Origin of the sequence: Sheuella amnicola, from assembly GCF_010499255.1 — a bacterium.
Taxonomy (GTDB): domain Bacteria; phylum Pseudomonadota; class Gammaproteobacteria; order Burkholderiales; family Burkholderiaceae_B; genus Zwartia; species Zwartia amnicola.
Map to the genome: position 1 here is coordinate 57672 of NZ_JAAGRN010000003.1, position 57671 is coordinate 115342.

The following is a 57671-nucleotide window of genomic DNA, read 5'->3' on the forward strand; positions in this document are numbered from 1 at the left end:
TGGCCGTGCGTTTAGCTTCCAAACTCCACGCACCACCACCAAATGCTGCCAAAACCAGCAAGCCTCCGGCAATCGCAATGTTTTTATTGAAAAGCAGCGAGACAATCATTTGACTTTCGGCCGGCACGCTCCAGTATGGATGGAAAGCGACTGCCGCCACGACGGTAAACACGGCCAACACCAATGCTGCAAGACGCGTGCCCAAACCAAGCACCAATGCGGCACCGCCAATGACCTCCACAACAATGGCGATCACCACTCCCAGTGCTGGCGCCGGCAAACCTGCACTTGCAACGTATTGGGTCATGTAATCGAACCCGGAAATCTTGGCCAAACCGGCTGGCAGGAACAAATAAGCCATCAGCAATCGCCCTAGAAGAGCGAGGGGATTTTGAAGTGCATTAAACATTTGAATACTCCTTGATAATATTAAGAAAAATTTAAAAAATATGCGCCGTACAGATTTAAATAAAGGGATTGCTTACGGTGCCAAATCAAACACCAATACTTCCGCATGCGAACCGGAGGTCAAATCAATGCCGGACTCCTGATCGAACAGCGCCGCATCACCTGCGTGAAGCTCAAGACCATTCACCCACAATGAGCCTCGAACTAAAAACACGTATGCTTTGCGTGCGGGATTCAATTCAAGATGCGCTCTTTCGTCACCATCGAACAAGCCGGCATAAAGCCTGGCATCCGCATGAATGCTGACTGCACCACCCTCACCTGCGGGACTGGCAATCAGTTTGAGCTTTCCGCGCTTGCTTTCCTGCGGAATCGTTTGTTGCTCATACCCTGGCTCAATACCTTTGACGTTAGGTTCGATCCAGATCTGTAAAAAATGTGTCATTTGGCCTGGCGCATGGTTGAATTCGCTGTGCTGCACACCTCGCCCGGCACTCATGCGCTGAACATCACCCGGTGGAATCCCTTTGACATTTCCCATGCTGTCCCTGTGCGCAAGATTTCCCTCGAGCACATAACTGATGATTTCCATATCCCGGTGACCATGCGTCCCGAAGCCGGTTCCGGACTCGATCCGGTCTTCATTGATCACGCGCAGATTGCCCCATCCCATGTGGGCGGGATCGTAATAATTCGCAAATGAAAAACTATGAAAAGACTTGAGCCAGCCGTGATCGGCGAAGCCACGTTCACGGGATCGACGAATATTGATCATGTTGCCCTCCGGTTTCAAAGACTTGATTGAGTACAAGTGAAACTTTAACGATGGCAACGCACATCAAAATCGAATTAATTTGTCGTAACAATTCAAAATATTTGAATTAATATTGGATTAAATATACAAATTATCGGAATATTCTGTCATGCCACTCCAAGTCGGCCTAAGCCGCAATAAACCCTACGACGCCTTGACACCGGAGGCATTAAACATGCTTCAAAGCATTGTCGAACTAGGGAGTTTTGCCGCCGCCGCCCGTAAATTGGGTCTGGTCCCCAGCGCGCTGACCTACCGAGTCAGACAATTGGAAGATGCGTTGGATGTGCTGTTATTCGACCGTAGCACCCGTCAAGCCAAACCCACCGCGGCTGGGCGCGAGCTTTTGCGCGAAGGTGCCAGATTACTGAACGAAATGGACGCGATCGCCAGCCGAGTCAAGCGGGTTGCAACCGGCTGGGAGGCCGAATTAACGATCGCAGTCGACACAATCATTGCACCATCGATCATCATGGAGCTTTGCGCTGCCTTTCTCGCAATCAACCCGCCAACACGACTGCGCCTTAGAGATGAGGCACTATCCGGATCCATCCAGGCACTGGAAAATGGTCAGGCCGATCTGGCGATCGGGATCCCGCACGAAGCACTCATTCTTGGCCAAGGAATTCAACACCAACCACTTGGTTCGATCGGGTTTATTTTTGTCGTTGCACCACATCATCCTCTGGCCTCAGCTCAGAACCCCATCACGGCTGAATTGATTTCGCAACATCGTGTCGTATCCGTCGCAGACTCCGTTCAGAGAGGCAGCGGCTTAACCATTGGTGTCGCACCAGGACAAGATGTGTTGACAGTGCCGAGCATGGCAGCCAAACTGGATGCACAGATGCGGGGGCTGGGTTGCGGTTTTGTACCTGAACCGATGGCCAGACCCTACCTTGAAGTGGGACGCCTCATTGAAAAGCAAGTCCACCAAATACAGCGCGTGACACATTCGAGATATGCCTGGCGCCAATCCGCATCCGGACCGGGCCGTGCTCTGCAGTGGTGGCTTTCGCAGCTATCGCAACCCGCCACGCGGCAGGCGCTGATCGAAAATCACCGAACACTTTAAAAAGGGGGTTCACGTGTCAAAAACCACTCAGGCTTATGTGCCCGGTCATGGACGGGCGACCACGCCATTCGGACCATGCTTGCTAGGCTGGGATAAGCAAGGAATTTTTTTTCTGCACTTCTACGACGGAAATCTGCGCGAAACTCAAACACAGCTTGACATGGCATCCGAGTGCGATCCGGACTGCCGTCGACGCAGCGATCAGCAGGCCCAAAATTTTGCGGATCGAATTTTCGATCCACATCCCTGTGAAGCGCTCCCCAAACCCACACTGCGAGGCAGCCCGTTTCAACTGAAAGTCTGGAATGCCTTGCTAAAAATTCCTCGCGGCAAAGTGGTGTCTTACGGTGATTTGGCTGAAAAGCTAGGGCAACCGGGGGCTGCGCGCGCTGTGGGCTCGGCAATTGCGGCCAATCATGTCGGATTTCTGGTGCCTTGCCATCGGGTTGTTCGTGCCTCGGGAGATACAGGCCAATACCGCTGGGGAGCCGCCCGTAAAATTGAAATGATCCGGTGGGAATCGGATGCGCTTGCGAAGTAGTCTGCCTCGCACTAGGATGTAGCACTTCTAATCACAACGGGTAGCCAGCATGAGTCAATTATTTACGCCGATCAATATCGGCCCATTGAAACTTCAAAATCGCATTGTGATCCCTCCAATGTGCCAGTACTCGGCGATCGATGGCAAGACAACCGACTGGCACACGATCCATATGGGGCAAATGGCTATCTCGGGTGCGGGCTTGTTCATTATCGAAGCCACAGCGGTTGAAGCCATCGGCCGCATCACCCACGGCTGTGTCGGCTTGTATTCAGACGAAACCGAAGCCGCCCTGAAAAAAACGCTTGATGCGGTTCGGCAATTTTCCAACATTCCATTCATGATTCAGTTGGCGCATGCCGGCCGAAAAGCATCCAGCCATCGTCCGTGGGAAGGTGGTCAACTGATTGCACAGCAAGATGGCGACTGGGAGACCATCGCCCCCTCCGCATTGCCTCAATTACCCGGCGAAACGCCCCCAAGGGCAATGACTCAGGCGGACTTCATCCGAGTGCGCGAGGCTTTCGTCCAGGCAGCAAAGCGTGCCATTCGAATCGGCTTCGATGGCATTGAACTGCATGGCGCGCATGGTTATCTGTTGCACCAATTCCTGTCGCCGATTGCAAACCAGCGCAAGGATGAATATGGAGGTTCCCTTGAAAACCGCATGCGCTTTCCTCTGGAAGTTTTTAAAGCCGTGCGCGCAGTCACGCCTGAAAACATTACGCTCGGAATCCGCGTATCCGCAACCGACTGGGTCGATGGCGGATTGACCGTCGAAGAAGTCAGCGAGTTCGGCAAACGACTCAAAGCACTCGGTTGTGATTTCATCGACGTGTCCAGTGGAGGCGTGTCACCTGCCCAGAAAATCCAGCTCGGACCAAAATACCAGGTGGCACTGGCCACCAAGATCAAGCAGGAATGCGGCATGCCGACCATGGCGGTCGGATTGATCACCACGGCTGAGCAAGCCGAAGGCATCATCGTCAATCATGAAGCCGACATCGTCGAAGTGGGTCGCATGATGATGTACGACCCGAGATGGGCGTGGCACGCCGCCGCCCAGCTTGGCGCACAAGTAAACGGTCCTAAGCAATACTGGCGGTCACAGCCTCGCGAGCTCAAGGACTTGTTCTTCGATGCAAAAATCGGATCACGCTGAAACGTCAATCCTATGGCCGTTAGTTAATCGCGAAAATTATTGAACTGCAACGGCAACTCGACCTTGGATTTCTTCAACAAGGCGATTGCCTCTTGCAGATCATCACGCTTCTTTCCGGTTACGCGCAGCTTGTCCCCGGTAATTTGCGTCTCTACCTTGAGCTTGGCCTCTTTTATGGATGCGATCAGTTTTTTTGAAATGGCTTGCTCGATTCCCTGTTTGACCGTGACTTTCTGACGGGCTCCACCGAGGTTTTCAAGCGGATCGGCAATATCCAGACAACGGGTATCGATCCCGCGCGCGCTTAGTCGCGCACGCAAAATATCCTGCATCTGCTTGAGCTGAAACACGCTGGACGCAGAAAGATTGACCACATAACCTTCGAGCTCGAACTTCGCATCCGTTCCTTTAAAGTCGAACCGGGTTGAAAGCTCGCGTCCGGCCTGATCGACTGCATTGGACAATTCGTGTTTATCGACTTCTGAAACGACATCAAATGAGGGCATGGCGACATCCTGGTATGGGAAATAACGACAATCGAACGGAATGACTATTTTTGCCGAATCAGGAGATTTTAACTAAGTGCGTGAAAACCCTCCCCCTTCGAAGGAATATCAATTTTTTGCACAGGTTTAGAATGACGCATCTCTGAAGGAATCCTCATGGCAGACTGCGCGGGTGTCATTTCCCAATTATTCATCTATCCGGTGAAGTCTTGCGCCGGAATCGAAATCAATGCATCACAACTGACTCCGACCGGACTGGCTATGGATCGCGAATGGATGATTGTCGATCAGGATGGACAATTCCTGACTCAAAGGCAATGTCCACACATGGTTTGGATTACTCCGTCGTTATCCGATCGCGCTTTGACGTTGTCCGCGCCAAATTCTCCATCTGTCAGCGTTGCGCTTGATTATCGCGGTCAAGCGATGCAAGTCACTGTCTGGCGCGACACACTTTGCGCGGATGACATGGGAGACGAAGTCGCCAATTGGTTAGACTCTTTTCTGGCTATCCCCGGCAAGCGCTTTCGGCTTGTTCGATTCTCAACGCGTGCCCGTAGACTGAGTGCGCCTGAGTGGACGCAGGGCGTGGAAGCGCCAAACAAGTTCAGCGATGGGTTTGCTCTTCTGGTCGTCACCCAACGTGCCCTGGACGAACTCAATGAACGACTTGTCCTCGCCGGTCATCCATCCGTCGGCATGTCCAGATTTCGTCCAAACCTCGTAATCGAAAGTATGGATGCCCACGCGGAAGACCACATTGCTCAGATAGCCATCCAAACAGCTGGTGGAACCGTGACACTTGATCTGGTCAAACCCTGCCCGCGTTGCGCCATTCCCGATATCGATCCCTATAGCGCGTCATCATCGCCAGAAGTCAATCAAACGCTGTCGGATTATCGCCGACTGGATTTACTGGACGGAGCGATCTGCTTTGGCATGAACGCGGTTGTGCGCCACGGCAATGAATTAACCTTACACGTCGGACTCCCTGTCGAGGCCAACTACAAAATCTGACAAGAATACTTATCCCATTTAACGCAACGATTTAAATCAGGAGACTCGAATGATCATGATGTTGCCCTTTCTGACCGCGCTGATCGCCACATGGCTTGGCATGCGAGGCCAACGCAACGCATCCATCAGCGTCTGGGCTGTCACATTCGTGATTTATCTGGCGTGGATGAAATACCACATGACCGACAAATTAAATATCTCCCTTTGAGAGAATCATGATGACAACTTCGACCTCTTCTGAACACTTCGATCAGCAGTCTTCGCTCTCTTATTGGTTGAATCTGCTTGCCTTGCTAGGAATATGCGGGTCATTGATCATTGCGTTTGCCTACCAGATTGTTTTAAACGAAATACCGTGCCCGTTATGCCAACTGCAGCGGGTTGCGTTGATTCTCGCAGGCATCGGCATGATGCTCAATATCCGTTTTGGTGCATCCGCAGTTCATTACGCCATCATCATTATTTCCGCACTTGGTGGCATGACTGCATCAGGCAGGCAAATTTTGCTGCACATCGCACCAGGTGATACCGGGTACGGTTCGGATCTTTTTGGATTGCATTTTTACACGTGGGGCTTTATTTCGTTTGCCGTCATTTTAATTTTTTCCGCCGTCATGCTTTGCATCGATCGCAATCATATGCAGCTTAGACAACCTTCAGCGCCCCAAACCATTACAACACTGGCCATTCTGTTTTTTTTAGCGCTGATCGCTGCCAACACTGTAAGTTCAGTCATGGTATGCCAGTTCGGCGCCTGTCCCGATGACCCGACCGGTTATCTCTGGAAGTTCTAATTGATCAAGCCGAAAACACGTCTCTATCGAAAATTTAGAGTCGCGCTTTGCTGCCTGCTCGCAATTGGCGTTGCGCTGTCCGACTCGCCTCTCGCATGGGCGAATCCCAAGGCGGACAAAACTAACAAGCAGCCAGCCGGTGCGATGTCGCTTCACCATCCTGTTCCCGGCGGCATTGCTGTACTCAAGATTGATAGTATCGAATCCGTATCGGGATCTCCAGGGGTTCCGGCCGCATCCTTTCAAGGCAATCCCGTTCTAGTCATTCCGGGTGAAGGAAAGCAGTGGCTCGCGATTGTGGGCCTTGCCCTCACTATAGTGCCTGGAAAACACACCATCGAAATCAAAAGCGCGAAAGGAAACCGGAGCATCGAATTTGACGTCAAGGATAAAAAATATCGCGAACAACGTCTGACAGTCAAAAACTCTCAACATGTCAATCCGAACGAAGAAAATCTTGCGCGAATCAAACGAGAATTGATCGTTCAAAACGAAGCTTATAAAACATTCACTCCGAACCAGCCTAGCAATATTCTTTTTGACAAGCCAGTCAACGGACCTCTTTCAAGCCCTTTCGGAACAAAACGCTTTTTTAATGGCGAGCCGCGCGCACCCCATTCCGGATTGGATTTTGCCGTTCCAACCGGTACACCAGTCAAGGCGCCCGCCGCGGGTAAAGTGATTCTGACCGGAGATTATTTTTTCAATGGTTTAACGGTTTTTGTCGATCATGGGCAAGGGTTGATCAGCATGTTCTGCCATCTGTCCGAAATCGATGTCGCTGTGGGCGACCAGTTGCGACGAGGTACGGTACTCGGAAAAGTCGGAGCCACAGGTCGCGTAACCGGTGCGCATCTTCATTGGAACGTCAGTTTGAATGATGCCAGAATCGACCCGGCCATCATGATTGGACAGTTCAAGCCCTGAAGCATCAAGACCTGACCGTGCCTACCGTATGCATTGATTTGATCTTATAAAAAACGATCGAGAATGCGTTTGCTGTGCTTGTCCAGTGTCAGGATGTCTCGAAGCAGAAATCGCAAGCCGTGACTGTCTGTGATGATGAGCGTGCCGGCCAACAGCCTTCGAATATCCTCTTCGGCTTTCAACACGAATTGTGTTGCGCCACGATCGGTATCAACCGACCATGTGCTGGGCGTTGAAAAAGTCGATACCGCGGTGATACGCAATATTTCTGGCATCATTTCACGCGTGGCAATTTCTTCCTGCACCAGTATCCGGACGTCTTCGGGAAGATCCGCCGGATTATCCACCCACGCTAATTCCTTGCCATCCGAACTCATGATGGCCAAGCATGATTCCGGGGCAAAAACAGGGAAGGCACGCACCGGCACCACTCCTTCATGCACTTGACCGTCGTCCAGTGTCAGCACAAGCCGCCCGGCCTGATTGCGGATGATACGAATATCAGGCATGGGCACCCTCTTGATTAACGACAAGAGGCACATCCGCATCAAGTTGACGTGTCTGAGCCTGATACAGCTCATGATAAGCGCCACCCCGCGCTAGCAAGTCATCGTGGTTACCCACCTCGACAATCTGCCCCCGATCCAGTACAACCAAACGATCGGCTTTGCGAAGCGTACTGAGTCGATGCGCGATCGCGATAGTCGTACGACCCTTGATCAAATTATCGAGCGCTTCCTGAATTTCCATCTCGGTAGTCGTATCGACGGATGATGTGGCTTCATCCAGGATCAAAATTCGCGGATCAATCAGCAATGCCCGTGCAATCGAAATCCGCTGGCGCTCACCCCCGGACAAGGCCTGGCCTCGTTCACCTACAAGAGAATCGTATCCTTGAGGTAACCGTAAAATGAACTCATGGGCACGGGCTGCACGCGCGGCAGCGACAATTTCTTCGCGTGTTGCTTCCGGTTTGCCGTAGGCGATGTTTTCGGCAATCGTGCCGAAAAACAGGAACGGCTCCTGCAGCACCAGACCGATATGACGCCTGAACGAGGTCAGTGAGTAGGAGCGGATATCCACACCATCCACCCGGATTCCCCCCTCAGTCACGTCGTAAAAACGACAAATCAGGTTAACAAGTGAGCTCTTGCCGGATCCACTGTGTCCAACCAGTCCAATCATTTCACCTGCACCGATATTCAGGTTGACATTACGCAACACGGTCCGGCTGCCGTATCTGAAGCCAACGTTGCGAATTTCGATATTGCCTTCGACTTTTTCGAGCGGAACGGGACGAGTCGCATCCGGCACGCTGGAAACATGGTCGAGAATATCGAAAATACGCTTGGCACCCGCAGCCGCCTGCTGCGTATGCGAAACGATACGGCTCATGGAATCAAGCCGTGAATAGAATCTGCCGATGTAGGCCAGGAAAGCGGCCAGCACACCCACAGTGATGCTGCTGGACGCTACTTGCGAAATACCGAAAATCCAGACCACAAGCAATCCGATCTCGGTCAGAAAAGTGACGGATGGAGCGAATAAAGCCCATATCTTGTTCACCCGGTCATTGACGCTCAAGTAACGGTCGTTTGCCGCACGGAAACGGGCAACCTCCCGATGCTCCTGCGCAAAAGCCTTGACCACGCGGATACCGGGAATCGTATCGGCAAGCACATTGGTGACTTCGCTCCAAGAGCGGTCTACTTTTTCGAAGCCGTAACGCAAACGACCGCGCACAAGATGAATCAGCCAGATAATCAGGGGCAGCGGCAACAAGGTGCTCAGCGCCAGCCATGGATCGATCGAAATCAAGATGCCGGCAGTCATGAGGATCATCAGCACATCGTTGGCGAAATCCAGAAGATGCAACGACAAAAACAAATTGATGCGATCCGTTTCGCTTCCGATGCGTGCCATCAGGTCGCCGGTCCGTTTGCCTCCGAAGTACTGCAGCGACAGTGTCTGCAAATGCGTGAACGTCACAGTACGTAAATCGGCACCGATTCGTTCGCTCACCCAGGCAAGCAGATAGGTTCTGGCCCAACTGAGCAACCAGGCAAGCAACGCCGATACGACCAGTCCCGTCAGATATAACGAGACCAAATCGTAATTGATCGGTTTGCCGTTCTGGAAAGGGATGAGGATGTCATCCATCATCGGCATGGTCAGATACGGTGGCACAAGGGTGGCAGCCGTCGACAGCAATGTCAGGATGAAACCGATGATTAAAGGCAGCTTGTAGGGTTTGGCAAAACGTGCAAGTCTAAACAACGCCCAGGTCGTCGATGGTGAAGCGGCATCATCGTTACATACCGCGCACTCGTCCTGATCCGGTGCGAAGGGCGTGCCGCAGGTCGGACAAGTCGCCGCCACCGGATCGGCCACCCTATCAGGATTGGCAATCGTTGCCTGCAATTCGCTAAAGATGTCCGACATCCGCCCCACTGCGGGAGCCATGCTCAGTGTATGGCGCCAGACGCCCAGTCTGATCTGGCCGTCGAACAACTCGATGGTGCCAACCCCGGCATGATCACGATGCTGAAAACTTTGCGACACCGTTAATGGCCATGCCAACCAGTCTTTGGTGGCAGGCTCTTTCGCCAATAACCGCCTTGAGGTCAAAATCAAGGCGCCCTTGGCAAAAAACAATTGCGCATCCAAATCGGGCTCAAGCCAAGACAAAACCTTCTCGTCAGGCTCAAGCAGCGGTCCAATAGCCTCCGCCCAGCCAATTGGCAGGGTTATTTCAGCGGCAGAATTTGTTGATGAAAGAGATGTCATCTCTAGGGTACGCACGACCTATCTAATGGTTGCAACTATTGAAAGCAGGAAGCTTTCTGTCGTACAACCACTGCTTTAACCTGCAAGTATAACGATCCGCAGGAATCGCGTACTCGATCGTTGGTCCTTGCGCCTGTCCGAGGGTCTTTTTGATAAGATAATGACAGAAACACAACATTGCTGCGACGCAGCATAATTAATGCGACGATCTGACCGGCAATGAACTCTAGCAAGATCCTTTTTCAGCGACTGATTACCCTGCGTGGTCCGAATATGTGGACATATCGTCCCGTCATCGAGGCCTGGGTGGATCTCGGACCGGAAAGCCGTCAGAATGCCGGCGAGGCAAAGGCTAGTTACGACAGACTATGCCAATGGCTCCCTCTTTTGCTCAAACCGGTTCAACCCAATCCTGGCGCATCGGACTGCCTGAACAAATTCAAAAAAGGGGTTCTGACCGCCGAATTGCTTGAGCAAGTCACAATGACTTTGCAACAAATGGCCGGAATGCCGGGTGGCTTTAGCGACACCCACAGAACGTCCATGCCACGTGTAGCCAAGGTCATCGTTCGTGCCTGGCACGAAAAAGTCACCCTTTTCGCGTTGCATGCAGCGCGAGATCTGATTTTGGCCGCGATTGAAAACATCGACTACCCCATTGAAAAACAGGTCGATACTTTGCACAAGATGATGCAAGAGTATTGCCTTGGACCCAGCACAGCCTGCATCGTCGATGCAGCCGACGACCGGGATATCCCTGCGATACGCTTAAGTGCCGGCAATTTGCTTCAACTCGGATACGGCGTAAACCAGCGCCGTATCTGGACTGCGGAAACAGACAACACCAGTGCAATTGCCGAAACCATTTCACGCGACAAGGACTTGACCAAATCGCTGCTTGAAGCCTGCGGCGTCCCCGTCCCCCAAGGCAGGCATGTCGAACAAGTGGAAGATGCCTGGCAAGCGGCTCAGGACATCGGCTTGCCTGTTGTCGTCAAACCAAGTGATGGAAACCATCAGCGAGGCGTATTCATCAACTTATCGACTCAGCACGAGGTCGAAGCGGCATATCGGGTTGCCGTTCTCGAAGGCTCGAGCGTGCTGGTCGAGCAATACATTCAAGGTGTAGAGCATAGGCTATTGATTGTTGGCGGCAAGATGGTGGCGGCTGCCAAAGGCCAGAATGCACAGGTCATCGGAGATGGAGTTCGCAACATTGCCGAATTGATCGAAACGCAAATCAACGCCGACCCATTGCGCGGTCACGAGGACGACCTTCCCCTGAACTTTGTACGCATGAGTGAAGCGGTCAGGCTCGAAATCGCAAGACAAGGCCTGACAGAACAATCCATTCCCGAATCCGGTCGTGCGGTCGTTGTTCAGCGCATCGGTAACGTCGCGATCGACTGCACCGATGAAGTTCACCCTGAAGTCGCGGCAGTGGCTCAAACCGCCGCAAAAATCGTTGGACTTGATATCGCAGGTATCGATCTTGTCGCGCACGACATCTCCCGCCCGCTCAATCGACAAGGTGGAGCGATTGTGGAGGTCAATGCCGGCCCGGGCTTGCTCATGCACCTTAAACCTGTATCGGGCAAAGTCCGTCATGTGGGACGAGACATTGTCGACTACACCTTTGCGGCAGGCGATATGGCCAGAGTGCCTGTTGTAGGGATTACGGGCGCCCGGGGCAAAACAATGACGGCACGCATCCTGTTCAGGCTGCTCAGCTTGCATGGTTTGCGCACAGGCATTGCCTGCAGCGACGGACTGTTCGTCGATAGACGTCAATTACAAGCAGGAGACTGCGCAAGTTTCGATCATGGTCGAAATGTCTTATTAAATCGCGAGGTACAAGCCGCCATTATCGAAAATGGCTGTCAGCAAATCCTGACCGAAGGGCTGGCATACGAAAGATGCGAAGTGGGCATCATTACCAATATCAACTGGGATGAAGACCTCGCGCATCACGACGTGCTTGATGATGAAGAGCGCATCAAAGTCTACCGAACACAAATGGACGTCGTACTCCCACAAGGTATGGCGGTTTTGAATGCGGACGACGCGCGCGTGATCGATTTGGCGCGTTTTTGCGATGGCAGGATCACTTTGTTCGGCATGCAAGCCTCGCTTGCAACGATATCCAAGCATATTGCCCAAGGCGGGCGGGCGGTTCTGGTCGATCACGGACAGCTTGTTATGACCGAAGGCGGCACACGATTCAACCTATGTCCGATCAAGGCCATTCCAGTCACTGAGCAGGGGAAAAATGCGGCGCAGATTCACAATGCGCTAGCGGCCGCGGCCGCCGCCTGGGCACTGGGACTATCGCCAGACTTGATTGAAGCCGGACTGATTAGTTTTGACCCCGAACAATCCATTTCAAGTCATTTCATCACTCACCATGCAGTGATTTCCTAAATTACTATTACCTCCTAATCCGACTACTGATTTTTTCCGACACACAGGAATTCAAATGGATGTATCCCGTATTCGTGCCTTGCGCGGCCCCAATCTCTGGAGCCGTCACACCGCCATCGAGGCCGTCGTCACCTGCAAAGGCGTCGAAGCGGATTTGGATCGGATTCCAGACTTCACGACCCGATTGCGCGCAAGATTCCCGGATGTAAAACCACTGCGTCCGATCGGTCACAAGGATCCCATCACGCTTGCCCACGCGCTTGAAGCAGTGGCCTTAGGCTTGCAAGCCACCGCAGGCTGTCCGGTTTCGTTCGGACAAACAATTGCAACGCCCGACCCCGAAATTTTTCAAGTCGTTGTTGAATACACCGAAGAGCCCGTAGGTCGACTGGCCTTCGATTTGGCTGAATCGCTGATCCATGCCACGCTCAACAATGAAGAATTCGACATCAAACAAGCGCTTGCCAAATTACGTGAACTCGACGAAGACGTCAGGCTAGGTCCGAGCACCGGCTCGATCGTCAATGCAGCCGTCGCGCGCGATGTGCCCTACCGCAGACTCACTGAGGGCAGTCTGGTCCAGTTTGGCTGGGGCAGCAAGCAGCGCCGAATCCAGGCGGCCGAAACCGGCAACACGAGCGCAATCGCCGAAGCCATTGCCCAGGATAAAGATCTGACCAAGATGCTGCTTGAGGCGGCAGGCGTCCCGGTCCCTAGGGGTTATGTCGTAAACGATGCCCAAGAGGCTTGGGAAGTCGCGAACAAAATCGGTCTGCCGGTTGTCATCAAACCACGTGATGGCAACCAGGGCAAAGGAGTTGCCGTCAATATCGAAACACAGGAACAACTGCTTGCCGCTTTTGCCGTTGCATCAAACATCAGCAGCGATGTCATCGTCGAAAGCTATATCCCGGGCCATGACTTCCGCATGCTTGTGATCGGCAATCAACTAGTTGCCGCAGCTCGGCGCGATCCACCCCAGGTCATCGGAGATGGTCAGCACAGCATTCGCCAAATCGTTGAACAAGTTAATCAGGACCCCCTCAGAGGCGATGGCCATGCCACGCCTCTGACCAAAATCCGTTTTGACGATATCGCCATCGCCACACTTGCCACTCAGGGCATGACAGCCGACTCGATCCCCGAAAAAGGCAGGCGCGTTTTATTGCGTAACAACGCTAATCTGAGCACGGGTGGAAGCGCAACAGACGTAACAGATGAGGTTCATCCGGAACTCGCGGCGCGCATGGTCACGGCAGCCCAGATGGTTGGCCTGGACATCGCGGGCGTGGATCTGGTGGCTGAAACCGTGGTGAAGCCCATGGAAGAACAAAAGGCGGGCATCGTAGAAATCAATGCAGCTCCCGGACTGCGTATGCACCTGAGTCCCTCGTTCGGCAAAGGGCGTGCTGTCGGCGAGGCCATCGTTTCGACCATGTTCAAGGATGGCGATAATGCGCGCATCCCGGTTGTCGCTGTTGCAGGCACAAACGGCAAAACCACTACTGTGCGGTTGACGGCCCATTTGCTCGGCACAAGCGGCAAACGTGTCGGCATGACAAACTCGGATGGCGTATATATCGAGCATCGCTGCATAGACACGGGCGACTGCAGCGGCCCCAGAAGCGCACGCAATGTACTGCTGCACCCGGACGTTGATGCGGCCGTGTTCGAAACAGCCCGCGGCGGCATACTTCGTGAAGGATTGGCATTCGACCGCTGCGATGTCGCCATCGTCACCAACATCGGCATGGGCGATCACCTCGGACTGAACTTCATCAGCACGGTCGATACGTTGGCATTGGTCAAACGCGTCATCGTTCAAAACGTTGCTCCGAATGGCTACGCGGTATTGAACGCATCTGACCCCCACGTCGCTCCGATGGCGCAAGTCTGCCCGGGCTCGGTCATTTATTTCTCAAGCGATCGTCATCAACCGATTCTCAACACCCATCGGGCCCAAGGTAAACGCGTGGTTTTTACCGATGGCGATTGCATCGTCTGCTCTGAAGCAGGTGTGGAGCATCGAATCGCGCTCAAGGGAATTCCGCTAACACGCAATGGAACAATCACCTTCCAGGTCGAGAACGCTATGGCTTCAATCGCAGCTGCGTGGGCGTTGAATCTGGACTGGAAAGTCATCGAAGCAGGCCTGGCCACATTCATCAATGATGCGGCAACTGCTCCCGGGCGTTTCAATGTTTTTGATTACCGTGGCGCCACGGTAATCGCCGACTATGGTCACAATCCCGATGCCATTTTGGCTCTTGTGCCGGCTATCGAAAGCATGCCTGCGACGCGCCGTTCAGTCGTCATCAGCGGAGCGGGCGATCGACGAGACGAGGACATTTCCAGACAAACCGAAATTCTGGGAGAAATTTTCGACGAGGCGATTCTGTACCAGGATCAATGCCAACGTGGCCGGGAAGACGGTGAAGTGCTGGCGCTATTGCAGAAAGGTCTTCAACATGTCAGCCGGACGAAAAAAATTCAGGAAATCCGAGGGGAATTTCTGGCAATCGATACAGCCTTGGCTAGCCTGAAGCCGGGCGAACTGTGCCTCATTCTGATCGATCAGGTTCAAGAGGCACTGGATCACATTGCCAAAAGGATTGCAGAGGGCTGAATCAGTTCCCTTTTTCCGGCGCGCCCGGAACCGGGAACTGGAAAGTCGAAAAGAGGTTCTTGCTCTGCTCGACATAGGTGTTCATCATGTTCTGAATCATCGGGGTCTGGGCATTCATCAACTGGGTCCAGGCTTCGGGGCCAAACTGATTTGCGCTGTAGACACCCTTTGATTGCTCCGCGATCCGGTCCTGAATATCCATGAAGGCTTGAATGTTCTTTTCAAGATAAGAGCCCATGACACCCTGCATGGCATGGCCGTAAAAGCGGATCACATGCGCCAGCATGGTCGATGAGAACATCGGCACACCACCGCTTTCTTCTTCCAGAATAATCTGCAACAGGATGCTGCGCGTCAAATCCTCGGAGGATTTCGCGTCAACGACTTTGAATGACTCGTGATTCAGCACAAGCTGTTTCACGTCAGCTAGCGTAATGTAAGTGCTTGTCTGTGTATCGTACAAGCGGCGGTTCGGATATTTTTTAATCAGACGTACGGTTGCGTCCGTTGCTGCCTCTGTCATTCATTTCCCCAGATTACTGACTGAATACACTGCCAAACAATATACAGGCATCAGCCCATGTGTAAACCACCATTCAACGAAAAATCGGCACCGGTGGCAAAGCCCGCATCCTCCGACGCGATCCACGCCACGATGGAAGCAATCTCCTCCGGACGCCCAAGACGCCTGACAGGGATCGTCGACACAATCTTCTCCAACACATCCGGCCGAATGGCCTTGACCATATCCGTCCCGATGTATCCGGGAGAGACTGTGTTCACAGTCACCCCTTTGCTTGCGACCTCTTGCGCGACGGACATTGTAAAGCCATGGATGCCGGCTTTCGCTGTCGCGTAATTTGCCTGACCAAACTGACCTTTTTGGCCATTGACCGAACTAATGTTGATGATGCGACCAAAGCCCCGGTCCACCATATTTTCGATAACTTGCTTAGTGACGTTAAACAAACTGTTGAGGTTAGTGTCCATCACCGCGCGCCAATCATCAGCCGTCATTTTGCGAAACACGCCATCACGCGTGATACCCGCATTATTGACAAGCACATCGATCGGGCCATGCTCATCCACCACTTTCTGGAATGCCGCCTTGGTCGAATCCCAATCGGCAACGTTACCCACCGATGCATAAAACTTGAAACCTTCGGCAGCCTGCTCGTCAAGCCATTGCTTATAGTCGCGACTCGGTCCACAACCGGCAATCACTGTCATGCCCTCTTTGGACAATCGTTGGCAAATCGCAGTTCCGATTCCACCCATTCCACCTGTTACATAAGCAATCTTTGCACTCATTGCCGATCTCCTTTTGCCGAAGCATTCACATTCACGCTTTATTTATTCTGACTTTTTCAATACATACGGGCAACACGACACCCCTATATCGCCCTTACTTTCACATAAGATCCAGGCGCGGACTCGAGCACCGGAAACTCAGCATGACCGGCAACTTTGACTGCCCTGACTTTTTTGCCACTGTGCGAGGCCAACCACTCGTACCAGTCCGGCCACCAGCTTCCGGGATGCTCAGTGGCATTCTCAAGCCATTGTGCGGGTTTTGGCGGCTTGGCACCGAGAGGTCCAGTCCAATAGCTGCGTTTTTTCTTTTCGGGCGGATTAATCACGCCTGCTATATGGCCCGAAGCCCCTAAAACAAATCTGTTTTCACCGGAAAAAATGCCAGTCGACGCATAACCCGACTGCCAGGGAACGATGTGATCCTCGCGCGAAGCGTAGAGATATGTCGGCACATTAATCGACCGAAGATCAATCGGCACGCCAGCACACTTGACCTTACCCGGCTTGCAAAGTTTGTTTTCCAGATATGCATTGCGAAAATACCAGGTAAAAAACGGACCGGGTAGATTCGTGCTGTCACCATTCCAGTAGAGCAGATCAAAAGCAACCGGTGTCTCGCCCTTCAGATAATTAGAAACAACGTAATTCCATACCAGCTCGTTCGGACGTAAAAAAGAGAACGTCGCAGCCAACTCACGCGCAGGCATCAATCCGCCCTGGCCCATCTGCCGTTCACGCAAGGAGGCATGCTGCTCATCGACAAATACGCTAAGCGCTCCGGTATCGCTGAAATCCACCATTGAAGTCAGCATCGTCAGAGACTCGACAGGGTACTGCTTGCGACCCGCGGCCAGCGCCAGCGCCGTTGCAAGCAACGTTCCGCCGACACAAAACCCAAGCGCATTGATCTTTTTTTGTTTAGAAATTTTCTGCGTGACTTCAATTGCCTTGAGAACACCATCCTGAAGATAATCATCCCAGGTTGCGTGATCCATCCCATCGGAATCCTGTTCAAGCGGGTTTCGCCAAGACATCAGGAAAACAGAAAATCCTTGTTCGAGCGCATGTTTGACAAAGGAATTTTCAGGTTGCAGATCCAGGATGTAAAACTTGTTAATGCAAGGCGGCACCAGAAGAATTGGCCGTTGGTAAACCATCGCCGTTCTAGGTGCGTATTGAATCAACTGAAAAAATCTGTTCTGAAATACAACCGAACCTTCGGTTGTCGCGACATTTTCACCGACCGTGAATTTGCTTTCGTCGGTCATTGTGATTCGACCTTTCTGCATGTCGTTCAGCAGATTGGTCATGCCGTTGCGCAAGGTGTCTCCGCCTGAAGTGATCACAGCTTGTTGGGCATCAGGGTTGGTAGCGAAAAAATTGGCGGGCGACATCGCATCAACCCATTGCTGAACCGAAAAATGCAAGCGGTCTTTCATCTCGGCCGGAGCGTCGACGGCATCGACCATGCGCTGCATGGCTTGAGACGAAAGCAAGTAAAGATGGGCCATCATGAGATGGGTGGGGCTGTTTTTCCAGGCGTCCGCAGAAAAGCGCCTGTCTTTTAATGGACTTAATTGCCCCTGGGTCGCTTCTTGAGAAAGTTTTTGCCAAGCCTGCATGAATTCTTGCTGGATCGATGCAAGAGATTCTTGCGAGATGCCGGACGCCGGAGTCATGCCATCAGGTAAGAGGAAATTCACGCAGCTACCTTTCTAAACTTGCTGAGTACAAATCGTGCGCCGCAAGAAATGCATTGTCAATGCGAATCATCTAGGGAATTCTCCCTAGGGTATAAACCCTAGATTCGCCAACGCTTCACGGGCACTGCCAAGTGAATGGTAGCGTACGTATCCTTCAGGAATCTGACAAAACTACGTTAACCAGGCAACAGTTGCCATCCGGCCGGTCTGTTGGTCTCTTCGATATGAGAAAAATCTTCGCTGCGCATCCGTCATGGTGCAAAGACCGCAATCCTCAATCTCATCCACCCCGAGGGATTGCAGGCGCCAACGAGCCAGGGCAGGCAGATTCGCGAACCATTTTCCCTTGGCAGCGGGATCGGGCACGAACATGCCAACCCGATCCGCACCATACCCTTCGAACGCCTTTCTAACGTCCTCACCGACCTGGAACGCTGTGGGACCGATTCCGGGACCAATCCAGGCTCTCCATTTTTCAGCTCGAGGTGACTTTAGTCGCATCGATTCCAGGCAGGCCTCCAATACACCGCCAGCTAGCCCCCGCCAGCCCGCGTGTGCCACGCCTAGCACCGTACCTGCATGGTCCGCAAGGACAATAGGCAAACAATCCGCCGTTAAAATCGTCAGAACGCGACCGGGTACCGAAGTCACGCTAGCATCGGCCTCACAGGTAAATTGGGTCCAATTTTGCGTCGGTTCAACGTCCGCATCGGCGACATGGCATCCGTGCACTTGTTTGAGCCAAAAAGGGTCGGATGGAAGACTTTGACGCAACAATGATCGATTTGCGGCGACCACCTCGGGAAAGTCTTCCGTATTCATGCCTAGGTTGAACGAATCGTAGGGCGGTTTGCTCACGCCACCGTGGCGAGTCGTGCAAAATAGACTCACCCTGTTCCAGTCCTTTTGCGGCCGAACATGCGGCAATCTCACTTTGTGCATGGTCATCCCCATCGAATCGCTTCAACTACTTGCGCCATATCTTCAGGCATGGGGGCGACAAAAGATACCTCTCCTGCTCCGCCTGGATCCTCGAAACGCAATTGATGCGCATGCAACATCTGGCGGGTGACCTGTCCAAGCATACGCCCACCGTACAAAGTATCTCCCAGCAATGGGTGCCCCAAACTGGCCAGATGAACACGAATCTGATGGGTTCGGCCTGTTTCCAGCTTGCAAATAACCTGGGAAACATTCGAGTCGTAGTATTCACCCACCCGCATTAGCTTGTAATGAGTCACAGCTGCCTTCGGGGCGGCGGGCTTTTCAACGGACATTCTGACCGGAACACGCATATCGCGTCCGATCGGCAGGTCGACCCGTCCCTCGCTCAACATGCGTCCGTGAGCAAGCGCAAGATATTCACGCCCCATTGTTCGAGCCTGTAACTGCCTCACCAGATGAGTCTGCGCGACTTCATTCCTGGCAACAACCAGAAGGCCGGACGTATCTTTGTCCAGTCTGTGCACAATTCCGGCTCTGGCAACCTGCGCCAGCTCCGGAAAACGAAAAAGCAGTCCGTTCAAAAGCGTACCGCTCCAGTTTCCCGCACCGGGGTGCGTCACCAGTCCGACAGGCTTGTTGACAACAATCCAGTCGGGACTTTGCGCCAACACTTCAAAATCCACATTTTCGGGCTTAAACGCCTGATCTTCGGGTGCAGGTTGCACAAATACAGTAATTTGATCGTCTTCGCGCAGATTTTGCCGAACCTTGGCAACCTGGCCATTGACCATGACGTGACCACCCTCGATCCAGGTCTGAATCCGGCTACGGGAATGCTGTGGAATCAGTTGTGCCAGTACCTTGTCGAGCCGCTCGAACGACATTTCATCGGACACACTAAAAAGCAACGGATCCTCTTCGGGCAGAGCATCCTCGAAAATTGGGGTATCGGTCATTTGGACTAGTCTTATAATCAGCAACGAATGCTAACACCAAGGATCACGTCAAGATGGGTCGCCCTGCTTTTTTCCTGTTTCAAAATCTGCCCGGTTTCGCCTCGATAGGCAGGATATTGGTTCTGATCGCAGCCATCATTCTGGCTGGTTGCGGCACGAAAGGGCAAGAATTTGACCCTACGGCCGGCTGGAACGCAGAGCGCCTTTATCAGGATGGCAAGGAGGAAATGAACGCCGGCAACTGGAAGGTCTGCAAAGAGCGCTTTATTGCAGTCGAAACCCGTTTTCCGCTTGGCGTTTATGCGCAGCAGGCCATGATCAGCCTTGCATACTGCTACTGGAAAGATAAGGAGCCCGAACAAGCTTTGGCTACGCTTGCACGTTTCCAGCAACAATATCCGAACCACCCGTCGATGGACTATGTGCTGTATTTGAAGGGAACGATCAATTTCACCCCTCCTAGCGCCATGTTTTCCAACATTACAGGCCAAAACCCCGGTGAGCGCGACCCCAAGGCCCTGCGTCAATCCTACGCAGCCTACAATGAGCTGATCGATCGCTTTCCCGAAAGCCGCTATACCGTCGACGCAAAAAAACGCGTAGCCTGGCTAGTCAATACTATGGCAGACAACGAAAAGTTCGTTGCCCGCTACTACTACGACAGATATGCCTACGTTGCCGCGATTAATCGGGCTCAAGTCGTCATTACCGAGTTTCAGGGCGTCCCGGCCGCCGAAGAAGCCCTGTACATCATGATGATGTCATACGAAAAGCTCGGCATGACTGACTTGCGTAACGATACAGAGCGTGTCCTGTTGGCTAACTTCCCTAAAACAAAACTTATCAAAGAAGGTTTCCCGGATAAATATTCTTCCTGGAACGTTCTGCGTCTATTCTAAATTCCGTTGCTCTGCCAGGCGGTTTCGATAAAAATCGACCGCCTCTTCCAGGGATCTGGTTCTGGCGAATGGGGGCAACCCGCGCCACAATTGTTTGCCGTATGGTTTATCCACCAAGCGTGTGTCGCCAACCATCAATACCCCCCAGTCGGTCTCGGTTCGTATAAGACGCCCTGCTCCCTGCTTTAGAGCTATCGCCGCTTCGGGCAATTGATATTCCATGAAAGGATTGCCACCGTTTTCCCGACAAATACGTATGCGCGCTTCAAGCACAGGGTCATCGGGAGGCGCAAAAGGAAGTTTATCGATCGCAACGAGCGTGAGACGATCTCCGGGAATATCAATACCTTCCCAGAAGCTTGCGCTTCCAACCAGCACCGCATGCGGCAGTGTTCTAAATCGCTCCAGCAAGTCCCTGCGCGTGCCGTTTCCCTGACGCATGATCGGCCAGGACAATCCGGCCCGATCGTAAGCCTCAGCCAACAGGCCAGCCACGCGCTCAACCGCACGTAGCGTCGTACACAGCACTAGCGCACCTGCTCCACTGGCCTGAATCAAAGGCATCAACGTATCGACAAAGGCAGGCAAAAAATCGGCGGATTGTGGTTCGGGGAGATTTTTGGGAACAAAAAGCAAGGCCTGATTCTGATAATCGAAAGGCGACTCCATCCGCAGAGTTTGAGCATCTTCCAATCCAAGTCGTGCCGTAAAATGCGAAAAATCCTGGTGCACCGATAATGTTGCCGACGTGAAAATCCAGGCTTGGCCGGCTTGTCGATATTGCGAAAAAGCCTGTGCGACTGAAAGCGGTGCGGCATGCATGCGGACGTGATGCAATCCGAGTTCGACCCAGCGAACGATCTGACGATCGATTGATCCCGATAATTTTGAACCCCTCGCAGGCTGCCCCCACTGCGCCAAGCTATTTCCAAGCGCCAGACACGTACGGGCGGCAGCCTGTAAATCCGGATGCTTTTCTTCGACGGTCAGCAACATTTTTCCGATTTCGTCCAATGCGACCTGAAGCGCCTGCCTCGCGGCATCAAAAGCTTGCGGCTCCGGAAAGGCTTCGAATGTGACCCGCTTGCCCGGCATTTTTTCAAGAGAGGCACAACTCAGCCTTAACTCCTTGGTCAATAGCTCAAGGCGACGCGACTGCACGGTCCAATTGGTCATTTCGCGAGCATGGGCCAACCCGGCCACTTCGATCTGCTTGGACAAATCCAGTAACTGGTGTGTCGAAACACTTGTCCCGAGGAATCGGGTTGCAGTATCCGGTAATTGATGCGCCTCATCAAAAATCACCGTATCCACTGCCGGAAGCAAATCAGTGACGCCAGCGTCGCGCAGCACAAGATCTGCCATGAACAAAGCATGGTTGATCACCACAACATCGGCTTCCTGGGCCTGTCTGCGAGCCTTCAAAACAAAGCAATCGCGCACATTCGGACAATCCTGCCCAAGGCAGTTTTCACGCGTGGATGTGACACGCTGCCAGATTTCGGCATCCTCCGGAACAGTCGGCAAATCAGCCCGATCCCCGGTTTTGGATATCTTGGCAAATTGTTGGATGTATCGTAACTGATGAACTTCGGCACGCGATTTCAGGCCGCGATCATCATTTTGCTGTTTTTCAAGGTGGTAATGACATACATAGTTGCCCCGCCCCTTGAGCAGGGAAATCACTGCCGGCATAGCCAATGCGTCACGCACGCCGGGTAGATCCCTAGAAAACAACTGATCCTGAAGAGTGCGCGTCCCGGTGGATACAAGGACTTTACCCCCGCTTAACAATGCAGGTACAAGATAAGCCCATGTTTTCCCCGTTCCCGTTCCGGCTTCTGCAACTAGCGTTCCACCTTCTGCAATCGTGTCTGAAACGGCTTGCGCCAACTCTATCTGCGCCGGACGAACCCGATAACCAGGGGAGTACGCCGCAAGGGGACCATCCAGGGAAAAAACATCTGAAATTGTGGGATCCAGCATCAAAACACCTTTAAAGCAAGCTGGATCATACCCTCTGAAATGAGTTGGATCGCCTATTGTGGCAAAATCCTCCGCTTGTTGACGACTATTAAGATTTTTCCGAATGAGTGTGACTACGACAGCCCAATCCGATTTCAACCTCGACGCCCAAGCCCGGATCACTGCCCAGCTTGCGCAAGAACTCAATATCCGCCCCCAGCAAGTCGCTTCGGTCATTGAATTGCTAAACGATGGTGCAACCGTTCCCTTTATTGCGCGTTACCGCAAGGAAGCCACTGGAGGCCTGGATGATACGGTTTTGCGCAATCTGGACAGCAGGCTGCTTTACCTGCGTGACCTTGAAGAACGTCGCGGCGCCATTCTCGGATCGATCAGCGAACAGGGCAAATTGACCCCTGAACTCGAAAAAGAATTGAAACTTGCCGACACTAAACAGCGTCTGGAAGATTTATATGCGCCTTATAAACCCAAGCGTCGCACGCGTGCTCAAATCGCACGCGAGGCGGGCCTGGAACCTTTGGCAGATGCCATTCTTGCCGATATAACATGCGATCCGGCCATTCTGGCCGCGCAATACTTGAACGCTGAAGCCAATATCAACGATGCCAAGGCCGCACTCGATGGCGCTCGCGATATTCTGGCCGAACGCTATGCAGAAAACGCCGATCTGTTAAGCAACATGCGCGATCACTTATGGTCGCAAGGCTACCTGTATTCAAAGGTTGCCGAAGGCAAAGAGGAAGAAGGCGCCAATTTCCGTGACTGGTTCGATTTCAACGAACCATTGAAAACCTTGCCTTCGCATCGCATTCTGGCGATGCTGCGCGGTCGCCAGCAAGGCGTGCTGGAGTTGCGCATCGGTCTGGAAAGTAGCCTGGATGCGTTGGTGCCCCACCCTTGTATCGAACGCATCGCGCAATTTTTGAAACTTGGCAATGACTTGTTTAGTGCGACACCGTCTGCGCGCGGCAAATGGTTGGCCGATGTCGCCCGCTGGACATGGCGCGTCAAACTTCTGACGATGTTTGAAACAGAAATGATCACACGTCTGCGAGAAACAGCCGAAACCGAAGCGATTCGCGTGTTTGCAGCCAACCTGAAGGATTTGCTTCTTGCGGCGCCTGCAGGTCCTAAAGCTGTATTGGGACTTGACCCTGGCATTCGCACCGGCGTCAAAGTGGCTGCCATCGACCACACTGGCAAACTGGTTGAAACCGCGACGGTTTATCCGTTTGAGCCCCGCCGTGATCGCGCTGGGGCACTAGCGACATTGGCCACGCTGGCTCGCAAACACAAAATCGAATTGGTTGCGATCGGAAACGGAACAGCCTCGCGCGAGACCGAAAAACTGGTTGGTGATTTGATGGCTGCGCAGCCCGATCTGAAATTGACACGCGTGGTTGTTTCCGAAGCTGGCGCCTCTGTGTACTCGGCTTCCGAATTGGCCGCACTTGAATTTCCGGATCTGGATGTAAGCTTGCGCGGGGCAGCCTCAATCGCACGGCGCCTGCAAGACCCATTGGCCGAACTTGTCAAAATCGAACCCAAAGCCATTGGCGTTGGGCAATATCAGCACGACCTGAATCAAAGAGAGTTGGCTCGCTCACTTGATGCCGTTGTCGAGGATTGCGTCAACGCAGTAGGTGTGGACGTAAACACTGCATCTGCAGCACTGCTTGCAAGGGTATCAGGATTAAACACTACGCTTGCCAAAAACATCGTCAGCTACCGTGACGAAAAGGGTGTATTCCTCAATCGCATGGCGTTAAAAGAAGTCTCACGTTTTGGCGAAAAGGCATTCGAGCAGGCTGCCGGCTTCCTGCGCATCCAGAATGGTGACAACCCGCTGGACGCCTCTTCAGTTCACCCTGAAGCCTATCCGGTAGTCGAGCGCATTCTGAAAAAGATTTCAGCTGGCGTGAAGGATGTCGTGGGTAATCGCGACAAGCTTAAAGGCCTGTCTCCGGCCGAATTCACGGATGAAAAGTTCGGTGTGCCGACTGTGCGGGATATTCTTGCCGAGCTTGAAAAGCCCGGTCGTGATCCACGCCCTGAATTCAAAACCGCGACCTTCAAGGAAGGCGTCGAAACAATCAACGATTTGCTGCCAGGCATGATTCTCGAAGGTGTTGTAACCAACGTGGCCAACTTTGGAGCCTTTGTCGATATAGGCGTGCATCAGGATGGTTTGGTTCACATTTCGGCACTAGCTGAAAAATTCGTGTCCGATCCTCGCGATGTCGTTCGTGTCGGTCAAATGGTCAAAGTCAGGGTTCAGGAAGTCGATGTGCCGCGTAAACGCATTGCCCTGACAATGAGGCTGAACGACGAGGCACCACCTGCAAGATCAATGAGCGCCGGCAGCTCAAATGCCGGTGGCGCTCAAGGCAGTAAACTGCGCAGACCGGCTGCGCCCGAACCGATGACCAATAACGCAATGGCTGCAGCATTTGCTAAATTAAAGCGTTGATTCAGACATTGATATTTCAATCTGCCTTCCGGACGGAACATGGCCAAACGACGCAGCGAACAAGACTTCATGCAAGAGTTGACCGATCTGTTACGAACGGAAGGCATTTCCAATCTTACGATCGCAGATATCGCCCAGCGATTGCATTGCTCTAGAAGACGAATTTATGAAATCGCTTCAACCAAGGAAGAACTTTTTTTAAGCGTCTGCCAACGCGTGTTTAATGCGACCCTAGACAAGGGATATGCTGCGGCCAGCAAAGAAACAGATGCCGCTAAAGCGATTTCGGCGTACATGCGCGCAGCGCTGAACGCATCCGGTTTAAGCAAGATAGCCTTGATCGATTTGGACTCGAGCGCCGAAGGTCGAGCGGTGTTTGATGCTTATCAAATCGCCCGAATTCGAGGCCTGGAATCCATGATTGAAGAAGGTGTCAGGCAAGGGGTGCTTGTGCAACACAACCCTCGCCTGGTGTCCGAGGCCATTCTGGGGGCAGCAGTCCGATTACGAAATCAGCAGTTTCTTACAGAGACAGGATTCAAAATCGGTGATGCTTTCAATGAGTTCTACGAAATCATCCTGAATGGGCTTCTTAAAAAATAATTCCCTAGATTTTAGGTATATTCGCTTCGCGGATCACACGCCCCCATTTAATGTATTCATCCTGAACAAATTTGGCTGTTTGTTCTGGAGTTGAAATAACCGGAATGACCGAAGCCGTATCCAGTGTCTGACGCAGACCGGGGTTGTTTTGCGCCTGATTGATCACTTCATTCAGTTTTTTGACGATGTAATCCGGCGTACCTTTAGGGACGAATGCCGCTAACCACCCGACAACCTCGAAGCCGGAAACACCCAACTCCGCAATGGACGGTACATCCGGAAGCTGTTCCACACGCTTTAACGTTGTCACAGCAATTGCTTTGACCTTTCCGGACTTGATCTGAGTCACAGCACCGCCTATGTTGGAAAACATAAAATCGACATGCCCACCAATCAAGCCTGACATCGCCTCCGAAGGGCCACCATAGGGCACATGCATGTAATTCAACCCTTTGACTTCCAGCTTCAGTAACTCGGCCGCCAGATGCGCAGAGCTGCCGACACTGCCCGAGGCGTAATTCACATCCCCTTTCTTGGACTTGATATATTGAATGAATTCCGCGAAGTTATTAATCGGCAGTGATGCATTCACGATCAATACGTTACCGTTCAATCCAAACATAGCCACTGGGATGAAATCCTTTAAAGGATCATAGGGGACTGCAGTCATCATCTGAGGGTTGATCGCGTGGGTCACATTTGTACCCAGCAGCATCGTGTATCCATCGGGCGCGGATTTCGCCACAAAATTGGCACCAATCGTAGCGCCTGCGCCAGCTTTATTTTCAACGATGACAGGTTCTTTCAGTTGCTCTGCAAGATATTTACCGAAAGTACGGCCGGTCAAATCAGTCACCCCACCCGGACCAAACGGCACAATTAGTTTAATTGCCTTATTAGGATAGGCTGGTTGAGCAGCTACTTGTGCGCTGGCATGCATGCCAGCCAGCAAGCTGGCAGAAACTAAACACGTCTTAAAAATTTTCCCTATCAAGCTCATTCTTATCCCCTTATGTATTTCTTTAAAGTTTTATGAATTCAATTACTTTCAATATCTATCCGACTTGTCGGTCACGATCACTCCAGAATCTGGTTCGAATCGCTTTCTTGTCGATTTTGCCCAATGCTGTCAAGGGCAATTCAGCTTCAAACATCACAGCCTTGGGAGCATTGACTACCCCTTTTTGATCCGTCACATATTGAATGATCTCGGTCTCGGTCGAATGCATACCTGACTTGAGCACCACAACCGCAGTCACCTTTTCACCCCACTTTTCATCCGGTACACCAATCACGGCGGACATCGCAACAGCAGAATGATTAGCCAGACAGTTTTCGACTTCGCTGGGATACACGTTAAATCCACCGGAAATAATCATGTCTTTGACGCGATCAACGATGTACAGATAACCCTGATCGTCTTTTCGCGCCATGTCACCAGTGTGCAACCAATCTCCTTTAAAGACTTTCTCATTTTCTTCAGGTCGATTCAGATATCCATCCATAATCAACGGGCCCCTCACGCAAAGTTCACCAACTTCGCCTAGCGGCACTTCACGACAATCGGAATCAAGCAATTTCACCTGATTACCAGCGACAACCCGACCACATGATCTGAACAAGTGCGGACGCGAAAAATCATGGTCCTTTTTGCTCAGATACGTAATCTTCATCGGTGCTTCGGCCTGTCCGTACAGTTGCCCGAATACCGGGCCTATTTTTTTAATGGCTTCTTGTAACCTTGAAGGTGCAATCGGTGAGGCACCATAAAGTATTAGTTCAAGACTGGATAAATCATGACGTTTGGTGTCTTCGTAGTCGATCAAGCCGTATATTTGCGTCGGAACAAGAAAGCTGAAATTGATTCGATGCTCTTGAACCATGCTCAAGAATGTTGGCGCATCATACTTTTCCATTAAATAAACGGTGCCACCACGCAAAAAGACCGGCAAGAGCAAACCACCTGCAGCATGCGAAATCGGTGTCGTGACAAGATACCGGACATGCTCTGGCCATTCATACGTGGCCATCATATAGAGGACCATCGTCACAACCGTTCGATGAGAATGCAAAATCCCCTTCGATCTTCCGGTTGTTCCGCCCGTATATGAAAGCTTGGTGATTTCGGTAGGATCATCGCCAACTGCCAAAGCTTCATCACTCATTGCGTCAGCTTGTGCAACCAGTCCGGGACCAATATCAGAATCATCCAGACTCAATACCATAGGTATCAACGCGCGATTCTTAATCGCCAGCCCCCGTCCGGTGAATCGCGAGGAGTCGACAATCAATGCCTTGATGTTCGCATCCTGAAGTACGAAGCAATGATCGTCTTCGGATGCCATCGGATGCAGCGATACGCTTTTGAGTCCCAGAATCTGCGCGGCAATGATGCCCACAATCGCTTCAGCACGGTTACCGACGAGAAATGCAATAGCATCCTGCCGTTGAAGACCCTTTTCTTGAAGTAAACGAGCAAACTGATAGGACTTTTGCTCGAGCTCACGATAAGTGAATTGGACCTGATCCCCGACTATCGCCAGCCTATCCGGATGATTTCCGAGTGCGGAGATATAAAGTTGCGCAACAGTAGACCCGCCGTAGACGGTATTGGAATGGTGTCTCATTATGTTTCTGATGAAAATTTTTATCTTCGATGCCAAGCATCTTCAGAAACAAATGTACGCTCATTTCGGTACCATGTCAAAGACAATGGTACCGAAATAAAGTTGCGAAATTAGGCGTTACTCTCGTGTCGCATCGCTAATGTCAACTGTTCCATTTTTTGATCGCGCATGGCTTCGGACTCCGACTCAACGCCATCGGCAACCTTTCGCCCTTCCAGCACGATTTCAAATCCTGTATCCCCTACTGTCCTTGCAACCGAAGCAGCCTGCTGTTGCTGCAAATCTCGCATCACTGCACCGGCCTGTTTGGGATCCGCAAATGGGACGGAACAAAACAGTTCAATGCCATCCGCACTCATCAATCGAAAACGGAATTGACCATCCTCATCCCGAAAACTGACATAGCGAGCCACTTTCGAGGATGATTTAGCAGACTTGCCAGTAGCGCTTTTAAGGCTAGCGCTCAAGGTTCGCAACCCGACTGCATCGCGCAACTCCCGGATAAACGGCGTTGCGATCGCGCGCGCTTTGCGCGCACCTTCCTGCAAAATTTCTTCAATACGATCAGGATGCGCCATCAAGGCTTCATAATTCGCGCGCAAAGGACCCATTTCCTGCTCGATCCGATCACACAACCGCTGTTTGGCGTCGCCCCAACCCAATCCTGCGATCAATTCGTCTCTAAAGGCATTAGACTCAGCAGGCTGTGCAAACGCTTTATAGATCAGGTACAAATGCGATGCATCGGCATCTTTAGGTTCGCCTGGCCCCAGCGAATCGGTCACGATTTTTGCCACCGCGGATTTCAACGCTTTGAAGCCGCCTTCAAACAGCGGTACCGTATTGTTGTAGCTCTTTGACATCTTGCGACCATCAAGCCCCGGCAAAGTCGCGACATCTTCTGCGATGACAACCTCGGGTAACACAAAGTAATCGCGGCCTTTTCCGTACAAGTGATTAAAACGTTGCGCGATGTCGCGTGCCATTTCAAGGTGTTGAGTCTGATCGCGTCCCACAGGCACTTTATGTGCATTGAACATCAAAATATCGGCCGCCATCAGAATCGGATACGAAAACAGACCCATGTTGATGCCATCGTCTTCCTCGACGCCTTTGGCCAGATTCTGATCCACCGAAGCTTTATAGGCATGCGCGCGATTCATCAGCCCCTTGGCTGTCACGCATGTCAGCATCCAGCTCAACTCGGGGATTTCAGGCACATCCGACTGACGATAAAAGGTCACCCTTTCCGGATCCAATCCACTGGCTAGCCAAGTGGCGGCTATCTCAAGACGGGAGCGCGCAATACGATCCGGATCCTCGCACTTGATCAAAGCATGGTAATCGGCAAGAAAGAAAAACGCGTCCACATCATGTTGCTGACTGGCTTGAATCGCAGGTCGAATCGCACCCACATAATTACCGAGATGGGGGGTGCCGGAAGTGGTAATGCCGGTCAATACACGAGTGTTCATAAGGAATATCGATTTTGAAAAATTTAAATCACAAAGCTACCGTATCGCGACGCTCGGAGTCGAGATACTCTTTGGATTGCATTTCGAGAATACGGGAAACCGTGCGATGAAATTCGCCCGACATAGGTCCCTCCGTGTAAATCTGCTCGGGCTCGCAACTTGCGGACATAATCAGCTTGACCTTGTGATCATAAAATACGTCGATCAACCAGGTGAAGCGCCTAGCTTCGGAAGCTTGTCTCGGACCCATTTCAGGCACATCAGACAAAATCACGGCATGAAACCGGCTGGCGATTTCCAGATAGTCGTTTTGCGAGCGCGGACCTCCACATAGAGTGGCAAAGTCGAACCAGACCACACTACCGGACCTTCGCTTGGAAAGTATTTCCCTATGCTCGATCAAAAGCGTCGGATCCATTGGAGGCGTATCGGACAACTGATCAAAGGCTTCTTCGAGCGCTCGGTCAGTGTCGGGGCCCAGGGGGGTGTGATAGCACTTCACCTGCTCAAGAGTACGTCGACGATAATCAATACCGGCATCGACATTGAGCACATCCATACGAGACTTGATTAGTTCGATCGCAGGCAAGATCCGATCGCGATGCAAACCGTCCGGATACAAGGTCGAAGGTTCGTAATTTGATGTCATCACGAACGATGTTCCGTACTCGAACAACTTGAGCAGCAAGCGATACAAAATCATCGCATCTGCCACATCCGACACATGAAACTCGTCAAAACAAATTAGGCGATACTTCTTGGCGATGCGTTTGGCGACTTCATCAAGCGGATCTTGCATCCCTTTGACATCATCGAGCTGGCGATGCACGCTGCGCATGAACTCATGAAAATGCAAACGCGTTTTGCGCTTGACCGGGACAGTCGCGTAAAAGGCATCCATGAGAAAACTCTTGCCGCGCCCAACCCCGCCCCATAGATAGGTGCCACGCGGAACTTCAGGGCGCTTGAGCAAGCGCTTGACGGCGTTCGAACGCTGCCCCTTGAACGAGACCCAATCGTCAAAATAACGCTGGAGACGTTCGATCGCTGCGCGTTGAGACACATCAGGCTTGTAACCACGTTCGGCCAAAGAACTTTCGTAATACTCGACAACGTTCATAGAATGCACATACTGATCAACGGATAAGAAAATGGCCTGAACAATTCAGTGCTTGTTCAGACCATTTGAAGGATTTGACTGCAGGCTTAGAAATTAAGCGTGCGCTTATCGACTGCCAAAGCGGCTTCCTTCACCGATTCCGACAACGTCGGGTGCGCATGGCAAATACGAGCGATGTCTTCGGCCGCACCACGGAATTCCATGATGGTGACAGCTTCAGCAATCAACTCGGAGGCCATAGGACCGATAATGTGCACACCAAGCACTTCATCAGTGGTCGCATCGGCAAGGATTTTTACAAATCCGGTTGTATCACCCAAAGCACGGGCGCGACCATTGGCCAGGAAGGGAAAACTGCCCGCCTTGTATGCGCGTCCCGAAGCCTTAAGCTGTTGCTCGGTCTGACCAACCCAGGAAATCTCGGGAGACGTGTAAATCACCCATGGGATGGTGTCGAAATTGACGTGACCATGCTGACCTGCGATACGCTCGGCAACTGCCACGCCCTCTTCTTCCGCCTTGTGCGCAAGCATCGGACCACGAACAACATCGCCAACAGCCCAAACATTCGGCAGATTGGTTTTGCAATCAGCGTCAACCACGATAAAGCCGCGGTCATCCAGTTTAAGTCCAACGGACTCTGCATTCAGACCGCCGGTGTAAGGCACGCGACCGATCGATACGATCAGCTTATCAACTACTAGCTTCTGCTCTGCGCCGGCGGCATCCGTATACGGAACCGTCACCTGCTTGGCTGTTGCCTTGATATCACCAAGCTTTACACCAGTTTGAATCGACAAGCCCTGCTTGGCAAAAATCTTCTGCGCTTCCTTTGCAACCTGATTGTCGACGGCTGCCAGGAAGTCAGGCATAGCTTCGAGAACTGTCACTTCAGCGCCCAAACGACGCCAGACGCTACCCATTTCAAGACCAATCACACCAGCACCGATGACACCCAGCTTTTTGGGTACAGCGGCAATATTCAGTGCACCATCATTGGAGAGAACTGTTTGCTCGTCAAACGGCAGACCGGGCAACTCGCGAGCGGATGAACCCGTGGCAACCACCACATGCTGAGCGACCAAGTCCGCTTCGGTCGTACCGGTGACCTTGATGGCATAGCCTCCATCGACCTGTCCGGCAAAAGCGCCTTTGCCATGGAAAAAGGTGATCTTGTTCTTTTTGAACAAGTACAAAATACCGTCGTTATTTTGTTTGACGACGCTATTTTTACGGCCAATCAGCTTGTCCAGCTTGAGCGACACACCTTTGACTTCGATACCGTGGTCGGCGAAGTGATGGTTCACTTGCTCATAATGCTCTGATGATTGCAACAAAGCCTTGGAAGGAATACAGCCAACGTTTGTACAAGTACCACCTGGTGCAGGGCCACCCTGGCCATTTTGCCAGGCATCGATACAGGCAACCGTCTTACCGAGTTGAGCGGCGCGGATGGCGGCGATGTAGCCTCCCGGACCCGCACCGATTACGACAACATCAAATTTATTCGACATGGATTTTCAGCCTTAGATTTCAAGCAACAGGCGCTGTGGATCTTCGAGCGCTTCTTTCATGGCAACCAGACCGAGCACAGCCTCGCGACCATCGATGATGCGATGATCGTATGACATCGCCAGATAATTGATTGGACGAATCACGATCTGACCCTTTTCGACAACCGGACGCTCTTTGGTTGCATGCACGCCCAAAATAGCCGACTGGGGCGGATTGATGATCGGAGTCGACAACATGGAACCGAAAACGCCACCATTGGAAATCGAGAACGTACCGCCAGTCATTTCTTCAATGCCCAGTTTGCCCTCGCCTGCGCGCTTGCCGAAGTCGGCAATGGTTTTTTCGATTTCGGCGATCGACAGCTGATCCGCATTGCGCAGAATCGGCACTACAAGGCCACGTGGGCTACCGACAGCAATACCGATATCGAAGTAGCCGTGGTAAATGATGTCCTTGCCATCAACCGATGCGTTCAAAACCGGATAACGCTTGAGCGCAGCAACGGCAGCCTTGACGAAGAAAGACATGAAGCCAAGCTTGACACCATGCTCTTTCTCGAAACGATCTTTGTACTGGTTACGCAGATCAATAACTGCTTGCATATTGACTTCGTTGAACGTTGTCAAAATCGCATTGTCTTGCTGAGATTGCAACAGACGCTCTGCGACACGAGCGCGTAAACGGCTCATGGGCACACGCTGCTCGGGACGACCATCGAGCGACTGCGACATCGGAGCGGCAGGCGCAGCAGCTTTCGCTGGTGCAGCGGAGGCGCCCAATGCGTCACCCTTGGTGACACGACCATCACGACCTGTTCCGGAAACGGAGTCGGCGGCAATGCCTTTTTCAGCGAGGATTTTCGATGCAGCAGGCGAAGCGACTGCTCCTGACGTTGCTTTGGCAGCAGGTGCCGCGGCAGGCGCCGCCGCAGGTGCCGCAGCAGGTGCTGGTGCAGCAGCGGCCGGAGCCGCAGCCGCGGCTGTTGCCGCCGTATCAATGCGCGCAATGACTTCACCGGAGGTGACGAGACTTCCGTCAGCCTTGACGACTTCTGTAAACACACCGGAGGCGGGTGCGGGCACTTCAAGAACAACCTTGTCGGTTTCGATCTCGATCAGGATTTCATCAGCCTGAACGGCTTCGCCAGGCTTTTTCTTCCAAGTCAGCAGTGTCGCTTCGGACACGGATTCGGACAATTGGGGGACAACAACGTCAGTGATGGCCATTATGAATTTCCGTAATTTGAATTAGTTGCGTTGATCTTGGATTATTTGGTGAGCACGAAAGACTTGAACTTGCCAAACGCCTGCTCGATCAGGGCCTTCTGTTGCTCCTGATGTTTGGCCAGGTAGCCCACTGCGGGAGATGCCGAGGCCGGACGACCGGAATAACCCAGTTTCTGACCTGCGGACATGTTCTCGTAGAGGTGATGCTGCACGTAGTACCAAGGACCCTGGTTCTGAGGCTCATCCTGCACCCAGACCACTTCCGTCGCCTTGGGATATTTACGCAATTCGGCCTCAAAAGTCTTATGCGCAAATGGATACAGTTGCTCGACGCGGACGATTGCGGTTGTCTTGTCACCACGCTCGCGACGGGCATTGACCAGGTCGTAATAAACCTTACCCGAGCAAACCAGAACCCGCTTGACTGCGGCTGCATTGACATTGCTATCCACTTCGCCAATGATGGGACGGAAACGACCATCAGACAGCTCTGCCAGAGGCGAGCCAGCATCTTTGTTACGCAGCAGTGACTTAGGTGTCAGAATGACCAAAGGCTTGCGGAATTGACGGATCATCTGGCGACGCAACAGATGGAAAATCTGAGCGGCACTGGTTGGTTGAACAACCTGGATGTTGTTATCGGCGCACAACTGCAGGAACCGCTCGATACGAGCTGAAGAGTGCTCAGGTCCCTGACCTTCGTAGCCGTGAGGCAACATCATCACAAGCCCGCACTGACGCCCCCATTTAGCTTCGCCAGATACGATGAACTGATCGATGACAACCTGTGCTCCGTTAACGAAGTCACCAAACTGAGCTTCCCAGATGGTCAACGTATTTGGTTCGGTGCAGGCATAGCCGTACTCGAAACCAAGCACGGCTTCTTCGGACAGCACCGAATCGATCACTGTGAACGGCGCCTGACCATCCGCCACATTCTGCAGTGGAATGTAGGTACCATCATTCCAGCGTTCGCGATTCTGATCATGAAGCACAGCGTGGCGGTGAGTGAATGTACCGCGGCCAGAATCCTGGCCGGTGATGCGAACGGTATATCCCGAAGCAACAAGCGTCGCAAACGCAAGGTGCTCGCCCATACCCCAATCCAGATTCTGCTCGCCTCGCGCCATAGCGCGACGGTCATTGAGCAGCTTGGTCACAAGCGTATGCGGCGTAAAGCCTTCAGGGGTCTGAGTCAGGCGTTCACCGATCCGCTTGAGTTCAGCCATTGGCACGCCTGTATCAGCCTGATCAGTCCACTTGGCTCCCAGATAAGGTGTCCAATCGACCGCAAACTTATTTTTATAGTTTGTCAGAACAGGTTCAATGGTGCGGCGACCATCTTCCATATACTGACGATATTCCTTGACGAGCTGATCGCCGCCGCCTTCCTGGAGCACACCCTGCGCGATCAATTTGTCGGCATACAGTTTGCGGGTTCCGGGATGCACGCCGATGCGCTTGTACATCAGCGGTTGCGTCAATGCAGGGGTGTCCTGCTCATTGTGGCCGAGTTTACGGAAACAAACGATATCGACAACGACATCGCGACCGAACTGCATACGGAAGTCCAGCGCCAGGCTTGTGGCAAACACGACTGCTTCGGGATCGTCGCCGTTGACGTGAAACACAGGAGCTTCGATCATCTTGGCAACATCGGTACAGTAAATCGTCGAGCGCACATCCCGTGGATCGGATGTCGTGAAACCGATCTGGTTATTAATCACCAGATGCACCGTGCCACCCGTACCGTAACCACGCGTCATGGCCAGGTTCAATGTTTCCATCACCACGCCCTGCCCCGCAAAGGCGGAGTCACCATGGACAAGAACAGGCAAAACCTGCTTGAATCCATCGGCACCGCGACGCTCTTGACGTGCACGAACTGAACCTTCAACCACCGGATTGACAATTTCCAGGTGCGAAGGATTGAATGCGAGCGAAAGATGAACCGGACCGCCACGTGTGGAAAGATCGCTGGAAAAACCGTTGTGGTATTTCACGTCACCATCGGTGAGACCTTCAGCGTGATGGCCTTCGAATTCGGCAAACAAATCACCGGGCATTTTGCCCATGATATTGACCAGCATATTCAGGCGGCCGCGGTGAGCCATGCCCACTACGATTTCCTGCACGCCGGATTCACCGGCATGATTCACCAGCTCATCCATCGAAGCGATAAAACTTTCGCCACCCTCAAGTGAGAAGCGCTTCTGGCCCACATACTTTGTGTGCAAGAAGCGCTCAAGACCTTCGGCTTCGGTGAGTTGTTGCAAGATATGTTTTTTGCGATCTGCCGAAACCGAGGGTGCACTCAGCGTCGATTCGAGACGCTCCTGAACCCAGCGCTTAACAGCAGGATCGGAAACATGCATGAACTCCGCGCCAACCGAGCGGCAATATGTGTCACGTAAATTCTTGAGAATTTCACGCAACGTCATCGTGTTGGATTTTGTGAAATAGGTGTTAGTGGCAGAAAACACCTGATCCAGATCGGCTTCGGTCAAACCATAGAAAGCGGGATCAAGCTCGGGGATCCCCGGGCGATCTTGCCTTTTCAGCGGATCGAGATCAGCCCAGCGCGAACCAAGCGAACGGTAGGCGGCGATGAGGGACTGAACGTGGACCTGTTTTCCGGCGACAGCCAGATCGGGTTCCTGGCCACGCTGCACAAAAGCGTTTGCTTTGGCGCGCAAGGCAAAGGATTCGATAATCGGGGCATGCGCCTGGTCACGCGTGGCCTCTCGACCATCTGTTGCAGGCATGTGCTGAAGCTGGTCGAAATAGGTTCGCCAGTTATCGGGCACAGAACCTGGATTGTCCAGATACGATTCGTAGAGTTCTTCTACGTAAGGCGCGTTACCTCCAAAGAGGTACGAATTTTGCAGAGATTCAATTTCTGATGACATATTGTCGCTTCACCTTGCAGGGTGCTTCACCCGTTGCGATGCAGGAATACCTTCCGCTTACTCGGCCAAACCGATTTGCGGATAGCGGGGCAGAAGGCGGTTAATAAAAAGCCTCTAGAGCCGGCAAAGCAGTTTACCCCATTGATCAACGAAATGTCTGGATTTTATTGATTTGCTTTGGTTTTTTAGCCTAATTGGCATTAATCGGGGATTTCAGACTATTTCGTGTTGCAGCGCACGATCGAAACTAGGTCCAATAACGTGAAACTCGACCCACTTGCCTGTAAGCTTGGCTGACTCATTCCTGACTACTTTCGACTGAAACCTATTTCTTCAAGAAGCCCCTCATGGACGAAAACCTCTCAAAACTAGCCCTTGACTATCACGCTTATCCGACTCCGGGCAAGATTTCGGTCACCCCGACAAAACCCCTTGCCAACCAGGATGATCTCTCGTTGGCGTATTCACCCGGCGTGGCTGCCGCTTGCATGGCAATCCACGCCGAGGGTGATGAGGCCGCGGCCAAATACACCTCGCGCTCGAATCTGGTGGCGGTCATCACAAACGGAACCGCAGTGCTTGGCTTAGGCAATATCGGACCATTGGCATCCAAGCCCGTCATGGAGGGCAAAGGGTGCCTTTTCAAAAAATTTGCCGGGATAGATGTATTCGATATCGAACTGGACGAAACTGATCCGGACAAACTGGTGGACATCATTGCTGCGCTCGAACCAACTCTTGGTGGCATTAATCTCGAAGATATCAAGGCCCCCGAATGCTTTTATATCGAGAGAAAGCTCAAAGAAAGGATGAAAATTCCTGTCTTCCATGACGATCAGCACGGCACCGCCATCATTTCATCGGCTGCAATTCTGAATGGCTTGAAAGTTGTCGGCAAACAGATGGATCAAGTCAAGCTCGTCGTTTCCGGTGCAGGAGCGGCTGCGATCGCCTGTCTTGATTTGTTGGTGCATCTTGGGATCGCAAAAGAAAATATTTTTGTTTGCGATTCGAAGGGCGTGATCTACGAAGACCGTGAACCAAACATGGAACCGAACAAGTTGCGTTATGCGCAAAAAACATCTTTACGCACGCTTGCCGAGGCAATGAAAGGTGCCGATGTCTTCCTGGGCTGCTCTGCAGCCGGTATCGTCGATGCCGAAATGGTCAAAAGCATGGGTTCACAACCTCTCATCCTCGCCCTGGCCAATCCCGAACCCGAAATTCGTCCAGAGGTCGCTAAAGCCGCGCGCCCGGATTGCATTATTGCCACCGGCAGATCCGACTATCCAAACCAGGTCAACAACGTTCTGTGCTTTCCTTTCATTTTTAGAGGCGCATTGGATGCGGGGGCGAGCAGGATCACCGAAGAAATGAAGCTCGCCTGTGTCAAGGCAATTGCAGAGCTTGCGCAGGCCGAACAAAGTGATGAAGTGGCACAGGCTTACGCGGGCCAGGATTTAAGTTTTGGCCCTGACTACATCATTCCAAAACCCTTCGACCCCAGACTGATCATGCTGATCGCACCGGCTGTGGCGCAAGCGGCGGAAAAATCCGGAGTGGCCCGCCGTCCGATCAAAGACCTGGATGCATATCGCGAAAAATTACAAGCAATGGTTTATCACTCCGGACAGTTGATGAGCCCGCTTTTTTCGCAAGCCAAACGTGCGCCCAAGCGAGTCATTTATGCAGACGGCGAAGATGAAAGAGTGCTTCGGGCAGCACAAACGGCGATCGATGAAAAAATCGCATTGCCGATCCTGATTGGTCGTCCGAATGTCATCAACATGCGCGTCAAAAAAATGGGCCTGCGACTTGAAGCGGGGCGCAATATCGAGATTGTCGACCCAGAGGACGATGTCCGGTTCACCGAATCTTGGACTGAATATTACAAACTGAAGGGCCGTGAAGGCGTAACGCCCACGATCGCCAAAGCCATGGTTCGCAAACACAACACATTGATTGGCGTCTTGCTGCTTAAACGCGGCGATGGCGATGCCCTGCTCTGCGGCATTAGCAGCCGATTCGACAATCAGCTCAATTACGTTGAAGATGTGATTGGTCTAAAACCGGGCGCATCGACCTTTGCCGCGATGAACGTGCTGATGCTTACGGATCAGACACTATTCATCTGCGACACGCATGTCAACGAAGATCCGACTGCAGAGCAAGTGGCCGACATGACTATTCAAGCTGCGCAGGAAATGCGTCGTTTTGGCATCGTGCCTAAAGTAGCGCTAGTTTCGCATTCCAACTTCGGCAGTCGTCCAACCCAGTCATCACGCAAAATGGCCCAGGCACGTCAGCTTATCAGCGAGCGCGCCCCCACTCTTGAGGTCGATGGAGAAATGCACGCTGACTCGGCACTATCCGAAAGCATCCGGATGGCGAGTTATCCCGACAGTACATTGAAAGGTAGCGCGAATCTACTGATTGCGCCTAACCTTGATACAGGCAACGTAACGTACAACCTGTTGAAAATGACCGGCAGCAATGGCGTTGCAATGGGACCGGTGTTATTAGGTGCCGCGAGACCTGTTCATATACTGACGACAAGCGCAACGGTTAGACGCGTCATTAATATGACTGCGCTTGCTGTTGTGAATGCTCAAATGGAATCGGAGAAGCGTTAATCAGCGGTGAGCTTTGATCGGGTTCGCTCCGGGGCTGTGGGCCTCTGTGCCAACCCGAACTGATCTGGTCCGCTAAGCGGACTTCCCTCTTCTTTTCGAATTTGACGGCGGCGAACTAAACTCGCTTCGCTCAGACAAAGTTCACCTTCTTCCGTCAAATTCAAAAAGTCTCGGCTGCTCAGACGGGTTGGCACAGAGGCCCACAGCCCCGAAGCGAACCCGATCAAATCAAACTGAACTCTCAACAAAAAAGGACAGCTTAAAGCTGTCCTTTTTTAGCTTGCACCCGTTCATGGGTACATGTGAAAACAATTACTTCTTTTTCACATCACGGGCAGGCGAACCTTGATACAACTGGCGTGGACGACCAATCTTGTATTCTGGATCGGAAATCATTTCGGTCCATTGGGCAATCCAGCCGACTGTACGAGCCAATGCGAAAATCGCAGTGAACAAGGCTGTTGGCACCCCGATCGCACGTTGAACGATACCGGAATAAAAGTCTACGTTCGGATAAAGCTTGCGATCAACGAAGTACTGGTCTTCAAGCGCGATACGCTCGACTTCCATAGCCAGCTTGAACAATGGATCGTTTTCCAGACCCAGTGCAGCCAGCACTTCCTTACACGTTTGCTGCATCAGTTTGGCGCGTGGATCGTAGTTTTTGTAAACGCGATGACCAAAGCCCATCAAGCGAACGCCTGAATTCTTGTCCTTGACCTGCTCCATGAACTGACCAACGACAGCCATACCGCCTTTAGCCTGCAAGTCTTCCAGCATCTGCAAGCAAGCTTCGTTTGCGCCACCGTGAGCAGGGCCCCACAAGCATGCAACACCGGCTGCAACTGCCGCAAACGGGTTGGTGCCCGAAGAGCCGCAAAGACGAACAGTTGATGTTGAAGCGTTCTGCTCGTGATCAGCATGCAGAATGAAGATACGATCAAGCGCACGTTCAACCACCGGATTAACGACATACTCTTCACAGGGAGTCGCAAACATCATGCGCAGGAAGTTACCCGTGTAGGAAAGATTGTTCTGGGGGTAGATGTAAGGCTGACCTTGCGAGTATTTATAAGCCATTGCAACCAGCGTAGGCATCTTGGCGATCAAACGGATTGCCGACACATGACGATGGTGAGGATTATTAATGTCATTGGAGTCATGATAGAACGCCGACATGGCGCCAACCAAACCGGTCAACACAGCCATAGGATGCGCATCGCGACGGAATCCACGCAAAAAGAATTGCATCTGCTCGTTCACCATCGTGTGATGGGTCACCAGAGAGTCAAACTCCTTTTTCTGTGCTGCATCGGGCAGTTCGCCGTTCAGGATCAGGTAGCTGACATCCATGAAGTCGCAGTTAACAGCAAGCTGCTCGATCGGGTAGCCGCGATAAAGCAGCTCACCCTTGTCTCCGTCAATGTAGGTGATGCTGGACGAACAGGAAGCAGTCGAAAGAAAACCAGGGTCATATGTGAACATGCCCGTCTGGCCGTACAACTTGCGGATATCGATCACCTGCGGGCCGACATTGCCGTCGTACACAGGAAAATCAACGGAGGCGCTTCCGTCTGAAAACGATAGCGTGGCTTTTTTATCGGACAGTTTCATCGGTGATTCCTTCAAATAAATTCACAATGCGCGGATTTTTGTCAGCACGTCAACAACAGCAGGTCTATTCAATGCGCCCTGAGGCTCGGTTCTTGCCAACAACAAATCAAGTAACTCGTTATCACCCAGTTCAAACAACTGAGTTAGCGCGCCGACCTCAATATCGGTCAACTCGGCTTCATAGGCATCCAGGTAGCGGGTAATGATCAAATCATTCTCGAGCAACCCGCGACGCGCACGCCAACGAAGTCGCACTCGATCAAGATCCGTCAGCTTACCCATTTGCTACCTTTTACCAACAAACTGTTTTTATACCGTACGGCGGACCAACATCTCTTTAATCTTGCCGATCGCTTTGGTTGGATTCAACCCCTTCGGACACACATCGACGCAATTCATGATGGTGTGGCAACGGAACAAACGGTAAGGATCTTCAAGATTATCCAGACGCTGGCCTGTGGCCTGATCGCGTGTATCGGCGATAAAGCGATAAGCTTGCAACAAACCTGCCGGGCCAACGAATTTGTCCGGATTCCACCAGAAGGACGGGCAAGACGTCGAGCAGCAGGCGCACAGGATGCATTCATACAATCCATCAAGCTCCTCGCGGGCCGTGGGCGACTGCAGGCGCTCTTTCTCAGGCGGCTGGGTATCGTTGATCAGGTAAGGCTTGATCGAATGATATTGATTGAAGAAGTGAGTCATGTCCACGATCAGATCGCGAATGACCGGCAGACCGGGCAGCGGGCGCAATACGATCGGTTCGGTCAACTCGAGCAAGTTGGTCGTACAAGCCAAACCGTTCTTACCGTTGATGTTCATGGCATCTGAGCCACAAACACCCTCGCGGCATGAACGACGTAACGATAAGCTATCGTCCACGTCAAGCTTGATGCGAATCAATGCATCAAGCAACATTTTGTCGGTCGGTTGCAACTCGACTTCGAGTTTCTGCATGTAGGGACGCTCGTCCTTGTCGGGATCGTAGCGATAAATTTCAAACTTCACGACGCGTTTGGTGCTCATGATTGGTATCCAGAGATTCTGACTTAGAAGGTCCGCGACTTAGGCGGGAAGCTTTCAACGGTAAGCGGCTGCATCTGCACCGGCTTGTATTCGAGGCGATTGCCATCGGAATACCAAAGCGTATGCTTGATCCAGTTTTCGTCATCACGCGCCGGATGATCATCCAACGCATGCGCACCACGGCTTTCGCGACGAGCTGCAGCGGAATGAATCGTCGAACGTGCAACTTCAATCATGTTGCTCAATTCAAGCGCCTCGATACGAGCCGTGTTGAATACTTTGGACTTGTCCTGGAAGGCAATGTTGTCAACCTTGTGTGCAAGCGCATCAATCTTCTTGACGCCTTCTTCAAGTGATGCAACGGTACGGAACACACCGCAATGCTGCTGCATCGCGTTACGGATTTCATTTCCAACAGCCTGAGTTTTTTCACCGGAAGTGCGGCTTTCAATCTTGTTGATGCGATCAAGCGAGCGGTCAACAGACTCTTGAGGCAGCGGCTTGTGCGACTTTTGACGCTCAAGGTGGGATGCAACGATGTGGTTGCCCGATGCGCGACCGAATACCACCAGATCAAGCAGCGAATTGGTGCCAAGGCGGTTAGCGCCGTGAACCGATACAGCGGCACACTCACCGATGGCATACAGACCGTTAACAACCTTGCTCTGTGTGCCATCCCAAGTCACAACTTGACCGTTGTAGTTGGCAGGGATGCCACCCATCTGATAGTGGATGGTCGGAACAACAGGAATCGGCTCTTTAGTTGCATCGATATTGGCAAACTTATGACCGATTTCGAGAATCGATGGCAGACGCTTGTTGATCACGTCCGAACCGAGGTGATCCAACTTGAGGTGCACATAGGATCCATCAGGACCGCATCCGCGACCTTCTTTGATTTCCTGATCCATGCAGCGCGAGACGAAATCGCGAGGGGCCAGATCTTTCAAAGTGGGCGCATAACGCTCCATGAAGCGTTCGCCATCCTTGTTCAGCAGAATACCGCCTTCACCGCGCACACCCTCGGTAATCAGCACACCTGCACCGGCAACACCGGTCGGATGGAACTGCCAGAACTCCATATCCTGCATCGGAATACCGGCGCGTGCGGCCATGCCCATACCATCACCGGTATTAATGAAAGCGTTGGTCGATGCTGCCCAGATACGACCGGCACCACCGGTTGCCAACACTGTTGTCTTGGCTTCGAAAATGTAAACTTCGCCGGTTTCCATTTCAAGCGCGGTCACGCCAACGACGTCACCATCGGCATCGCGTATCAGATCAAGCGCCATCCACTCGACAAAGAATTGCGTGCGTGAAGCCACGTTACGCTGATAAAGCGTGTGCAACAACGCATGGCCTGTACGGTCGGCCGCCGCGCAGGCGCGCTGAACGGGCTTTTCGCCGAAGTTGGCGGTGTGACCGCCGAAAGGACGCTGATAGATCGTGCCATCTGCGTTACGGTCGAACGGCATGCCGAAATGCTCGAGTTCGTAAACTGCATTGGGAGCCTCGCGACACATGAACTCGATCGCGTCCTGATCACCTAGCCAGTCTGAACCTTTAACGGTGTCATACATGTGCCAGTACCAGTTGTCTTCAGACATATTACCCAGGGATGCACCGATGCCACCCTGTGCGGCAACCGTATGCGAACGGGTTGGAAACACTTTGGAAAGGACGGCGACGTTCAGTCCTGCGTTGGCCAGCTGAAGCGAACAACGCATACCGGCTCCACCGGCACCGACTACGACCACATCGAATTTACGGCGTGGTAAAGAAGATTTGACAGCAGCCACGACTAGATTCTCCAGAGGATGTGAACGAAGTACACGAGCGAACCAACCAACCACAGGATGGTCATGACCTGAAGGAACATACGCAGACCGACAGGTTTGACGTAATCCATCCAGATGTCGCGCACACCAATCCATGCGTGCCATGCAAGTGAAATCATGGCAAGCGAGGCCAAAACACGGCCCATAGGAAAGGTCAGACAGGTAAAGGTGAACAGGTTTTTCCAGCCGGCGTAGTTAAAGCCCGACATCGTCAGGAAACCAACCAGCAACACCAAGGTGTAAACGGCCAAAATGATGGCAGTCACACGCTGAGCAATGAAATCCATTGTGCCGTAATGTGCGCCCACAACAAGGCGCTTAGCACCGACTTTTTCGATTTGGGCCATCACCACACTCCAAACAGTTTAAGACCGAAAACCAGCGTAAGCGCGAGGCTGACACCCAGAACGATACTGGCACTTTTGGTTGCGCTGTGCTTGTCCAGACCAATATGCAAATCCAGAATCAAGTAACGAATACCAGCGCAAAAGTGATGTAGATAGCCCCATATCAATGCAAGAAGCACGAGCTTCATGATTGGATTGCCCGCAACAACGGACATGGCGTTAAAGCCCTGCTCTGAAGACACGCTCATCGCGAAAAGCGAAATAAGCAATGGCAAACAGAGGAATAGCAGGGCACCACTTGCGCGATGCAGAATCGATACCTTACCTGCCATAGGCAAGCGGTACTTCATCAAGTCATTAAGACCGATGTTACGAAACTGAGGACGCGGCTTTGAAGCTGAGTCAGACATAACGACCTCGAAAAGAGAGCGGTGGGTTAGGGATAAACACTACATTTTCGCCGATCTGAGCCTAGGGTTCAAATCGACTAAAAACTTCAATTAATTCAAACTATTACGGTAATAATACCCATCAGTCACATAATGACCGATGCGTAATTCGACAGGACGATTCGCGTAAGTGTAGGAAATTCGCTCCGCACGCAGCAAAGGCGTCCCGGCATCAACCTTCAGCAGGACGGATATTTCGGGATCGGCGGCCACGGCGCGAAGCTTTTCCTCTGCGCGAACCATGCTAATACCAAATTCTGTCTCAAAAAAACCATACAACGGCCCAACGTATCCGCCAAGTAATTCAGCAGTCAAGCCTTTGAATAGTACGCCTGGCAGGAAAATATCGTCCACAACAGTCGGCACGCCTGAAAACGACAGGAGTCGACGAATTGCCACGATCGGATCACCCGCCTTGAGCTCAAGGCTGCGAGCCATTTCGGCGTTGGCACGCATGCGCTTGCAATCAAGGATTCGGCTTTCGGCCGGCTGTGGCTCGCCTTCAATGGGTGCCAACCGCAAAAAACGGAAACGTACTCGCGCCTCATGATGTGTCGAAACGAAAGTTCCCTTGCCTTGCCTGCGCATCAACAAATGTTCTGCTGCGAGCTCATCGACGGCTTTGCGAACCGTACCCTGACTGACCTGAAAGCGGGCCGCCAATTCGATCTCGCTGGGTATGGCCTCTCCCGGCTTCCATTCACCGCGCTCAAGCGATTGCACCAGCAGAGCTTTGATCTGCTGGTATAGCGGGCTGAAAGCAGCGGCGACTTGGCGTTGCTCCCCTGCATCCGCAGCGCTGCGACTGGAAAAATCGGACATTTGGCCTAGATTGAAAAAAAGTGGGCTTATTGTGGCACAGACATCTCTTGAAGTCCACACTCTTGTGTCTTATATAAGATATAAGATTAATTGACGTTCCAGATAATTTGAACTAGCATTCCGAACAGATTTCGAAGCTTGACCGCCACCCCTCGTTCGCGGTCAAAAAAGCTAAACTGAGAGAAGTTCTCGAACCCTCTTTAATTCAAGTCCATTCGGAGATTGTTATGTCAAAACCCGCCATGCGCGTCGCGGTGACCGGTGCCGCCGGCCAGATCGGTTACGCACTTTTGTTCCGTATCGCTTCAGGTGAAATGCTCGGCAAGGATCAGCCCGTGATTCTGCAATTGCTCGAGATTCCCGACGAGAAAGCCCAAAAGGCGCTCAAAGGCGTGATGATGGAACTCGACGATTGCGCGTTCCCGCTTTTGCAGTCCATGTCGGCTCACAGCGATCCGCGCGAGGCCTTCAAAGACGCCGACGTCGCCTTGCTGGTTGGTTCGCGTCCACGCGGCCCCGGCATGGAGCGTGCGGAGCTTCTCTCGGTCAACGGACAAATCTTTACCGCCCAGGGCAAGGCATTGAATGATGTTGCCAAGCGTACCGTCAAGGTTCTGGTGGTTGGCAACCCCGCCAACACAAACGCTTACATCGCGATGAAATCGGCGCCTGATTTGCCATCGAAGAACTTCACCGCCATGCTGCGTCTGGATCACAACCGCGCGCTTTCGCAACTTGGCACAAAAATGGGTAAACCAGTTGCCGACATCCAGAAAATGGCTGTCTGGGGCAATCACTCTCCCACAATGTATGCCGACTATCGTTTCGCAACAATCGGTGGCCAAAGCGTTGAGAAGCTGATCAATGATCCCGCCTGGAATCGCGACGTATTCCTGCCAACCGTCGGCAAGCGCGGCGCAGCCATCATTGAAGCGCGCGGCCTGTCCTCCGCAGCTTCGGCAGCCAATGCCGCGATCGACCACGTTCGCGACTGGGTTCTGGGCACCAACGGCAAGTGGGTCACGATGGGCGTTCCTTCAGATGGTTCATACGGCATCCCTGAAGGCATTATGTACGGCGTACCGGTTACTTGCGAGGGTGGCGAATACCACCGCGTGACCGGCCTCGAAATCGATGCATTCTCACGCGAGCGCATGGATTTGACGCTCAAGGAACTGCTCGAAGAGCGCGATGGCGTTGCCCATCTGCTGAAGTAAGCAAATTAAAAATGGGCCCTCATTAAAAGGGCCCATTTTTTTCATCACTGAAAGGGTTCTGGAGATAAGCATGTCAAATCAAACATCCGCTGGTCAACGTTTTCGCGATGCACTCGCCGCAGAAAAACCCCTGCAAATCATCGGCGCAATCAATGCAAATCACGCACTGCTTGCCAATCGCGCAGGCTTTAAGGCGATTTATCTTTCCGGTGGTGGCGTCGCAGCCGGCTCGCTGGGCCTGCCTGATCTGGGTATCAATACCCTGGATGATGTACTGACCGATGTTCGTCGCATTACAGACGTATGCGATACCCCGCTGATCGTTGATATCGACACCGGCTTTGGTCCTTCAGCATTCAATATCGCTCGTACTGTCAAGAGCCTTACGAAGTTTGGCGCAGCCGGCTGTCACATCGAAGACCAGGTCGGCGCGAAGCGTTGCGGTCATCGTCCCGGTAAGGAAATTGTCTCAACCGAAGAAATGCGCGATCGCGTAAAAGCCGCCACGGACGCGCGCACCGATGACAAGTTTTACATCATCGCCCGCACCGATGCGATCGCAAGCCATGGTGTGGACGCTGCGATCGAGCGCGCGCTGGCCTGTATCGAGGCAGGTGCCGATGCAATTTTTGCAGAAGCCGCATACGACCTGGCAACGTTCGACAAGTTCTCGAAAGCAATCAACGTTCCGCTGCTTGCCAACATCACTGAGTTCGGCAAGACACCGCTGTTCAGCGTCGAGGAGCTTAAATCCGTTGGCGTGGGCATGGTGCTCTACCCCCTATCGGCTTTTCGCGCAATGAACAAAGCTGCTGAAGCCGTGTATCAGGCAATTCGTCGTGACGGACATCAGAAAAATGTTGTGGACATGATGCAAACGCGGGAAGAGTTGTACGACCGCATCAACTATCACGCTTTCGAAAGCCAGCTGGATGCCCTGTTCGCGCAAGGCAAAGCCAAGTAATCCCACGCACCGAATCTGTTAGGAGAATCAAAAGATGGCAACAAGCAAAAAAGTCGCAGTTAAAAAAGCACCTGCCGCAGCCGCAGCAGAAGCAGCTCCCACTTTCAAGCCAAAGAAATCAGTTGCGCTGTCAGGCGTAACCGCCGGCAACACGGCACTGTGTACGGTCGGACGCAGCGGTAACGACTTGCACTACCGTGGCTATGACATTTTGGATCTGGCCGCAGTCAGCGAATTTGAAGAAATCGCACACTTGCTGATTCACGGCAAACTGCCCAATAAAGCCGAACTGGCCGCTTACAAACAGAAATTGAAGGCACTGCGTGGTTTACCCGCGCAACTGCAGACTGTTCTCGAATCGCTTCCCGCCGCATCGCACCCTATGGACGTGATGCGCACGGCGGCTTCAACGCTGGGCTGCATCCTGCCGGAAAAAGATGACCACAACATGCCGGGCGCTCGCGATATCGCAGATCGTTTGATGGCGAGCCTGGGATCTGCCCTGCTCTATTGGTACCATTTCAGCCACAATGGTCGTGTGATCGACGTGCAAACCGAAGACGATTCGATCGGCGCGCACTTCCTGCATCTGCTGCACGGCAAGAAGCCAAGCGACGAATGGGTTCGCGCGATGCATACTTCCCTGATTCTATACGCAGAGCACGAATTCAACGCTTCTACATTCACTTGCCGCGTCATTGCCGGCACGGGTTCGGACATGTACTCCGCCATCTCTGGGGGCATCGGCGCACTGCGCGGTCCAAAGCATGGTGGTGCAAACGAAGTCGCATTCGAAGTGCAACAGCGCTATGAAAACCCCGACGAAGCGGAAGCGGATATCCGCGCACGCGTCGAAAACAAAGAAGTGGTCATTGGTTTCGGTCACCCTGTCTACACGATTTCCGACCCACGCAACAAGGTCATCAAGGAAGTCGCCCACAAACTGTCCAAGACCGCCGGCTCAACCAAGATGTACGACATTGCCGATCGCATTGAAGCAGTGATGTGGGATGCGAAGAAAATGTTCGCAAACCTCGATTGGTTCTCGGCCGTGTCATACAACGTCATGGGTGTTCCAACCGCCATGTTCACGCCTCTTTTCGTGATCGCACGTACAGCAGGTTGGTCTGCACACATCATTGAGCAGCGCATCGACAACAAGATCATTCGTCCAGCCGCAAACTACGTCGGTCCTGAAGATCAGAAATTCGTCCCACTCGCAAAGCGTAAGTAATCAACATGAACACTGCGAACCGCAAACCCCTGCCCGGAACCAAGCTCGATTACTTCGACGCACGCGCTGCCGTCGATGCGATCAAGCCTGGATCCTACGATAAACTGCCCTACACTTCGCGTGTACTGGCCGAAAACCTGGTGCGCCGCTGCGACCCCGCGACATTAAACGCATCTCTCAGTCAATTGATTGAACGCAAACAGGACATGGACTTTCCATGGTTCCCTGCTCGCGTGGTTTGCCATGACATTCTGGGTCAAACGGCACTTGTCGACCTGGCAGGACTCAGGGACGCCATCGCGGCCCAAGGCGGTGACCCCGCCTTGGTTAATCCTGTTGTGCCTACGCAGTTGATTGTCGATCACTCACTGGCCGTCGAATGTGGCGGTTTCGATCCCGATGCGTTCGAAAAGAACCGTGCGATCGAAGACCGTCGCAACGAAGACCGTTTTCACTTCATCAACTGGACCAAGAAGACATTCAAAAACGTTGATGTGATCCCTCCCGGCAACGGAATCATGCACCAGATCAATCTGGAACGTATGTCACCGGTCGTTCATGCTCAAGATGGCGTCGCCTATCCCGACACGCTTGTCGGCACAGACAGCCACACACCGCACGTCGATGCACTGGGTGTCATTGCAATCGGTGTGGGTGGCCTGGAAGCGGAAAACGTCATGCTGGGTCGAGCGTCCTGGATGCGTCTGCCTGACATCATTGGCGTTGAATTGACAGGCAAACTGCAACCCGGCATCACGGCAACGGACCTGGTGCTTGCTTTGACTGAATTCTTGCGTAACCAGAAAGTGGTATCGGCTTATCTGGAGTTCTTCGGTGAAGGTGCATCGCATCTGACGTTGGGTGACCGGGCGACCATTTCGAATATGACGCCGGAGTACGGGGCCACGGCAGCCATGTTCTATATCGATCAGCAAACGATCGACTATCTGAAGCTGACCGGCCGATCGGAAGAACAGGTCAAACTGGTTGAAATTTACGCCAAGCAAACCGGCCTGTGGGCCGATAGCCTGAAAACCGCGGAATACGAGCGCGTATTGCGCTTTGACCTGTCAACCGTCGTTCGCAACATCGCCGGCCCATCGAACCCGCACCGTCGCGTAGCAACTACCGATCTGGCGGCCAAAGGCATCACCGGCAAAGTGGAAAACGAACCAGACCTGATGCCCGACGGCGCAGTCATCATTGCAGCCATTACGAGTTGCACCAACACCAGCAATCCACGCAACGTCATCGCCGCGGGCCTGCTCGCACGCAATGCCAACGCACGCGGCCTGACCCGCAAGCCCTGGGTCAAGAGCTCGCTTGCTCCAGGATCCAAAGCTGTTGAACTCTATCTTGAAGATGCCAAGCTACTTCCTGAACTCGAAAAGCTGGGATTTGGCATCGTCGCTTTTGCATGCACTACGTGTAACGGCATGAGCGGCGCGCTGGATCCTGTCATTCAGAAAGAGATCATCGATCGCGATTTGTACGCCACTGCCGTGCTGTCGGGCAATCGCAACTTCGATGGTCGTATCCATCCCTACGCCAAACAGGCATTCCTGGCATCTCCCCCACTGGTCGTTGCCTATGCCATCGCCGGCACAATCCGGTTCGATATTGAAAAAGACGTTCTGGGCACAGACAAGGACGGCAAGCCCGTCACGCTTAAAGACATCTGGCCAACCGACGCTGAAATCGATGCAATCGTTGCAGCCAGCGTCAAGCCCGAGCAATTCCGTAAAGTGTACGAGCCTATGTTTGCGGCGAGCGTCGAAACCGGGGAAAAACTCAGTCCTCTTTACGACTGGCGTCCACAGAGCACGTACATTCGTCGCCCACCCTATTGGGAAGGTGCGCTTGCCGGAGCGCGCCTGTTAAAAGGCATGCGTCCGCTGGCCGTTCTGGGCGATAACATTACGACAGACCATCTATCGCCATCCAATGCGATCATGATGGATAGCGCCGCCGGCGAATATCTGGCCAAAATGGGCGTGCCTGAAGAAGACTTCAACTCGTATGCAACGCACCGGGGTGATCACCTGACCGCTCAGCGCGCAACCTTCGCCAACCCGAAACTGCTCAATGAGATGGTTCAGGAAAACGGCAAGGTCAAACAGGGCTCGCTTGCCCGCATCGAGCCTGAAGGCAAAGTCACCCGCATGTGGGAAGCGATCGAAACCTACATGGAGCGCAAGCAGCCTCTGATCATCGTCGCCGGCGCCGACTATGGCCAAGGTTCCTCCCGCGACTGGGCAGCCAAAGGCGTTCGTCTTGCCGGTGTTGAGGCGATTGTGGCAGAAGGTTTCGAACGCATCCATCGTACCAACCTCGTTGGCATGGGCGTATTGCCGCTCGAATTCAAACCGGGCGTGAATCGCAACACGCTAAGCATCGACGGTACGGAGACCTACGATGTAGTCGGAAAGCTGACGCCTCGCGCCACACTCACGCTTGTTATTCATCGCAAGAGTGGTGAACGCGTAGAAGTGCCGGTCACCTGTCGTCTGGACACGGCAGAAGAAGTCTCGATTTACGAAGCCGGCGGCGTGCTGCAGCGCTTTGCGCAAGACTTCCTGGAGTCGAGCGCAGCGGCCTGAACACGTTGACACCCATTCTTCTTTGCGAACAAGACACTCATTTACAGGATCTCACTCATGACTTTTGCACCTCAGATCAAAGTGGCCGCCACGTACATGCGCGGCGGCACCAGTAAAGGCGTGTTCTTTCGCTTGCAGGATTTACCGGCAGCTGCACAGCAACCCGGTGCAGCCCGCGATGCTTTGTTATTGCGCGTCATTGGTAGCCCCGATCCGTATGGCAAGCAAATCGATGGAATGGGTGGCGCGACTTCAAGCACAAGTAAAACTGTCATACTGTCCAAAAGCACCCGTCCTGATCACGATATCGACTATCTGTTCGGTCAGGTGTCCATCGACAAGGCATTTGTGGACTGGAGTGGCAACTGCGGCAATCTGTCTGCAGCCGTCGGTCCCTTCGGCATCACCAACGGCCTGGTCGATCCGGCGCGCATCCCTCAAAACGGCATCGCAACCGTTAGGATTTGGCAAGCAAATATCGGTAAAACTATCATTGCGCACGTTCCCATCACCAATGGTGCAGTTCAGGAAACAGGCGATTTCGAACTGGATGGCGTGACATTTCCGGCAGCGGAAGTACAGCTCGAATTCATGGATCCGGCCGCTGAAGAAGAAGGCTCGGGCGGTTCCATGTTTCCGACCGGAAATCTGGTTGATGACCTTGAGGTCCCGGGTGTCGGTACATTCAAAGCCACCATGATCAATGCGGGCATTCCCACGATATTTGTCAATGCCGCGGATATCGGCTACAAGGGCACCGAACTTCAGGACGACATTAACAGCGATACCAAAGCGCTGACCATGTTCGAAACGATTCGCGCCTATGGAGCGGTTCGCATGGGATTGATCAAGCATATCGACGAAGCCGCAAAGCGCCAGCACACGCCAAAAGTGGCTTTTGTCGCACCCCCAACGGATTATGTCTCTTCCAGCGGTAAAAAGGTTTTGGCAAGTGATGTCAATTTGCTGGTGCGCGCACTCTCAATGGGTAAGTTGCACCACGCAATGATGGGTACTGCAGCCGTTGCAATCGGTACGGCCGCTGCCATTCCGGGCACGCTGGTCAATCTGGCCGCAGGTGGTGGCAATCTTGACGCGGTACGCTTTGGGCACCCATCGGGCACTTTGCGGGTGGGTGCGCAGGCCGAACAAATCGATGGCGAATGGAGCGTCACAAAAGCCATCATGAGCAGAAGCGCCCGTGTACTGATGGAGGGCTGGGTTCGCGTACCCGGCGATGCGTTCTAAGTCAACTACACTAATCACTTCACAGACGCCGCCGATTTGTGCGGCGTTTTCATTCGTTCGTTACGCACACCATGTCTCAATATATTTCACTCGCTCTGGTCATTTCGTTCAGCATGTTCACTACGTGCACATTTGTTTTCTTTATTTCGGGCGCATATTTACTGTTTTTTAAAATCGACCAGACCAACAGATTATTCAAGCACCCATACTTGCGCGAGCAAGCTTATTCGAAATATCCATTCAGCATTCGCATGAAAATCATTCTGGATTATTTTTTGCGACTCATGTTTCCAAATCGTAAAATCGGCCTTGCCGGACAAGCCAACCAGCTGCTGCGCCACGTCGACATCGACGATATTCCCTGGAATATTAAATGGCCCATCGTCGGGCTTTGGTCTGCAAGCGCATTGGGCATGGTAGCCATGCTGGTACTTTGGACGCTGGTATTAACTGGCGCCGCAAAATAAGGACACTTCCGCATATGTCACTCGATATCACTCAAGACACTGAACACAGTCGATTCTCAACCGTCGTTGACGGCCATAGATGCGTCATCGACTACTTACTCAAAGATGGTGTCATGACCATTACGCATACAGGCGTTCCAGATGCAGTTGGCGGACGAGGCATTGCCGCGGAACTCACGCAATTCGCGTTGGAATCGGTGCGCAAGGCAGGCCTGAAGGTTGTGCCGGTTTGCAGCTACACAGCTGCCTACGTCCGACGCCATCCTGAATTTGCAGATATTCTCAAAAAATAAATAATACTTAGTTGCCTGACCGCTTGGCTTGCACAAAACGTATGAACCAGAACATTTAAGTCTTATATAAGATATAAGACACTTGCTACGTACATTGCTTCGATCTACAATCACTCTCACCCACCCACTTTTCAAAGGCGATCCCATGCTTCAAGCCTACCGCCAACACGTGGCAGAACGCGCTGCCCTTGGCATTCCTCCCCTGCCCCTATCCGCAAAACAAACAGCCGAGCTGATCGACCTGCTCAAATCCCCCCCTGCGGGCGAAGGCGAGTTTCTGGTTGAATTGCTCACGCACCGCGTACCTGCAGGTGTGGACGATGCCGCCATGGTCAAAGCAGCCTATCTGGCAGCAGTAGCCAAAGGCACTGAGAAGTGCTCATTGATTTCCCGCGCAAAAGCAACCGAACTGCTGGGTACCATGCTTGGTGGTTACAACATCGGCCCGCTGGTCGAACTGCTTGATGACGCCGAAGTCGGCACAATCGCTGCCGATGCGTTGAAAAAAACCTTGTTGATGTTCGATGCATTCCATGACGTCAAAACCAAGGCGGATAAAGGCAACGCCAACGCCAAAGCCGTGCTGCAAAGTTGGGCCGATGCCGAGTGGTTCACCAGCCGCCCGGAAGTTCCAAAGAGCTTGACCATCACTGTATTCAAGGTACCCGGTGAAACCAACACCGACGACCTGTCGCCTGCTCCAGACGCTTGGAGCCGCCCTGACATTCCTTTGCATGCCCTGGCCATGCTCAAGAACCCGCGCGACGGCATCACACCGCAAGACCCCGGCAAAGTTGGCCCCGTCAATTTCATCAATGATCTGAAAAAGAAAGGACATCTTGTCGCCTATGTTGGCGATGTGGTCGGTACCGGCTCGTCGCGTAAATCCGCGACCAACTCGGTGCTGTGGTTCACCGGTGAGGACATTCCATTCGTTCCGAACAAGCGTTTTGGTGGCGTATGCCTCGGTAACAAGATCGCCCCGATTTTCTATAACACCATGGAAGATGCCGGCGCACTGCCGATCGAACTCGACGTGGCCAACATGAACATGGGCGATGTGATCGAGCTTCGTCCATATGATGGCCAAGCCCTGAAAGACGGCAAAGTGATCGCCAAATTCGAAGTCAAATCAGAAGTGCTGTTTGACGAAGTTCGTGCAGGCGGCCGTATTCCACTGATTATCGGTCGCGGCCTGACAGGCAAGGCACGTGAAGCTCTTGGCCTGCCACCCTCAACCCTGTTCCGTCTGCCACACAATCCAGCCGATACCAAAAAGGGCTATACCCTCGCCCAGAAGATGGTTGGTCGTGCCTGTGGTTTACCAGAAGGCAAAGGCGTGCGTCCAGGCACATATTGCGAACCCAAAATGACTTCCGTGGGTAGCCAGGACACCACTGGTCCGATGACCCGCGACGAACTCAAAGATCTCGCCTGCCTGGGCTTCTCTGCCGATCTGGTCATGCAGTCCTTCTGCCACACTGCAGCTTATCCCAAGCCGGTGGACGTCAAGACGCACCACACACTGCCACAATTCATCAGCACCCGCGGCGGTATTTCCCTGCGTCCGGGCGACGGCGTGATTCACTCGTGGCTTAATCGCATGCTGTTGCCCGATACCGTGGGTACCGGTGGCGACTCCCACACGCGCTTCCCGATCGGCATCAGCTTTCCGGCCGGTTCAGGCCTTGTAGCTTTCGCCGCAGCCACTGGCGTCATGCCGCTGGATATGCCCGAATCAATTCTGGTTCGCTTCAAGGGGAAAATGCAGCCAGGCGTCACTTTACGCGACCTGGTCAACGCCATTCCTCTCTACGCAATCAAGCAGGGTCTGCTGACCGTTGAAAAGCAAGGCAAAGTCAATGCATTCTCAGGCCGTATTCTCGAAATCGAAGGCCTGCCGGACCTGAAAGTCGAACAGGCTTTCGAACTGTCTGATGCATCCGCCGAGCGTTCGGCTGCCGGCTGTACCGTACGTCTCAACAAAGAGCCCATCATCGAATACATCAACAGCAACATCGTGATGCTTAAGTGGATGATCGCCAATGGCTACGAGGACGAGCGTAGCCTGGTTCGCCGGATTCAAGCAATGGAAGCATGGTTGGCCAACCCCCAGTTGCTGGCACCCGATGCCGATGCGGAATACGCAGCTGTGATCGAAATCGATTTGGCCGACATCCATGAACCTATCGTGGCCTGCCCGAATGATCCCGATGATGTGAAGACATTGTCCGATGTCGCCGGTGCCAAGATCGATGAAGTGTTTATCGGCAGCTGCATGACCAACATCGGTCACTTCCGGGCTGCATCCAAGCTGCTTGAAGGCAAACGCGACATTCCGGTCAAGTTGTGGCTGGCCCCTCCCACCAAGATGGATGCCACTCAGTTGACGGAAGAAGGTCACTATGGAGTATTCGGTCAAGCAGGCGCGCGCACCGAAATGCCAGGTTGCTCGCTTTGCATGGGCAATCAGGCGCAAGTCCGTGAAGGCGCGACGGTCATGTCGACCAGCACCCGCAACTTCCCGAATCGTTTGGGCAAAAACACCAATGTCTATCTTGGCTCTGCCGAGTTGGCAGCGATCTGCTCCAAGCTGGGCAAAATCCCGACCAAAGCCGAATACATGGCCGACATCGGTGTCATCAACGAAAACGGCAGCAAGATCTACCAATACTTGAACTTCGACAAAATCGAGGATTACAAGGACGTTGCCGATCAGATCGAAGCTTGAACCATCGATTAAAACCCCTCGGACGTTCGATCTTCTGTACGTTCAAGGGGTAAACAAACCGGTTCTCCGATTAAAAACCATCCGAAAGGGATGGTTTTTTTTCGTCCTTCATTTTGCGCTTCACTGCCTTGTCATACAGGAGTAGCATGATCCGTATCAGTTGAGTTGTACATCTAGTATTTACCGGGAGAACGATGATGAAGCACAACACCCTGAACACACTGAAAAAATTCAAAACAGGAAAGAAACAGGCGCATTTCTACTCCTTGCCGGCACTAGGCAAATCGCTTGGGATCGACATGACCAAACTGCCTGTTTCGATTCGTATCGTCCTCGAATCGGTATTGCGAAACTGCGATGGGGACAAGATCACAGAAACCCACATCAAAGCGCTTGCAAACTGGCAACCGAACGAGAAACGCGAAGAAGAGATTCCTTTTGTCGTTGCTCGCGTCGTTCTTCAAGATTTCACCGGAGTGCCATTGCTTGCGGATCTTGCAGCGATGCGGGATGTGGCTGAAAAAATGGGTAAACGAGCCAAATCGATAGAGCCACTTGTACCGGTCGATCTGGTCGTCGATCACTCGGTCATGATCGATTACTTCGGTACAAAAAAATCCCTTGATCTCAACATGAAGATCGAATTCGAGCGCAATCAAGAGCGCTATCAATTCATGAAATGGGGGATGCAGGCATTTGATACGTTTGGCGTCGTCCCTCCGGGGTTCGGTATCGTTCATCAAGTCAACCTCGAGTATCTCGCCCGAGGCGTCCACCATGACAAAAAACACGATATTTACTACCCTGATACGCTGGTCGGAACCGATAGCCACACCACCATGATTAACGGCATCGGTGTTGTCGGCTGGGGAGTCGGCGGCATCGAAGCGGAAGCCGCAATGCTCGGGCAACCTGTTTATTTTTTAACACCTGATGTTGTGGGAGTTGAACTGACAGGCCAACTTCGCGGGGGTGTCACAGCGACCGATCTGGTACTGACATTGACTGAAATTCTCAGACGTGAAAAAGTGGTCGGTAAGTTCGTCGAATTTTGCGGCCCAGGCACAGCTAGTCTATCCACAACAGATCGCGCGACTATCGGCAACATGGCACCAGAGTATGGCGCAACGATGGGATTTTTCCCTGTCGATGATAAAACCATTGAATATTTCAAGGGAACCGGACGCACCAAGCAAGAGGTCGCCGCGCTCAAAGATTATTTCAAGGCACAGGAAATGTTCGGCATACCCGATGCCGCTGATATCCACTACACCAAATTGATCAAACTCGATCTCGGATCGGTGGTACCCTCACTTGCAGGTCCAAAGCGACCGCAGGATCGAATCGAAATCGGCGACG

At 52.7% G+C, this 57671-nt stretch carries 47 protein-coding genes (2 of these 47 cut by a window edge); 22 read left to right on the top strand and 25 right to left on the bottom strand.

The genetic code is table 11. The features are described 5' to 3' along the window. Positions 1-409 carry the 5' portion of a DoxX family protein gene (locus G3I67_RS05135; protein WP_163652234.1) on the bottom strand. The gene continues 5 nt to the left of window position 1, outside the view, so the window shows 409 of its 414 coding nt (coding positions 1-409); its start codon is at positions 407-409; the stop codon falls past the left edge of the window. Positions 410-481: 72 nt separating this feature from the next. Further along, positions 482-1183, bottom strand: a complete 702-nt coding sequence (locus G3I67_RS05140; protein ID WP_163652236.1) for a pirin family protein — start codon at positions 1181-1183, stop codon at positions 482-484. A gap of 148 nt (positions 1184-1331) precedes the next feature. On the opposite strand from G3I67_RS05140, the gene G3I67_RS05145 reads away from it, so the two are divergent. From G3I67_RS05145 to G3I67_RS05155, 3 genes are read left to right on the top strand one after another with little or no spacing between them, the layout of a single operon-like run. After that, positions 1332-2297, top strand: a complete 966-nt coding sequence (locus G3I67_RS05145; protein ID WP_163652238.1) for a LysR substrate-binding domain-containing protein — start codon at positions 1332-1334, stop codon at positions 2295-2297. A 13-nt stretch (positions 2298-2310) separates the two neighbouring features. Then, on the top strand, positions 2311-2838 hold the full coding sequence (locus G3I67_RS05150) for a methylated-DNA--[protein]-cysteine S-methyltransferase (RefSeq protein WP_163652240.1): 528 nt from the start codon (positions 2311-2313) through the stop codon (positions 2836-2838). Positions 2839-2887: 49 nt separating this feature from the next. After that, positions 2888-4000 carry an NADH:flavin oxidoreductase/NADH oxidase gene (locus G3I67_RS05155; protein WP_163652242.1) on the top strand — a complete coding sequence of 371 codons (1113 nt, stop codon included), beginning with the start codon at positions 2888-2890 and terminating at the stop codon, positions 3998-4000. 23 nt (positions 4001-4023) lie between these two features. Here the strand turns inward: G3I67_RS05155 and G3I67_RS05160 are convergent, their stop codons facing one another. Further along, positions 4024-4506 (bottom strand): YajQ family cyclic di-GMP-binding protein, encoded by a 483-nt coding sequence (locus G3I67_RS05160; RefSeq protein ID WP_163652244.1) that lies wholly within the window; start codon positions 4504-4506, stop codon positions 4024-4026. Between the two features lie 156 nt (positions 4507-4662). Between G3I67_RS05160 and G3I67_RS05165 the strand changes: the two genes are divergently transcribed. The 4 genes from G3I67_RS05165 to G3I67_RS05175 are packed head-to-tail and all read left to right on the top strand — an operon-like array spanning position 4663 to position 7244. Further along, positions 4663-5523, top strand: a complete 861-nt coding sequence (locus G3I67_RS05165; protein WP_163652246.1) for an MOSC domain-containing protein — start codon at positions 4663-4665, stop codon at positions 5521-5523. Positions 5524-5572: 49 nt separating this feature from the next. Then, positions 5573-5731 carry a DUF5993 family protein gene (locus G3I67_RS14910; protein ID WP_203583553.1) on the top strand — a complete coding sequence of 53 codons (159 nt, stop codon included), beginning with the start codon at positions 5573-5575 and terminating at the stop codon, positions 5729-5731. A 7-nt stretch (positions 5732-5738) separates the two neighbouring features. Beyond that, a complete protein-coding gene (locus G3I67_RS05170; protein WP_235931702.1) occupies positions 5739-6317 on the top strand; it encodes a disulfide bond formation protein B in 579 nt (192 codons plus the stop codon). A gap of 54 nt (positions 6318-6371) precedes the next feature. After that, on the top strand, positions 6372-7244 hold the full coding sequence (locus tag G3I67_RS05175) for a peptidoglycan DD-metalloendopeptidase family protein (RefSeq protein ID WP_511262811.1): 873 nt from the start codon (positions 6372-6374) through the stop codon (positions 7242-7244). A 44-nt stretch (positions 7245-7288) separates the two neighbouring features. On the opposite strand, the gene G3I67_RS05180 is transcribed toward G3I67_RS05175, so the two are convergent. Both G3I67_RS05180 and G3I67_RS05185 read right to left on the bottom strand, forming a co-directional pair. Continuing rightward, positions 7289-7753 (bottom strand): cyanophycin metabolism-associated DUF1854 family protein, encoded by a 465-nt coding sequence (locus G3I67_RS05180; RefSeq protein ID WP_163652249.1) that lies wholly within the window; start codon positions 7751-7753, stop codon positions 7289-7291. Then, positions 7746-10031, bottom strand: a complete 2286-nt coding sequence (locus tag G3I67_RS05185) for a cyanophycin metabolism-associated ABC transporter (RefSeq protein WP_163652860.1) — start codon at positions 10029-10031, stop codon at positions 7746-7748. The genes G3I67_RS05180 and G3I67_RS05185 overlap by 8 nt, the downstream gene beginning before the upstream one ends. 219 nt (positions 10032-10250) lie before the next feature. Between G3I67_RS05185 and G3I67_RS05190 the strand changes: the two genes are divergently transcribed. Both G3I67_RS05190 and cphA read left to right on the top strand, forming a co-directional pair. Further along, positions 10251-12452 (top strand): cyanophycin synthetase, encoded by a 2202-nt coding sequence (locus G3I67_RS05190; protein WP_163652251.1) that lies wholly within the window; start codon positions 10251-10253, stop codon positions 12450-12452. Positions 12453-12507: 55 nt separating this feature from the next. Further along, on the top strand, positions 12508-15078 hold the full coding sequence (gene cphA, locus G3I67_RS05195) for a cyanophycin synthetase (protein ID WP_163652253.1): 2571 nt from the start codon (positions 12508-12510) through the stop codon (positions 15076-15078). A gap of 1 nt (position 15079) precedes the next feature. Here cphA and phaR read toward each other — a convergent pair whose 3' ends face one another. The 5 genes from phaR to G3I67_RS05220 form a co-directional block, all read right to left on the bottom strand. After that, positions 15080-15601: a polyhydroxyalkanoate synthesis repressor PhaR gene (gene phaR / locus G3I67_RS05200; RefSeq protein WP_163652254.1), complete on the bottom strand. Its 522-nt coding sequence runs from the start codon at positions 15599-15601 to the stop codon at positions 15080-15082. 50 nt (positions 15602-15651) lie between these two features. Next, entirely contained in the window at positions 15652-16389 is a 738-nt protein-coding gene (gene phbB / locus G3I67_RS05205; RefSeq protein WP_163652256.1) for an acetoacetyl-CoA reductase, read from the bottom strand. Between the two features lie 83 nt (positions 16390-16472). Then, a complete protein-coding gene (phaC, locus tag G3I67_RS05210; RefSeq protein ID WP_163652863.1) occupies positions 16473-18071 on the bottom strand; it encodes a class I poly(R)-hydroxyalkanoic acid synthase in 1599 nt (532 codons plus the stop codon). Between the two features lie 195 nt (positions 18072-18266). Next, complete coding sequence (gene pgeF, locus G3I67_RS05215; protein ID WP_163652258.1) at positions 18267-19037, bottom strand: peptidoglycan editing factor PgeF; 771 nt, start codon at positions 19035-19037, stop codon at positions 18267-18269. A gap of 2 nt (positions 19038-19039) precedes the next feature. Continuing rightward, the gene (locus G3I67_RS05220; protein ID WP_163652260.1) at positions 19040-19996 is read right to left on the bottom strand and encodes an RluA family pseudouridine synthase; all 957 of its coding nucleotides are present in this window, start codon (positions 19994-19996) and stop codon (positions 19040-19042) included. A gap of 53 nt (positions 19997-20049) precedes the next feature. Here G3I67_RS05220 and G3I67_RS05225 point away from each other — a divergent pair, with 53 nt between their 5' ends. Beyond that, on the top strand, positions 20050-20895 hold the full coding sequence (locus tag G3I67_RS05225; protein ID WP_203583554.1) for an outer membrane protein assembly factor BamD: 846 nt from the start codon (positions 20050-20052) through the stop codon (positions 20893-20895). Here the strand turns inward: G3I67_RS05225 and yoaA are convergent. Beyond that, positions 20887-22881, bottom strand: a complete 1995-nt coding sequence (gene yoaA, locus G3I67_RS05230) for a DNA repair helicase YoaA (protein ID WP_163652262.1) — start codon at positions 22879-22881, stop codon at positions 20887-20889. The genes G3I67_RS05225 and yoaA overlap by 9 nt on opposite strands. A gap of 103 nt (positions 22882-22984) precedes the next feature. Here yoaA and G3I67_RS05235 point away from each other — a divergent pair, with 103 nt between their 5' ends. Beyond that, entirely contained in the window at positions 22985-25351 is a 2367-nt protein-coding gene (locus G3I67_RS05235; protein WP_163652264.1) for a Tex family protein, read from the top strand. 39 nt (positions 25352-25390) lie between these two features. Beyond that, positions 25391-25954, top strand: coding sequence for a TetR/AcrR family transcriptional regulator (locus G3I67_RS05240; protein ID WP_163652266.1), 564 nt, complete (start codon positions 25391-25393; stop codon positions 25952-25954). A gap of 4 nt (positions 25955-25958) precedes the next feature. On the opposite strand, the gene G3I67_RS05245 is transcribed toward G3I67_RS05240, so the two are convergent. The 7 genes from G3I67_RS05245 to G3I67_RS05275 all read right to left on the bottom strand — a co-directional run bounded on the left by G3I67_RS05245 (position 25959) and on the right by G3I67_RS05275 (position 36826). After that, positions 25959-26954: a Bug family tripartite tricarboxylate transporter substrate binding protein gene (locus G3I67_RS05245; RefSeq protein WP_235931705.1), complete on the bottom strand. Its 996-nt coding sequence runs from the start codon at positions 26952-26954 to the stop codon at positions 25959-25961. 55 nt (positions 26955-27009) lie between these two features. Then, positions 27010-28581: an AMP-binding protein gene (locus G3I67_RS05250; RefSeq protein ID WP_163652268.1), complete on the bottom strand. Its 1572-nt coding sequence runs from the start codon at positions 28579-28581 to the stop codon at positions 27010-27012. A 110-nt stretch (positions 28582-28691) separates the two neighbouring features. Continuing rightward, a complete protein-coding gene (locus tag G3I67_RS05255) occupies positions 28692-30056 on the bottom strand; it encodes a tryptophan--tRNA ligase (RefSeq protein WP_163652270.1) in 1365 nt (454 codons plus the stop codon). 28 nt (positions 30057-30084) lie between these two features. Next, on the bottom strand, positions 30085-31176 hold the full coding sequence (gene zapE, locus G3I67_RS05260; RefSeq protein ID WP_163652872.1) for a cell division protein ZapE: 1092 nt from the start codon (positions 31174-31176) through the stop codon (positions 30085-30087). 86 nt (positions 31177-31262) lie between these two features. Next, positions 31263-32690 (bottom strand): dihydrolipoyl dehydrogenase, encoded by a 1428-nt coding sequence (gene lpdA / locus G3I67_RS05265; protein ID WP_163652272.1) that lies wholly within the window; start codon positions 32688-32690, stop codon positions 31263-31265. A gap of 12 nt (positions 32691-32702) precedes the next feature. After that, the gene (gene odhB, locus G3I67_RS05270; RefSeq protein WP_163652274.1) at positions 32703-33917 is read right to left on the bottom strand and encodes a 2-oxoglutarate dehydrogenase complex dihydrolipoyllysine-residue succinyltransferase; all 1215 of its coding nucleotides are present in this window, start codon (positions 33915-33917) and stop codon (positions 32703-32705) included. Between the two features lie 41 nt (positions 33918-33958). After that, complete coding sequence (locus G3I67_RS05275; protein WP_163652276.1) at positions 33959-36826, bottom strand: 2-oxoglutarate dehydrogenase E1 component; 2868 nt, start codon at positions 36824-36826, stop codon at positions 33959-33961. A gap of 347 nt (positions 36827-37173) precedes the next feature. Between G3I67_RS05275 and G3I67_RS05280 the strand changes: the two genes are divergently transcribed. Next, entirely contained in the window at positions 37174-39459 is a 2286-nt protein-coding gene (locus G3I67_RS05280; protein ID WP_163652278.1) for an NADP-dependent malic enzyme, read from the top strand. A gap of 312 nt (positions 39460-39771) precedes the next feature. On the opposite strand, the gene G3I67_RS05285 is transcribed toward G3I67_RS05280, so the two are convergent. The 7 genes from G3I67_RS05285 to G3I67_RS05315 form a co-directional block, all read right to left on the bottom strand. After that, complete coding sequence (locus G3I67_RS05285; RefSeq protein WP_163652286.1) at positions 39772-41073, bottom strand: citrate synthase; 1302 nt, start codon at positions 41071-41073, stop codon at positions 39772-39774. A 21-nt stretch (positions 41074-41094) separates the two neighbouring features. After that, positions 41095-41355: an FAD assembly factor SdhE gene (locus tag G3I67_RS05290; protein ID WP_163652288.1), complete on the bottom strand. Its 261-nt coding sequence runs from the start codon at positions 41353-41355 to the stop codon at positions 41095-41097. Positions 41356-41382: 27 nt separating this feature from the next. Further along, on the bottom strand, positions 41383-42099 hold the full coding sequence (locus tag G3I67_RS05295; protein ID WP_163652290.1) for a succinate dehydrogenase iron-sulfur subunit: 717 nt from the start codon (positions 42097-42099) through the stop codon (positions 41383-41385). Between the two features lie 23 nt (positions 42100-42122). Next, positions 42123-43901 (bottom strand): succinate dehydrogenase flavoprotein subunit, encoded by a 1779-nt coding sequence (gene sdhA / locus G3I67_RS05300; protein ID WP_163652292.1) that lies wholly within the window; start codon positions 43899-43901, stop codon positions 42123-42125. A 2-nt stretch (positions 43902-43903) separates the two neighbouring features. Continuing rightward, complete coding sequence (gene sdhD / locus G3I67_RS05305; protein ID WP_163652294.1) at positions 43904-44287, bottom strand: succinate dehydrogenase, hydrophobic membrane anchor protein; 384 nt, start codon at positions 44285-44287, stop codon at positions 43904-43906. Continuing rightward, on the bottom strand, positions 44287-44697 hold the full coding sequence (gene sdhC, locus G3I67_RS05310; RefSeq protein WP_163652296.1) for a succinate dehydrogenase, cytochrome b556 subunit: 411 nt from the start codon (positions 44695-44697) through the stop codon (positions 44287-44289). Before sdhC ends, sdhD begins: the two co-directional genes overlap by 1 nt. A 90-nt stretch (positions 44698-44787) precedes the next feature. After that, positions 44788-45558 carry a GntR family transcriptional regulator gene (locus G3I67_RS05315; RefSeq protein WP_163652298.1) on the bottom strand — a complete coding sequence of 257 codons (771 nt, stop codon included), beginning with the start codon at positions 45556-45558 and terminating at the stop codon, positions 44788-44790. 227 nt (positions 45559-45785) lie between these two features. On the opposite strand from G3I67_RS05315, the gene G3I67_RS05320 reads away from it, so the two are divergent. The 9 genes from G3I67_RS05320 to acnA form a co-directional block, all read left to right on the top strand. Continuing rightward, on the top strand, positions 45786-46775 hold the full coding sequence (locus G3I67_RS05320) for a malate dehydrogenase (protein WP_163652300.1): 990 nt from the start codon (positions 45786-45788) through the stop codon (positions 46773-46775). 70 nt (positions 46776-46845) lie between these two features. Continuing rightward, the gene (prpB, locus tag G3I67_RS05325) at positions 46846-47739 is read left to right on the top strand and encodes a methylisocitrate lyase (RefSeq protein WP_163652302.1); all 894 of its coding nucleotides are present in this window, start codon (positions 46846-46848) and stop codon (positions 47737-47739) included. 34 nt (positions 47740-47773) lie between these two features. Next, on the top strand, positions 47774-48973 hold the full coding sequence (gene prpC / locus G3I67_RS05330) for a bifunctional 2-methylcitrate synthase/citrate synthase (protein WP_163652304.1): 1200 nt from the start codon (positions 47774-47776) through the stop codon (positions 48971-48973). Positions 48974-48978: 5 nt separating this feature from the next. After that, positions 48979-51573, top strand: a complete 2595-nt coding sequence (gene acnD, locus G3I67_RS05335; RefSeq protein ID WP_163652306.1) for a Fe/S-dependent 2-methylisocitrate dehydratase AcnD — start codon at positions 48979-48981, stop codon at positions 51571-51573. 57 nt (positions 51574-51630) lie between these two features. Next, a complete protein-coding gene (prpF, locus tag G3I67_RS05340; protein ID WP_163652308.1) occupies positions 51631-52821 on the top strand; it encodes a 2-methylaconitate cis-trans isomerase PrpF in 1191 nt (396 codons plus the stop codon). Between the two features lie 71 nt (positions 52822-52892). Next, complete coding sequence (locus tag G3I67_RS05345; RefSeq protein ID WP_163652310.1) at positions 52893-53288, top strand: hypothetical protein; 396 nt, start codon at positions 52893-52895, stop codon at positions 53286-53288. Positions 53289-53302: 14 nt separating this feature from the next. After that, positions 53303-53581: a GNAT family N-acetyltransferase gene (locus G3I67_RS05350; RefSeq protein WP_163652312.1), complete on the top strand. Its 279-nt coding sequence runs from the start codon at positions 53303-53305 to the stop codon at positions 53579-53581. A gap of 145 nt (positions 53582-53726) precedes the next feature. Further along, positions 53727-56312, top strand: coding sequence for a bifunctional aconitate hydratase 2/2-methylisocitrate dehydratase (gene acnB, locus G3I67_RS05355; protein ID WP_163652314.1), 2586 nt, complete (start codon positions 53727-53729; stop codon positions 56310-56312). 197 nt (positions 56313-56509) lie between these two features. Beyond that, positions 56510-57671, top strand: the 5' portion of a protein-coding gene (gene acnA / locus G3I67_RS05360; RefSeq protein ID WP_163652876.1) for an aconitate hydratase AcnA. 1544 nt of this gene lie beyond the right edge of the window; only the first 1162 of its 2706 coding nucleotides appear in the window; its start codon is at positions 56510-56512; the stop codon falls past the right edge of the window.

Excerpts from the sequence above, each read along its gene's own strand:
- G3I67_RS05140 (WP_163652236.1), bottom strand. The coding sequence starts at position 1,183 with ATGATCAATATTCGTCGATCCCGTGAACGTGGCTTCGCCGATCACGGC.
- G3I67_RS05145 (WP_163652238.1), top strand. The coding sequence starts at position 1,332 with ATGCCACTCCAAGTCGGCCTAAGCCGCAATAAACCCTACGACGCCTTG.
- G3I67_RS05155 (WP_163652242.1), top strand. The coding sequence starts at position 2,888 with ATGAGTCAATTATTTACGCCGATCAATATCGGCCCATTGAAACTTCAA.
- G3I67_RS05160 (WP_163652244.1), bottom strand. The coding sequence starts at position 4,506 with ATGCCCTCATTTGATGTCGTTTCAGAAGTCGATAAACACGAATTGTCC.
- G3I67_RS05165 (WP_163652246.1), top strand. The coding sequence starts at position 4,663 with ATGGCAGACTGCGCGGGTGTCATTTCCCAATTATTCATCTATCCGGTG.
- G3I67_RS14910 (WP_203583553.1), top strand. The coding sequence starts at position 5,573 with ATGATCATGATGTTGCCCTTTCTGACCGCGCTGATCGCCACATGGCTT.
- G3I67_RS05170 (WP_235931702.1), top strand. The coding sequence starts at position 5,739 with ATGATGACAACTTCGACCTCTTCTGAACACTTCGATCAGCAGTCTTCG.
- G3I67_RS05180 (WP_163652249.1), bottom strand. The coding sequence starts at position 7,753 with ATGCCTGATATTCGTATCATCCGCAATCAGGCCGGGCGGCTTGTGCTG.
- G3I67_RS05185 (WP_163652860.1), bottom strand. The coding sequence starts at position 10,031 with ATGACATCTCTTTCATCAACAAATTCTGCCGCTGAAATAACCCTGCCA.
- G3I67_RS05190 (WP_163652251.1), top strand. The coding sequence starts at position 10,251 with ATGAACTCTAGCAAGATCCTTTTTCAGCGACTGATTACCCTGCGTGGT.
- cphA (WP_163652253.1), top strand. The coding sequence starts at position 12,508 with ATGGATGTATCCCGTATTCGTGCCTTGCGCGGCCCCAATCTCTGGAGC.
- phaR (WP_163652254.1), bottom strand. The coding sequence starts at position 15,601 with ATGACAGAGGCAGCAACGGACGCAACCGTACGTCTGATTAAAAAATAT.
- phbB (WP_163652256.1), bottom strand. The coding sequence starts at position 16,389 with ATGAGTGCAAAGATTGCTTATGTAACAGGTGGAATGGGTGGAATCGGA.
- phaC (WP_163652863.1), bottom strand. The coding sequence starts at position 18,071 with ATGACTCCGGCGTCCGGCATCTCGCAAGAATCTCTTGCATCGATCCAG.
- pgeF (WP_163652258.1), bottom strand. The coding sequence starts at position 19,037 with ATGCACAAAGTGAGATTGCCGCATGTTCGGCCGCAAAAGGACTGGAAC.
- G3I67_RS05220 (WP_163652260.1), bottom strand. The coding sequence starts at position 19,996 with ATGACCGATACCCCAATTTTCGAGGATGCTCTGCCCGAAGAGGATCCG.
- G3I67_RS05225 (WP_203583554.1), top strand. The coding sequence starts at position 20,050 with ATGGGTCGCCCTGCTTTTTTCCTGTTTCAAAATCTGCCCGGTTTCGCC.
- yoaA (WP_163652262.1), bottom strand. The coding sequence starts at position 22,881 with ATGCTGGATCCCACAATTTCAGATGTTTTTTCCCTGGATGGTCCCCTT.
- G3I67_RS05235 (WP_163652264.1), top strand. The coding sequence starts at position 22,985 with ATGAGTGTGACTACGACAGCCCAATCCGATTTCAACCTCGACGCCCAA.
- G3I67_RS05240 (WP_163652266.1), top strand. The coding sequence starts at position 25,391 with ATGGCCAAACGACGCAGCGAACAAGACTTCATGCAAGAGTTGACCGAT.
- G3I67_RS05245 (WP_235931705.1), bottom strand. The coding sequence starts at position 26,954 with ATGAGCTTGATAGGGAAAATTTTTAAGACGTGTTTAGTTTCTGCCAGC.
- G3I67_RS05250 (WP_163652268.1), bottom strand. The coding sequence starts at position 28,581 with ATGAGACACCATTCCAATACCGTCTACGGCGGGTCTACTGTTGCGCAA.
- G3I67_RS05255 (WP_163652270.1), bottom strand. The coding sequence starts at position 30,056 with ATGAACACTCGTGTATTGACCGGCATTACCACTTCCGGCACCCCCCAT.
- zapE (WP_163652872.1), bottom strand. The coding sequence starts at position 31,176 with ATGAACGTTGTCGAGTATTACGAAAGTTCTTTGGCCGAACGTGGTTAC.
- lpdA (WP_163652272.1), bottom strand. The coding sequence starts at position 32,690 with ATGTCGAATAAATTTGATGTTGTCGTAATCGGTGCGGGTCCGGGAGGC.
- odhB (WP_163652274.1), bottom strand. The coding sequence starts at position 33,917 with ATGGCCATCACTGACGTTGTTGTCCCCCAATTGTCCGAATCCGTGTCC.
- G3I67_RS05275 (WP_163652276.1), bottom strand. The coding sequence starts at position 36,826 with ATGTCATCAGAAATTGAATCTCTGCAAAATTCGTACCTCTTTGGAGGT.
- G3I67_RS05280 (WP_163652278.1), top strand. The coding sequence starts at position 37,174 with ATGGACGAAAACCTCTCAAAACTAGCCCTTGACTATCACGCTTATCCG.
- G3I67_RS05285 (WP_163652286.1), bottom strand. The coding sequence starts at position 41,073 with ATGAAACTGTCCGATAAAAAAGCCACGCTATCGTTTTCAGACGGAAGC.
- G3I67_RS05290 (WP_163652288.1), bottom strand. The coding sequence starts at position 41,355 with ATGGGTAAGCTGACGGATCTTGATCGAGTGCGACTTCGTTGGCGTGCG.
- G3I67_RS05295 (WP_163652290.1), bottom strand. The coding sequence starts at position 42,099 with ATGAGCACCAAACGCGTCGTGAAGTTTGAAATTTATCGCTACGATCCC.
- sdhD (WP_163652294.1), bottom strand. The coding sequence starts at position 44,287 with ATGGCCCAAATCGAAAAAGTCGGTGCTAAGCGCCTTGTTGTGGGCGCA.
- sdhC (WP_163652296.1), bottom strand. The coding sequence starts at position 44,697 with ATGTCTGACTCAGCTTCAAAGCCGCGTCCTCAGTTTCGTAACATCGGT.
- G3I67_RS05315 (WP_163652298.1), bottom strand. The coding sequence starts at position 45,558 with ATGTCCGATTTTTCCAGTCGCAGCGCTGCGGATGCAGGGGAGCAACGC.
- G3I67_RS05320 (WP_163652300.1), top strand. The coding sequence starts at position 45,786 with ATGTCAAAACCCGCCATGCGCGTCGCGGTGACCGGTGCCGCCGGCCAG.
- prpB (WP_163652302.1), top strand. The coding sequence starts at position 46,846 with ATGTCAAATCAAACATCCGCTGGTCAACGTTTTCGCGATGCACTCGCC.
- prpC (WP_163652304.1), top strand. The coding sequence starts at position 47,774 with ATGGCAACAAGCAAAAAAGTCGCAGTTAAAAAAGCACCTGCCGCAGCC.
- acnD (WP_163652306.1), top strand. The coding sequence starts at position 48,979 with ATGAACACTGCGAACCGCAAACCCCTGCCCGGAACCAAGCTCGATTAC.
- prpF (WP_163652308.1), top strand. The coding sequence starts at position 51,631 with ATGACTTTTGCACCTCAGATCAAAGTGGCCGCCACGTACATGCGCGGC.
- G3I67_RS05345 (WP_163652310.1), top strand. The coding sequence starts at position 52,893 with ATGTCTCAATATATTTCACTCGCTCTGGTCATTTCGTTCAGCATGTTC.
- G3I67_RS05350 (WP_163652312.1), top strand. The coding sequence starts at position 53,303 with ATGTCACTCGATATCACTCAAGACACTGAACACAGTCGATTCTCAACC.
- acnB (WP_163652314.1), top strand. The coding sequence starts at position 53,727 with ATGCTTCAAGCCTACCGCCAACACGTGGCAGAACGCGCTGCCCTTGGC.